Genomic DNA, 57,671 nt, shown 5'->3' on the forward strand with positions numbered 1-57,671 from the left:
GACCCGCGGCCGTTGACCGAGGCGATCCGGGCCGCGATGACCCGGCAGCCGCGGCGGGTGGCGGTGGCGACCCCGCGGGGCGAGACGACGTGCGGGGAACAGCTCGCCCTGGCCGGCCGGGTGGGCGCTTACCTGCGGCAAGACGCCGCGACCGGCCCGATCGGCCTGTACTTCCGCGCCGGCGACACCGCGGCCGCGATCGCCGCGATGGCCGGCGTTCTGGAGAGCGAACGCCAGTACGTGTTCCTCGAGCCGCGCGATCCCGTGGCGAGGCTGCGGCGGATCGTCGCGGACGCGGGCGTCCGCCTGATCTTGGCGGGGGAGGACCTCCCGTGGCGGGCAGGGCCGCGGGTCGTGCGCTTCGACGACATCGAGGCGGCGGAAGCCCACGGACACCTCGCGGCAGGCCCGGCGCGCGGCTACCTGCTCTACACGTCCGGCACCTCGGGAACGCCGAAGGGTGTGATCCAGGAGGCTGACCACGTCCGGTTCTTCGCCGAGCAGTACCGGCGGCGCCTGTCGATCACCGAGCACGACCGGCTCAGCCTCGTGTCCTCCCTCGGTTTCGACGCCGCGGTCCTGGACGTCTACACGGCGCTGGTCACCGGCGCGCAGCTGCGCGTCCTGGCCTTCCACGACAATGCCGGGCACCACGACCTCCGGCAGTGGGTGGCCGGTCAGTCGATCACCGTCCTGCACGCGACCCCTTCGCTGTACCGGAAGATCCTGTCCCGGCGCAGCGGGCCCGGCGCCGGTGACCTGCGTGCCGTCGTCCTGGGCGGCGAACCCGTGCAGCCTGCCGACGCGGTGCGGCACTTCGAGCTGTTCCCCGGCGTCGACCTCTACAGCCTCTACGGCCAGGCGGAAAGTACCTTCAACGCCCTGCAGCGCATCGACCCCGAGCATCCATCGCGCACCATCAACTTGGGCGTTCCCTGCGACGGGACCACGTTGTCGGTGGACGCCGGGCACGGCGGCCGCCCCGAGGTGTACGAAGTCGGCGAGATCGTCGTCGGATCACGGCACGTCGCGAAGGGCTACCTCGGCCTCCCGGACCTCACCGCGGAAAAGTTCCGGGACGGGGGCTACCGCACCGGTGACCTCGGCCGGTTCCGGCCGGACGGGGAGATCGAGCTGGTCGGCCGGGCGGACCGGCAGCTGAAGGTCAACGGCCACCGCGTGGAACCGGCCGAGCTCGAGACGGCGCTGGCGGAGCACCCCGCCGTCACCCGGGCGCGGGTCGTCAAGTACCTGGCGGCCGACGGCGGCGAGGCATTGGCGGCGTACGCCGAGGTGCCCGACGAGCGGCAGCGCGCTGCCGTGGCCCCCGCCGAGCTGCGCGCACTGTTGGCTCGGACGGTGCCCGCCGCTGTCGTCCCGGCCACCGTCCACGTGCTCGGTGCCTTCCCGCTCACGCCCAACAACAAGCTCGACCCGGCCCGGCTGCCCGCGCCGGGGGAGCCGGGCCCCGGCGACGGCCCGGCGCGGCCGATGACCGAGCGGGAACGCACCGTCGCCGAATGCGTGGCGGACGTCCTGGGCGTCGCGCCCGCCGGTCCGGAAGCGTCGTTCTTCGAGCTGGGCGGAAGCTCGCTCAGCGTGATCGAACTGCTGCACCGGCTGGAGAAGACGACCGGGCTCACGCTGTCCTTCAAGGACGTCTTCGAGGCGCCGACGGTGGCCGCCATGGCCGCGCGGCTGGTACCGGCCACGGATTCGACGTGGCCGGCGCTCACGCGGCGCCCGCCGCGCGCCGAGTACCCCGTGACCTCCAGCCAGACGCGGATCTGGGTGCAGGACCAGCGCACGTCCTACAACGTGCTGGCGTCGGTCCATGTCACCGGCGGGCTGGAGCTTGGGCGGCTGGAACGTGCTGTCGACGCGGTCGTGGCCCGCTACGGGATTCTGCGCACGCGCTTCGCCCGGCGCGAGGACGAGCTGGTGCAGCGCGTCGGCGACCGGCTGCCCGCTGGCGGGGTGCAGGTCGAGCGCGTGCCCCCGGACGGCGATCAGGAGGCGGCCATGGCCGCGATCGAACGGCGGGAGCTGCACCGGCGGTTCGACCTGGCCACCGGCCCGCTGTTCCGGGTGACATACGTGACCGGTGTGCACCCGGACGACGTTCTCATGCTGTCCATGCACCACATCGTGTGCGACGCGATCTCCGTGACGATTTTCGCCGAGGAGGTGCTGAAGGCCTACGCGCAGCGGAATCCCTTGCCGGAACCCGCACTCCAGTACGGCGACTACGCCTTGTGGCTGCGCGACCTGCGCGACCGTGGGCTTCTGGAGCCGAGCCGGGCCTACTGGGAAGACAAGCTGAAGGACGGTGTTCCCGCCCTGAAACTCCGGACGGACCGCCCGCGGGGGCCCGTGAAGTCGTTCGGCGGGGCGGTCTTCCACGGTGATCTCGACGAGGCGCTGACCACTCGCGCGCTCGACTTCTGCCGGGCCGAAGGTATCACCCTGTTCACCCTGCTGCACTCGGCCACGGTGGCGACCCTGCACAACCGGACCGGTCAGACCGACATCTGTCTCGGCACGCTGGCAGCCGGCCGCGAGTTCTCACCGGATCTGCGGACGCAGATCGGGTTCCTCGCCGGCACCCTGGCCCTCCGGACGGCGTTCCGGGCGGACACGACCTTCCGCGCGCTGCTGGCCGGTGCCCGGGCGGAGTTCCTGGAGTCCCACGCCCGGCAGCTGTACCCGCTGGAACAGCTGGCCGACGTGGTCCCGCGCCCGGAGCCGGGGCGCGGCTTCCTGTTCGACGTCCTGCTGGTCCTGCACGACCTGGACGGCTTCGAGGACCGCGTCCGCCGGGAGACCGGCCTCGGAATCAGGCTGCGGGACCGGCGCGAGTGCGTGGCCAAGTTCGACCTGACCTTCAACTTCACCGTCCGCGGTGGACGGATCGGGGCGATGGTCGAGTTCGATTCCGCCCTGTACGACGAAGAGTCGGTCGCGCTGCTCTGGCGGCGGTTCGCGGCGCTGCTCGCGGAAGCGGTGGACGCACCGGAGCGGCCGCTCGCCGAATACGGCGGGACGGTCGACGAAGAGCAGCTCGCCGCCGCTGACCACGACATCGACTTCGACTTCTAGGACGAGACGATGACCGAGAAGACCCTGGATCCCCGCATCGCCCTGGACTTCTGGGTGCGGAAGCTCGGCGGCTGCGAACCGTCGGACCGGCCGGTGGCGCTGACGCCGTCGGGGCACACCGGCGGCCGGGGACACTGGTCGGTCACCGCGTCCGAAGCGGATCTGACCTTCCTGCGGAAGGCGAGCCGCGGCGACGCCCAGGCGGAAATGGTCCTTTATAACGCTCTCTACCACTTCCTGCTGTCGTTCTACTTCGGACCGGACGCCGGCGTAGTCGCGGTGGGCGGCCTCGCCCCGGCCTCCGAGGCGCTCACGTTCCACACCGGCCGGTTCGACGAGGAGGGGACGCTCCGGGACGCGATCGGCGCGACCCGCGCCGAGACGCTCGAGGCCGCGCCGTACCGTGACTACCCGTGGGATGGCCTGCGCGGCTGGATAGACGCCCAGGGCGACGTGCTCGACGTCATCCGGTTCGGGCTGGTGAGCCGGGGCGACGCGGAGGTGACCCCGTGGCTGGCGTCCCGGGTGGCCTACTTGCTCGAAGTGCCGGTCACCGGGCAGGGCACGGAATTCACGCTGACCTGCGCCCCCGGCTGCGACGGGCGGACGGCGTCCCGGTTCCTGCACCACTTCGTGGGCCTCGTGCGGAGCCTGCGGGACAACCTCGACCGGCCGCTGCGGCGGATCCCCGTCCTCACCCCCGCCGAGGTCGGCCGGCTCGCCGGCGCGCTGACCGGCCCGGCGCCGGACCCGGAGTTGCCGGCCAGCCTGCTCGTGGACTTCCGCGGGCAGGTCGCCGCCACCCCGGACGCCGTGGCGGTCGTGGACGCCGCCGGCGCCCTCAGCTACCGGCAGCTCGACGAAGACGCCAACCGGCTCGCCCGCTTCTTCCGGGAGGAACACGGTCTCGGGCGCGGGGACTTCGTCGCGGTCGCGCTGCCCGCGGGCCGCGACCTGATCGTGGCCGTCCTCGCCACGCTCAAGGCGGGCGCGGCCTACGTGCCGATCGACCTGCGCTATCCGGCGGACCGCCAGGCGCTGCTGATCGAGCAGAGCGGCGCGGCCGCGGTGGTGGTGCGGGAGCCCGGTGACCTCCCGGTGCCCGTCGCGAACGTGATCGCGCTGGGCCGGCTCGCGGACCGGATCCGCGACTACCCGGAAACCGACCCCGGGACGGACGTCCGCGCGGACGACAGTGTCTACGTGATCTTCACGTCCGGGTCGACCGGCACGCCGAAGGGGGTCGCGGTCGAACACGGGGCGTTCCGCAACCTCCTGGCCTGGTACCTGCGGGAGGTGTGCGACCAAGAGCAACCGGACTTCCTGCTCATCGCCCCGGTCAGTTTCGACCTGGCCCAGAAGAACCTCTTCGCGCCGCTGCTGTGCGGGGGACGGCTGCACCTGCCGGGCACGGCCCTGGACGATTACTCCGCCACCGCCCGGTACGTCGACGCGCACGGCATCGACGTCGTCAACAGCGCGCCGAGCGCCTTCTACCCGCTGCTGGAGTTCGGCGGCGACCGGGAGTTCCACGCGCTGCGGTCGCTGCGCCACGTCGTGCTCGGCGGGGAACCGATCGACGCCGCGAAGCTCGCTGCGTGGACCAGTTCGTCCCACTTCCGGGCGAGCATCATGAACTCCTACGGCCCCACCGAGTTCACCGACGTCGTCAGCTACCACCGGCTCGACGCCACGGACCTGCGGCCGGACGGCGGCCCGATCCCCATCGGCCGCCCGATCGACGGCATCCGCCTGTTCGTCCTGAACCCCCAGCAGCGATTGTGCCCGCCGGACACGGCCGGCGAGCTGTACCTCGGCGGCGCGGGCCTGTCCAAGGGCTACCTCAACGACCCCGAGCAGCAGGCGCGCCGGTTCGTCCGGCTCGATCCGGCCGAGACCGCTTTCGACGGTGTCCTCTACCGGACCGGGGACCTCGTTCGCTGCGAGGACGGCGACCGGCTGGAGTTCCTGGGCCGCGCCGACGACCAGGTGAAGATCAACGGGTTCCGGATCGAGCCGGGCGAGGTCGAGCGGGCGATCCGCGCACTGGACGGCGTGGCCGACGTGGTCGTCTGCGCCAAGCCGGTCCGGGGTGAGGACGTGCTGGTCGCCTACTACATCGCCGGCTCTCCGCTGGACCCGCGGTCCCTGCGGGAACAGGTCGCGCGGACCCTGCCGCCCTTCGCCATCCCGACCTACTTCGTCCGGCGGCCGTCCTTCCCGCGGTCGCCGAGCGGCAAGCTCGACCGGCGGGCGCTGCCGGCGCCCCGCGGCGACGACGTGGCGACCGCGTTCGAGCCGCCCGCCACCCCGGTGGAAGAACGGCTGGCCCGGCTCTGGGCGCGCCTGCTCGACCGCGGGCGGATCGCCCGGCACGACGACTTCTTCGCGCTGGGCGGGCACAGCCTCACCGCCATCCGCCTGGTGTCCTACGTCTCGAAGGATTTCGGCGTCGAGCTGAGCGTCGGTGCCGTGTTCGAACACTCCCGCCTCGACGACCTCGCGGCGGTCGTCAGCGCCGCCGCGCCGGGCCGGTTCGCCGGCATCCCCCGGCTGGCGCCCGCCGACGACTACGAGCTGTCCAACGCGCAGCGGCGGCTCTGGCTCGCCTCGCAGTTCGAATCCGCGTCCCAGGCCTACAACCTCAGCTCGGTTTACGAGATCCGGGGCGAGGTCGCGGCCGAACGGCTGGAGCGGGCGCTGCTGAGCGTTATCGGCAAGCACGAAAGCCTGCGCACGGTGTTCCGCACGGGCCCGGACGGCGAGGTGCGGCAGGTGATCCGGACCGTGTCGGCGACGGGCTTCCACCTCGGGCACCTGTCGTCGACCGGGGAGGAGGCCTTGGCGGAGTTCGCGGGACAGCCGTTCGACCTCGCTGGGGGACCGCTGCTGCGGGCCGCCCTCGGTGAGACCGCGGACGGTAGCCACGTCTTCGCCTTCGCCGTCCACCACAGCGTCTGCGACGCCTGGTCGCTCGGCGTGTTCGTGAGCGACCTGCTGAAGTTCTACGATCCCGCGCCGGCGGGCCCGCCGGTCGCCGAGCTGGGAGTCCAGTACAAGGACTACACCGCCTGGCTGCGGGACCGCCTGGCGTCCCCGCGGCACGACGCCCACCGCGCGTTCTGGCGCGCCACCCTGGCCGGGATCGACGCCGTGCCTCCGGCCGGCCTGCCGGGCGGCAAACCGCGTCCGGTGGTCAAGACCCACGCCGGCGCGGTCGTCGAGCACGCCTTCCCGGCCTCCTTCGCCGCCCGGGTCGAGGAGCTGGGCGCCCGGCACGGGTGCACCCTGTTCATGGTGCTGGTGGCAGCCCTCAAGGCGACCCTGTTCCGGCAGAGCGGCCAGCCGGACATCACGCTCGGCACCCCGGTCGCCGGGCGGGACCACGTCGACCTGGAAGACCAGATCGGGTTCTACGTCAACACGGTCCCGCTGCGGACCACAATGGACCCCGGAGACACGTTCGGCGCGCTGCTGGCCAAGGTCAAGGCGGGCACCACGGCAGCACTGGAGCACCGGGCCCACCCGTTCGACGCCATCGTGGACGACCTCGCGCTGCGGCGCGATCCCGGCCGCAGCCCGGTCTTCGACCTGCTGGTCGTCCTCCAGAACGCGACCGACAACCAGGCGCTCGGCCACATCGAGGGTCCCGGCTTCCGGCTGCGGCGCCGGCCGGCCCCACAGCGGTTCAGCAAGTTCGACGCGACCTTCACCTTCGCCGACCGCGGCTCGGCCGCCGGGCTCGCGATGGAAGTCGAGTACAACACCGACCTCTACGACGAAGGCGCGGTCCGCCGGTTCGCCGGCGCGTTCGAGACGGTGCTCGCCGACGCGTGCGACGACGCGACGCGCCCGCTGGGGCAGCTGCGGTGCGTGCCGGCGGCCGAACGGGATCTCGTGCTGGCCTTCGGCCGCGGCCGTGCCGACCCCGGCGGCCTGCCGTTCGCGACCCGCTTCGCCGACCGGTGCGCCGCCTCGGCAAACGATCCGGCACTTTTGGTCGGCGACCAGGTCGTGACCTACGCGCAGCTGGGCATGCGGTCCGACCAGTTCGCCGGGTTCCTCACCGCGGAGCTGGGCGTGCGCCCCGGAGACCACGTCGCGATTCTGCTCGGCCGGGACGACTGGCTGGTCGTGTGCCTGCTCGGCGTGCTCAAGGCCGGCGCCGCCTTCGTCCCGCTCGACCCGGCCTACCCCGACCGCCGCATCGAGTTCATCCTCGGCGACTGCCACTGCGACGTCGTCGTGGATGCACCGCTCGTGCGCCGCTTCCGGGCCGCCCTCGGCGAGTGGCCCGCTGTCCCGGCCGCGTCACCGTCACCCGAGGCGACCGCGTACGTCATCTACACCTCCGGGTCCACCGGGAACCCGAAAGGCGTGCAGATCACCCACGACAACCTCGCCGCGTTCCTCCAGTGGTGCCTGCGCGAGTTCGCCGGCACCGACGCCGAAGTGGTCTTCGCCGCCACCTCCATCTGCTTCGACCTCTCGATCTTCGAGCTGTGCTACTCCCTGGTCGCGGGCAAGGCCGTGCGGATCATCGAATCCCCGGCACACATCGGCGAGTGGCTGGGCGCACACCGGCGCGTCCTGCTCAACACCGTGCCCTCGGTGATCATGGAGCTGGCCCGCGCCGGCCACGACCTGTCGGGCGTGACGGCGGTCAACGTGGCCGGCGAGCCCGCGCCGCCCGCGCTCCGGGAGGTGCTGGACGTCGGCCGCACCGAGGTCCGGAACCTCTACGGCCCGTCCGAGGACACGACCTACAGCACGGTCTACCGCTTGGCCGATGGCACCGGGGCCGTTCCCATCGGCCGGCCCGTCGACAACACCCGGGTCTACGTCCTCGACGCCGCCGGGCACCCGGCCGGCATCGACGTGGCCGGGGAGATCCACCTCGCCGGCCGGGGGCTCTGCCGCGGGTACGTCAACCGTCCGGAGCTCGACGCGGCGGTGTTCACCGAGCACCCGGAGTTTCCCGGCGAGCGGCTGTACCGGACCGGCGACCACGCCCGGTGGCGCCCGGACGGCAACCTCGAGTTCCTGGGCCGTCGCGACGCGCAGGTGAAGATCCGCGGGCGGCGCATCGAGCTGGGGGAGATCGAGGTCGCGCTGCAGCGGCTGCCCGGGGTCCGGCAGGTGGCCGTGCTGGTCCGGGGAGAGGGGAGCACCGCCGAGCTGGACGCCTACTACGTGGCCGACGAGCCGCGGACCGGGCCGGACGAGGTCCGGCGGTCGCTCGCCGCTGTCCTGCCGGGCTACCTGGTCCCGGCCGGGCTCGCCCGCCTCGGGGAGTTCCCGCTGACGCCGAACGGCAAGGTGGACCGGCGGGCGCTGCTCGCCCGCGGCGGACCGGAACGGCCGGGACCACGCATGGTCGCGGCGGCGCCGGAGACCGGGCTCGAGCGCCGGGTGCTCGCGATCTGGCAGTCCGTCGTGGCCGCGCCCGGGGCCGGCGTCGACGACTCGTACTTCGACCTGGGCGGCGACAGCCTCCGCGCCATGACGATCATCGCCCGGCTCAACGAAGACCTGGGCGCCGGGCTGCGGATCAGCGACCTCTACTACCACCCGACCGTGCGTGCGCTGGCGGCGAAGATCCGCGACAGTGCCGGGGAACGCGCGCCGCGGGCGTCGTCCCCGGCCGCCGGTGGTGCCCGGCCGGCGGCCACTGAGTACCCCATCACGACGGCCCAGGCCGGCGTCTACTACCTGCAGCGGCTCGATCCACGCAGCACGGCCTACAACATCCCGCTGTCGTTCGCCGTCCGCGGCCCGCTCGACGAGACCCGCTTCCGCGCGGCCGTGCGCGAACTGGTCCGGCGCCACGACGCCTTCCGCACGCGGTTCGCCATCCGCAACCGCCAGGTCGTCGGCCTGGTCGAACCCACCGCCGAGGTGCCGATCGCGCGCGCGGATCTCCGCCCTGGCGAGGAAACCGCCGTGCTGCACGGCTTCGTGCGGCCGTTCGACCTGGCCGAGGCGCCGCTGATGCGCATCAAGCTCGCGAAGAGCTCGGACGTGGAGCACTACGTCGTCATCGATGTCCACCACATCGTGTTCGACGGCGCGTCGGTCGCGCTGTTGTTCACCGAGCTGATCCGGTTGTACCGCGGCGACGACCTCGACGAGCCGGGGCTGAGCTACGCCGATTACGCGCTGCTCGCCGGAGAAGCGGCCGCGGACGAGCGGGCCCGGCAGCGGGCCTACTGGATCGGGAAGCTCGGCGGGGAGCGGGCGCCGCTGGCCCTGCCGTTCGACTTCCCGAAGGGCGCGGTGCAGCGGTTCAGCGGCGGCTACGTGGACGTGTGGATCGGGGCGGAGCGCCGCAAACAGGTGGAGTCGCTGGCCCGGGAGGCCGGCACCACGGTGTTTTCGGTGCTGTTCTCGCTGTTCGCGGGCGTGCTGGCGCACATCGGCGGCCAGGACGACGTCACCGTGGGCATCCCGGTGGAGTGCCGCCGCGATCCGCGGATCCGGGCCACCATCGGCATGTTCGTGAACACCCTCGCCGTCCGCGTGCGGGTGGATCGCGCGCGGGGGCTGCGTGAGCTGGTGGAGGCCCACGCCACCGAGCTTTTCGCGGCCCTGGACCACCAGGAGTACCCGTTCGAGACGCTGGTCCGCGACCTCGGGCTCCCGGCGGACGGCAACCACCCTCCGCTGTTCGAGGTGATGTTCGCCTACTACCCGCGGCTGCCGGTGGCGGAGCTGTTCCGCGGCGAGGACCTGGCCGTCGGGCAGTACCACGTCGACCGGCCCCGGATCAGCAAGTTCCCGGTGACCTTCCTGGTCGACGAGACCGAAGACGGCTTCCGCGTGAGCCTCAACTACGACAGTTCCCTGTTTCGGCGGGAGACGGCGGAGGCGATGGCGGACGTCGTCCGCGCGGCCTTCGGCCTGGTGGCGAACCCAGCGGAGCCGCTGTCGGAACTCCCGCTCCTGTGACCGCCTCCCGGAGTTCGACCGCGAAGGGCAGACCGATGAAAACCGAGGACGAAGTGCGGGCCACGATCAGCGAACTCTGGGCACAGGTCCTGGAAAACGACGAGCTCGCGGGGGACACCGACTTCTTCGCGGCGGGCGGCAGCTCGCTGAAGTCGCTTGTCATGCTGGCCGAGCTGAACGACGCCTTCGAGACGGAGTTCGAGCTCGCCGACCTGGCCGGCTGCCGGACCATCGACCAGCAGGTCACCGCGGTCTGGAACCGGCTCACCGGCGGGCCCTCCGCGCCCCGTGACGGGCAGGCCGTCGTCGTGCCGCTGACCAGGGACCCCGGCCGCTCCGACGTCACCTTCGTGGCCATCCACGACGTCGGCGGCGACGTCTACGGCTACCTCGCACTGGCCGGTCAATTCTCCGGCCGGGCCGACCTCTACGGCATCAAGGCGGCGCACGAGGAGTTCGAGGTGCCCCGGCCGTTGTCGATCGCCGGCCTGGCGGAGAAGTACGTGGCGGCCCTGGTGTCGCGGCTCGGCGCCGAGCGCCGGTTCGTGCTTGTGGGCTGGAGCCTCGGGGGCCTGATCGGCTTCGAGATGGCGAAGCTGCTCGACGAGCGCGGCCGGCCCGTCGAACGCCTGGTCCTCGTCGACTCGCCGTACGAGCTCGACCTCCCGAGCCCGGACGACGCCGGGATGTTCACGCCCGAACACGAGCGGGCCCTGCTCGCCGGGTTCGCCTGGGAGGGCACTCCACCGGGCGCGTCGGTGGCGGAACTGTGGTGCGCGGTCCGCGCAGGCCTGGACGCCCCTACCAAGGAACGCCTGGCAGCCGAGCTCCACCGGCGCTTCCCCCTCCTGGCCCGGGTGATCCCGCACCTCGCCGGCCTCAACGAGACCGAGTTCGTCTGCTACGTCAACAGGTTCCGCTCGGTGTACCAGGCAGGCCGCAACCACCGGCCCGAGGGCGTCACCACCGCACCGGTCGACCTGTTGACGGCGTCCCGCTCGCAGAACTTCGATGCCCGGTGGGCCAAGCACACTTCGGCGGCGTTCCGCCGGGTGTCACTGGACGGCGACCACTTCTCCGTCCTCGGTCGCGCGTCCGCACCGGCCACCGCTCGCACCATCCTCGCCCTGGACGACCGGTAGACCACCTCACGGCTGGCGGACCCGGACCGGTTCCAGGTCACCGAAGGCGTCCAGCCCCTGCCGCCCGGCGCGGCGGGCGATGAGGGCCAGCAGCGGCCCGGCCATCGCGGTGGTGATGATGGCCATGAGCACCATGGCGCCGTAGAGCTGTTGGTCGAGCAGCCCAGTCTGCAGGCCGATGCCCAGTGCGATGAGCTCGGTAAGCCCGCGCGTGTTCATCAGGGTGGCGATGACGGCAGAACGCTCGGCGGGCAGCCCGCCGGCCCGGGCGCCGGCGTACGCCCCCGCGTACTTCCCGAGGATGGCGAGGGCGACGACGAGTCCGAGGTCGACGACGCCGGCGAGCCCGAGGCGGGAAAGGTCGACGTTGAAGCCGGTGATGACGAAGTACACCGGCAGCAGCAGTTTCGTCGCGACTTCGAGGGGGCGGGTGAGGGACTCGCGGACTTCGCGGGTCGCGCTCTTCGGCATGATCAGGCCGAAGAGGAACGCGCCGAAGACCAGGTGGAGACCCATCAGCTGAGTGGCTGCGGCGGTGGCGAGGACGCCGGTGAAGATGACGGTCACTGTCGCGGCCGGCGGAGTGGCGCCGGCGAGCAGGCGGTTCAGCAGCGGCCGCACGGCACCGAACATGACGGCGACGAACGGGATCAGGAGCAGGGGCTGCCAGTGCGCGCCGAAGTCCTGCGCGGAAACGGCCTGCACGAACGCGAGCATGGTCCACGCGACGACGTCGCAGACGGCGGCGGCGGACAGCGCGATCGTGCCGACGGCGGTCCGCGTCAGCCGACGTTCGGCGATGATCCGGGCGAGGACCGGGAACGCGGTGATCGACAGGGTGACGCCGACGAAGAGCACGAATCCGGTGCGGCTGACCGGCTGGTGGTGCCCGGCGAGGTAGCAGGCCACCCCGGCGCCGAGCCCGAACGGCAGCGCGGCGGACCCGATCGCGACGGCGGCGACGGCTCGGCGGGTGCCAGCGGCGCCGGCGTGCTCGATGCCCATGCCGACCAGGAACATGAACAGGGCGAGGCCGATGTTGGCCAGCGCCGAAAGAAACGGCCGGACGTCATCGGGGAACAGCCAACGGGTGAGGACACCGCCGAACAGCGTCGGCCCGACGGCGATCCCGGCGACGATTTCCCCGACGACCGCGGGCTGACCCAGTTTGCGCGCGAGGAACCCGGCCGCGCCGGCCAGGGCGATGACGAGCGCGACGTCGACCAGAAGCATGGCCACCTGGTGATCGGTCACTGGAGAACCTTTCGCATACCGGCGTCACTTCGCGAGCCCGGCTCGGAACGGCCACAAGAGGTGATCGGTACCCGCGGAAGCAATGCGAATTCGCCCGCTCGTACGAGAGGTCCGATGGCGCGGGCTCGGAATCCCGGCCGGGCAAAGCGGTTGCGGAGCGTCGCCGGTCACTTTTCTGGGCTCTGCCCCGTTTGTCAACCGAGGTGGCAGGCCAGTCCACGCTGTCCAGGTGAACTCGCGGCACACTCGCTCCGCGCGGCGCGACGGTACACTTCGACCAGCCGAGCGCGGAGGTATTCCTCCGTCGCCGGCAGTGGTTCCGTGGTCGCGGACGGCCGTCGCGACACCGGCCCGTCGGGTTCCGATCCGTTCTCCAGGACCGCGTGCAGCGCGGCGACGTCACAGAGCGTCTCGTCCAGACCTGCACCCGACTGTGCTCGCGCTCTGACCATGATGGCCAGTGCTCCGAAGTGTCCATTGCCGGCATCGCACATTCGCTCACCGGCTTGACAACTTCGATGTGTCGGCAACGCCACCCGGCGGTGCGGTCAGCCGGGATACGCCGAGTTCTGCTTCGCCCAGTTCTTCTCGGCGTCGGAGCCTCCTGGAGGTGGCACGATTCCGTTGATCCAGAGGTCCTCGCTGGTTTCGTCGTCGTGGAACGCCCGGTGCGGCCCCCGTGGGTTTCGAGCTGGGCTTGCAGCATGCCCTTGATCCACCGGGGGCCTCCTGGTCGGGGTTGTGCCGGGCGATGTGGTCGATGACGATGCGCACCCCGGCCGCGGTCGGCTGGCCGCCGACGTAGAAGTCCTCGGGCCGGGTCTTGTGGAACAGCGTGATCACGTGGAACCGGGGCAACCGGACCTGTTCGTAGTGGTCGGCGATGCGGACGGCGAACAGGTGCGTGTAGTCCCCGGGTGACGGGGACGTCAGCCGGCGGCCGCGAAGGTCAGGTGTTCCACGGAGCCGGACAGCGCCGCCATGACGTCGTCGGCGAGGAATTCGGTGTCCCCGGCCTCAAGGCCGTCGATTATCCGCGCCGATGCAATGGACAGCTATGCCGGCGGTGCCGATGAACCGGCCCGGCCGGCTGTGGTCTTCGTGCACGGTGGCCCCGTCCCCGAGGGCAATCACCCCGAACCTCGAGACTGGCACGGATTTGTCGGATATGCGACCGTGGCGGCGCGAGCCGGCCTGGTCGGCCTCACCTTCAACCATCCGCTCGGCCTGTGGTTCTTCTCCGGCGGCGTGCTCGCAGCTTCCTGGCTGCGTCAGGCTGGTGCCGGCGCCGCCGCTGGGCTTGGCTGGGTGACCGTCCGCGTTTCGACATCGCACACGCGGGCGCACGGCTTCGAGGAACACGGGCCCGCGCCGCGGACCACCGCGCGATGCACTGGCTGACCAGCATCCTGTTACCCTTCAATGTGGACAACGCAGAAGCGGTCGGCGCACCGAGCAAGCGGGTTATCGGATGACTGGGCCAGGTGTCGCGGGTCTGTCGTTGCGCGGCGTGGTGTACGACGTCGGCGTGATGGTGTTCGCCGGACGCGAGTCGCGCCCGCTCTTCGACGCCGCAGCGGTCGAGCGAGACATGCGAGCAATAGCGGAAGACCTCCATTGTTCCGCGGTGCGCATCGTGGGCCACGATCTGGAGCGGATGCAGGTGGCCGCCCGGTGCGCGCAGCGGCACGGCCTGGCGGTGTGGCTGTCGCCGCAGCGACACAACGCGACCGAGCACGAATTCCTCAGCACCGTGGCCGAGGCGGCACGGCTGGCCGCGCAGCTCACCGCCGACGGGGACGTCGTGCTCGTGGTGGGCTGGGAGCTGACGATGTTCATGCGAGGGCTGGTCTCCGGCGCCGGAGTCACCGAGCGCGGACGGACCTTCGCCTCACCATGGCGGCTCATGCTCAGCACCGCACGACGCGGGTCGTTCAACACCCGCCTCAACGCGGTCCTGGCTCGCGCCCGCACTCTCGCCCGGGAGTACTTCAGCGGTCCGCTCACCTACGCCTCGGGCATGTGGGAGGAGGTCGACTGGTCGGAGTTCGACATTGTCTGTGTCGACGCCTACCGCGACTCCAAGACTCGGCACGGATTCCCCGGCGCCATTGCGCAGTGGAGCCGGCACGGAAAACCGGTCGTGGCCAGCGAGATCGGATGTGCCACCTATCGCGGAGCCCGTGATCGCGGTGCGCTCGCCTGGACGATCGTCGACCATGCCCAAACGCCACCCCGGCTGCGGGGAACCTACGAGCGCAGCGAAGACGAACAGGCCGGCGAAATCCGCGAAGTGCTCGACGTGCTGGTCGAAGCAGGCGCGGACGGCGCCTTCGTGTTCACCTTCGCCAGCTGGACCTATCCACACGACTCCGATCCGCAAGCAGACCTCGACCGGGCCGCCTACGGGCTGGTTGCCGTCCGACCGGACGGCACATGGGAGCCCAAGCGTGCATTCACCACTGTGTCCCGGCTTTACAGTCGCCCGTAACCGCTGCCGTGTTGATCATGGAGGTGGGGTCGTTCGACGCACTCGAACGTGACCAGCCGCGAGCCGTCGCGGTAGGCGGCTGACCACAACCGGGGTCCGCGATCTCATCGGCGCGGTCGTCGCCCCCCTGGGGAAACCTCCTGGCCGCGCTGGACCTCAAGGACGCGCGGGCGTCATCTCGGAATTTTTGCAGCCATCTTTGGTAGACTTTGGTGGTCGAGTTGCGAGGCGAAGAGGTTCGATGACCGATACGACAGCAGCGGCGCGCATGGTGCGCCTGGTCCGTGAGGCCAGGAGCTGGGCGCAGCACGACCTGGCGAACGCCGCCGGGATCTCGCAGGGCTTCGTGTCGAAGGTCGAAAAGGGACTCCTCCCCCTGACGGGCGACTACCTCGACAAGGTCGCCGCCGCCCTTGCGGTGCCGCCGGACCTGCTCCGGACTTCGGAGCCAGTCGGCGGCGTCGAGGTCACGTGCCTGCACCACCGGCGCCGTTCCAGTGTCATGTCGGTGACGACGATGCGTGCCGTCGAAGGATTGACGCACCTGACCCGGCTTTCCGTCGATCGCTTGTCGACGGACGTGGACAGGCTGCTGCCGCGGCGTGAGCTGATCCGGATGCCTGTCGAAGAGCACGGGAGCCCGGCGACGATTGCGGGCACGCTCCGGAAATTCTGGGACGTGCCTGACGGCCCCGTCCACGACGTGGTCGGTCTGTTCGAATCCGCAGGCGTGCGCGTCATGCGCCGCGACCTGGGCACGACGGCACAGGACGCGGTGAGTACCTGGCCTGCGGGCCGGCAACCGTTGATCCTGATCAACCGTGGTCTGCCGCCCGATCGCGAGCGGTTCACACTGGCACACGAAGTCGGCCACCTGATCATGCACGAGATGCCGTCGGACGAGCAGGAGAAGGAAGCCAACCAGTTCGCCGGCGAGTTCCTCGCGCCCGCGACTGACCTCGAACCGCTGCTGGCAGGCCTGACCGTACGGCAGTTCCCGAAGCTGGCCGAGCTGAAGCTGACTTGGAAGGTCTCGATGGCGATGCTGATCCAGCGCGCCGCCGACCTGGACTGCATCTCGGCCAACCAGTTCAAGTCGTTCCGCATCCGGCTGAACCAGTACGGCTGGAGCAAACGCGAACCGGGCGACCTCCCCGCGGAGTCGCCGCGGCACATCGCCGGCCTGGTCAAAACCCAACTCGACCGGCACGGACACGATGTCGACGCCGTTGCGGGAATCGCGCTCATGCTCCCGGAGCCCTTCCGGCGTCACTACCTGCCCCTTGTGGTGGACGACTCCGGCCCGGCGGCGGTGCGATCATGAACTCGGACAACCTGGGACCCGAGGGGGTCAGCGTGGTCGAACCCATCTCCATCGCGTCGGCAGCGGATGCGCCGTACAGCCGCCTGAAGACGGCCCTGGCCGACGTCCTCCTCGTCCAGGCCGACGCGAGCGATGCGCACATCGACATCGCGATCGAGCGCGCGAACCGCGCGGGCGGCGGCATCGTACTGACCGGCGAAAAGGCCCTGCAGAAGGCCGAGCATCTTGTCCGCGTGCAGCGCTACAAGCGGCCGATTCTGGTCGACCGCTCCCGGTACACGGGCAAGAACCGGCTACCGGCGTCAGCCGCATTCGACGCCGGCTGGATCCGGCGGCAGCGCCTGCTCGGGCTGCCGGCCGTGATCCCGGACGGCGGGTACGTCGACGAGCACGACGAGGACGGGATGCGCAGCGTACTGAGGCGGACAGCGGAATTGGGGCCCGACGTCGTGGCACCGCTGTTCCTCCACGTGAGGTGGCTGCACCCGGAGAACTTGCCGTGCCTGGTCGAGGCTGTGACGGAGGCGGGAGTCCCGATCGCGGTCGCGTTGGAGCACCTGGACGACCCGCTTGGCACGAAGTGGGCGGTATACGGGCTGGTGGCGCTGTTGCAAGTACACGTTCCGGTGCTGCTTCTCCGATGTGACACGTCGTCGATCGGTGCCCTGGCGTACGGCGCCGCTGCCGCCGCAGTCGGAACGCGGTCGAGCCTGCGGCATTTCTACCCGACCTCGGACGGCGGGGGAGGCCGCTCGCCAAAGCCCGCGGCCGTCGTGGAACGGCTCCTGTCCTACGTTCACCTCGACAAGATCGATCAGACCGCACAGCTGGACCCCGATCACCCGGACTGGCACTGCTCCTGCGACTGGTGCAACGGCCGGTCGCTCCAGGCACTGGCGTCGGCGCCGGATCCCGAGCTGGCTGCGTTCCTGCACTCGATCGAGATCCTCCACCGGATCCGAAGCGACATTCTCCGGGCCGGCGACCTCGCGGCACGGCGCCAAGCATGGACCGAGCAGTGCTCGTCCGCGCAGTTCAAGCACATGGACATCAACGACACCCGGCGCGCTTGGAACGTCCCGAAGTACCTCGGGCACTGGGCCGGGCGGGGCAACGATCCGGCGGATCTCAGCGCGCCGGCGAGGCCTCGACAAGGCCGTCTTCGATGAGACGAGCGTAGACCAGCTCTTCGGTCCACCGGGTCACCGTCGTCGGTCGTGCGGTGGCGACGGGACCGACCCTGCCCTGGTGTTCGACGACCGTGTCCGATGATCCGGCCCGCACCACCCAGACTCCGTAACGCTCGGCGTCCGCGAGGCAGGACGTTGGTGCTGGCGTGTCCTGCGTGAGAAGCAGGACAGTCGAGCTGAAGCCGGCGAAACCACTGACCGCCTTCATTCCTTGTTGCCAGCGCGCCCCGGTTGCCATCACAGCCGAGAGCGCGACCACCGATGGCGGTGCGGTCAGCTCGGGCCACTCCCACAAGGCGACCGACGCGCGGTCGGTGATGGGCGGTGTGTTCGTCTGCTGCCGAAAGGCGTGGGCCTCCTCATCGACCCGCGCCAGGACCGAGACTCGGCTGCCGAACAAGGTGATGTCCTTGACCAGGCTTCCCTGCCAGCCGAGGACCTGGACGGCGAGTTCCTCGGCGGACTCGCCGTCGGTGGGAATGAGCAGGCCGCCTCGCCGCTCACTGGACATCGGTCGTGCCTTCTTCCTGGATTCGTGCTGACGGCCGGTCCTGGAGCCTAGACGCGTCACTCGATCGTGGGCCAGGGTGTGGGTCGTCACCACCGCCTGCGTAGCGACTACGCACCTGCCATTCAGCCACGATGGTGAGCTCGCCACTCGTCTCGTCGCGTAGCTCGAAGTACACCGAGTCACCAGGTGCCAGGCCCAGCGCGCGTAGCAGCTTGACGGGGATCGCGACCTGGTTGACCGGTGAAATCTTCCGCGGCCCCACCAGATCCTGCATTTTGTAAGACTACAAAAATTACAAGTCTCAGTCCAGGGACGGGCAGAAGCACGGCCCACTCGGAAGTGTGAATGTCGGCTTGCTCCTGGTCGGGGGCAGGGAACTGGCTCAGGGAGGGAGCGAGCACTGGTTCCGAGGCTGGCCCGGATCTTGTCATCCGAGTGAAGGAGCCGGTGTCATGTCGTCGTCGAGCAGCCGTTCCACCGCGAACAGCCCCCTCACCATGCTGCAGAAGCAGTTCGAGCAGGACCGCGTCATCGCGACGTTCGACGAGGCGCTGAGCAGCTGGTCCAGCGCATCGCCCGCGTTCGCCGACATCACGTGCCACCAGGATCTGGTCGCGGTCTTGGCGACGCGTGACTACCCCCGTCACGACGAGGTGCTGCGCGCCCTGCTCACCCGTGCCGCGGAGCCCGGGGGCGCGGTCGCGGCCGAGATCGTGGTGAACGCGATGCTTCCGGCGGTCCCGGGGATCGTGGGCCGGGTCGTGCACGCGGTGCGGGTGGCTGCCGGGGGAGTCGGTGTCCGGCGTGGTGTGACGGGTGGTGGTGTTTCGGCGGCGGAGGACAGCCGGGACATCCAGGCGTCGGTCATCGGGCACCTCTGGGAGCAGTCTCGCTGCTATCCCCTGCGGCGCCGCAACCACGTCGCGGCGAATCTCGTGCGCGAGACCCAGCGCGCGGCGCAGCGAGACTTCGGCGTCGATCACGGCCAGGCCGCCGCGGACGTCGTGAGCATGGACGACGACGAGGTCCACCGACCGCTCGCGGCGGTCCCGCCGGAGATGGACGCGTCGGAGGAGTTGCTGGGGCTGCTGTCGTGGGCGGTGTCGGAAGAGCGGCTGGACGAACACTCCGCGACCATCCTGACCACCCGCTACTTCGGCGAGCCGGTGGGCCGGGACGGCGTGGCCACGGACCGGCAGATCGGCACGGTCCTGAGGTTGAGCCAGCCGACGATCACCCGGCACCGCCAGCGTGCGTTGGAGCAGCTCACGGCAGCTGCGGCCGAGTTCCCCGGAGGTGATCTTCCCTGGGCCGGCTGAATCACAGCGGCTCTTCGGCTGCGTGCCTCGGGTGCTGGGGAATGCGTTTGCGGCGAGGGCGGAGGTGAGCAGTGATCAGATTCCGAAGCCAAACGGGATCCGGACATGGCCCACTGGTCAAAATGCTGCCGGACGTCGATTCCGAGGCTGCGTGGCGTGGTGCGACCCGGTGTGGTGGCCGGGCGCTGGCTTGGCTGGCCGTTCTGGCCGGCCCGGTGCTCGCGGTCGCCGGTCTCGTCGTCCTCCAGTCGGCGGGTGCGCCACCGATGCGGGACGGTGGCGCACCCGCGTCCTCGGCGGCGCCGGCGGGCTGGGCCGAGATGTACGTCCGGTCCTGGCTCTCGGCGACCCGGGACGATTCCGCCGGGGTCGAGACCTTCTTTCCGGCCGGAGTGAAGCTGCAGCGGGCGCCGGGTACGCAAGTCCCGATCGACACGGCCGTGGTCTCGGAGGTCTCGCCCGATGCGGGCTCGTGGTCCGTCGTGGTGGTCGCTGACGTCCTCGTCCTCCAGTCGGACGGGAAGCGCAGGGCGAGCTTGCTCTGCGCCCAGGTCGCCATGACAGGCGCTGAGGGGGCGTACGTGGCGACGTCGCTGCCGTCCCCGGTTGCTTGCCCCGGCACGCTGGGAGCCGTCGATCCGGCGTACGACGAGGCCGTCGATCCTGCTGGGCCCATCGGGCAGTCGGTCGCCGGCTTCCTGGCCGCCTACCTGGCGGGGCAAGGGCAGCTCGACCGGTTCGTCAGCCCTGGAGCAAGCCTTGCCCCGCCGTCGCCGGCACCCTTCGCAGCTGTCCAGCTGACCGAGCTGAAGACGCACGAGAAGTTCGAGCCGGGACAGGCCGCCCGGCCCACGGACGGCACGGCCGTCCACCTCCTCGTGCGCGCCGGAGCATTCGACGCCACGGGGCAGACCACGCCCGTCGACTACGCGCTGACCCTCGTCGCGCGGGCCGGCCGGTGGGAGATCAACCGCATCGATCCGGCGCCGCTGCGCGCGGGCCGCTAGGCCGAGGAGGCCCCGATGACCGTGCTCGCCGCGGACGTGAAGTCCTGGATCGACACCAACCTGGCGTGGGGCGACCAGTCCGTCCGGCGCCTCATCCTGCTCGCCGCCATCGTCGGCGGGATCGGGCTGCTGGTCGGCACGCGCGGGAACTTCACGCGGGCGATCAAGTACGGGGTGATCGCGGCGATCTTCCTCGGCATCCTGCTCAACCTCGACGCGGTGGCCGGCATGTTCGGCGCCTGGTTCACGCATTGACCGCGCGCGGCGAAGTCCTGGTCGGCCGCTCGTACACGCGGTCGCGCCGGTTCCCGCGGATGTTCGGGCGCATGCCCGGTCGCGACGGCGGCTACCTGCCCGGCGGTCCGTACACCCTGACTCAAGGTGTCCTCTTCCTGCTTCTGCTGGTCGTGGTGTGGAAGCTGCCGTTGCTGGACTGGCTCGGTCCGGCGCGCTGGTTCTTGCCGCTGTCGGCGGTGTTCGTCCGTCGCGCCCGGATCGAGTCGCGTACGCCGCTGGGCTGGCTCATCGGCTTGGGCACGTACCTGCTCACCCCCGCGGCGGGGATGCTCGGCCACCGGCCGTACCGGCCTGCGAAACCGGTCCGGACGCGAGACCGGTTCTACCTCCACCCGCTCGCCGAGGCGGTCGGGCCCGCGGAGTCCCCGCTGCAGGCGATTCTCGCTCAGGCCCGCGGGAGGTAGTGGCGATGGATGGTCCGGTGACCGATGTGGCCGGCAACCTGCTGTTCTGCGCCGACGGGTCGACGTGGGCGGTGTGGCGGGTCCAGCCCCACGAGAGCGCCCGGTCGACGGGGCGGCAGCTCAAGGAGCTGTACGACCGCACGGTGACGTTGATGAAGTCGTTGCGCGGTGAGGTGATGATCGCGTCTTTGTGTGAGCAGGTCCAGCCGCACGCGATCGTCCGGCGCTGCCTCGACGGCATCGACCTGGACGCGAATCCGCATTGGGCCGAGACCGTCCACAACGCCTGGGACCAGCTCGATACGCTCGACGTCCTCGGCCGCAGTTACTGGATCGCCAAGCCGCTCAACAGCCACGGCTGGAAAGAAACGGCGCAGTCGTTTCGCCGTGCTACCGCTGCGGCCCTCGGCGAACAGCTCGGCCTGCCGGCCCGGCCGGCAACTCCGTCGGCGATCGAGTCCGGCCGGGAGCGTGCCCGCGTCGCCGGGCAAGAACTTGGCGGAGCGTTGCCCCTGCGTCCGGCAACCGAGGCTGAGGTGCTGTGGTGGTTGTGCCGGGCGCCGGTGCGCGGAGTCGACGAACCGCAGCTCGAACGGTCCTCCGTCCTGCACAACAGTGGGCTCACGCTTCGGCGCGGGAACGGCCGGGCGCGGCTGGCGATGGCCCGCAGCTGTGTTTTCGACGAAGGAGGCCGCACCGATCGACGTGGCTGGGCGCCGTTGGAGATGCTGAGCCGTCGGTTCCTCAAGTGCGTGACGCCGTCCGACGACGGCGCGGTCGCCAGCTACCAGGCCTACTTGCTGCTGGCCGAGATGCCGCGCGCGTTCACCTTCCCCGGTCACGAGATCCTCGCCCGGCTGGCGGAGATCGGCTTCGGTGTCGACTACGTGCTGAGGATCACCGCACACACCAACGAGGATGCACGCGCCGTGAACCGGCGCCGAACCCGCGACTTGATGGGGCAGGACGAGGAGCACGCCGGCGACGCGGCCGGTGTCCCGGCGGACGTCGTCTCGGCGCAGGAGGAGATCCAGCACAAGAACGCCCGCCTCGGCGCCAGCTCGACCGAGATCGACCTCGAGGTCGGCGTGCTCGCGTGCGTCTGGGGAGCCACCGCCCGCGAGGCGGACGCCAAGGCGAAGGCACTCCGGCAGGCGTTCCTCGGCGGCGAGTATCGCTGGGAACGGCCGCTGGGCGGCCAGCGACAGCTCTACCAGGCGATGTTGCCCGGCAGCAGCACGCCGATGGTGGTCCGGGAGTGCAGCCAGAACCTCCTGGCCAGCGACTGCGCGATGCTGCTGCCGGTCTCGGCCACGGACTTCGGCGACCCGACCGGTGCGCTGTTCGGCTTGACGCTGGACGGCGGCGCGATCGCGCCCTTCCTTCTCGACCCGACGTACGGACCGACCCACGACTCGTCCGGCGGGATCGCCGTCATCGGCGAGCTTGGCGCCGGCAAGTCGGTGATCCTCAAGAACGTCGCCGCTGTCGTCCGGCTGATGCTCGACGGCCGCGTCATCGTGATCGACCGGACGCGCAGCCGTGAGTGGGAGCCGGTCGCCGCGGCGCTGCCGGGCGAGTCCCAGATCGTCGACATCATCGACCCCACGCTGGATGGTTCCGATGCGTCGCGGTTGCGGCACTCCTGCGACCCGCTGCGCGTCTTCCGCAGCGTCAGCAAGTCGAGCACCGGGATCGCCGAGACGTTCTTCGCAGCTTGGCTGGACCTGGAGTCCAACTCGGCAGAGCGGGATGCGCTTGGCCGCGGCCTGGACGCCGTCAGCGGCAGGCCGGACGCGTCGAGCAATCGGCTTGTCGGCACCCTGAAGCGGCATGGCAAGACCGACGCGGCTGCTCGCGCGCTGGCGGACCGGCTGGAACGCCTGCGTCGTGACCCGATCACCCGGCCGATCTTCGACGACGACCTCGAGCCGGTCGACCTGCTCGGCGCCGACATGGTCGTGTTCTGCACCAACGAGATCCCGTTGCCCAGCACGCTGGAGACGGCCAACGAGCGGATGGCCGCGCGGATCCCGCCCCGGAAGCTGTTCGGCCGTGCGTTCCACCTGCTGATCGCGGCGATCGCGAAGGAGGTCTGCTTCACCACCGATCGATGGGGCGAGTTCATCTGCGACGAGGCGTACAACGTCACCGGGACGCCGGAGGGTCAGCAGATCGCGCTGGAGTTCGTCCGGGACGGACGCAAGCACGCCGCGGACGCCGCTTTCGGGTCGCACGCTCCGCGCGACCTCGGCGACGACGTGCTGCGCGGTCTGATCGCGGTCCGGTTCCTCGGCAGGCATCGCGATGAGGGCCTGGCGCGAAGTGGTCTCGCTTGGCTTGGCGTCGACCCCGGAGACGCGCGCTACCTGGATGTCGTCACCAAGGAACTCTCGCCGTTGGCGCCTGGTGGGGGAGAAGCGGAACGGCGCGCTCGCGCCGGGGAGTTCCTGGTCCGCGATCACTCCGGGCGGATCGGCAAGGTCAAGGTGACGACCCAGCCGTACCGGACGCTGCCCGAAGCCGTGCTCACGACCCCGGCCATCCTCCGCCACCCGCATTGAAGCCCTGACCGTTGCGCCGTGCCTGAAGCGGAAGTCGCGGGAGGGCACATGAGGGTGGCATTCGTTCTGGTGATCGTCACGGCGATCGCCTTTTGCGCGCCGGGTATCGCGGGTGCGCAGACAACGCCGAACCCGTGCGAGCCCTTCCCGACGTGCCTGTGGATCCCCGGCGGCCGGCCACCGACTCCGCCGCCGGAGCCGGATGCTCCGCCCTTGCCCCTGCAGGACGATCCGGGCCACCACGTCCATCTCGGCGGCATCTTCAGCATTGACGACGGCTACGGCCGAGACCTGCACAACTACGACCTCTTCGCCAACCTGCCCTCGCTGCTGGACAACCCGATGCCCGCGATCTGGCTCTGGCTCGCGAACATCGGCTTCGCGGCGGGGAAGTACGCGGTCGGCTTTTCGGTCTGGTTCACCGAATGGGCCGCCTCCACCGAGGTCATCGACTGGATCAAGGCGCCGGCGCGCAGCCTTGAAAAGATCTGGCAGACGTCCGTCATCGGCGAACTGAGGCTCCGCGAGATCGCGATGCTCGTCGCCACCTGCTACCTGGGCCTGCTTTTCGCCCGTGGCCTCACCACGCGAGCGTGGCGCGAGACGGCGTCCACCATCGCGGTCAACGTCCTCGCCGTCGCGATCCTCACGCACCCCGTCGACTTCCTCGTCGGTGACGACGGCGTGCTGTCCCTCAGCCGGGACCTCGGCGCCGACGTCTCGAGCGTCATCATGGGGCAGCAGCCGGGCGGTACCGGGAACCCGGCCGCGCCGATCGGGCAGGCGCTGATCGACAACCTGTTGATCACGCCGTGGGAGACGCTGAACTACGGCACCCCGATCAGCCGGGTCGACGGGATCGACGGCGCCTGCCAGTACTCGGTGAAGCGGATCCTCGACGAGGGCCCGTGGTCGGGACAGGACGACAGCACCAAGGCGCGCGAGCTCGACGGTTGTCCCGGTGACTACGGCAAGTACAATGAGGTCGCCGACGGCGATCGAGCGCTGGGTGCCTGGCTGTACGCGATCGCGATGCTCCTCTTCGCGATCCTGACGATCTGCCTGAACGCCGTCCAGGTCCTCGCGCCGTACCTGCTGCTGTTCGAAGGGCTGCTGCTGGCGCTCGCCTTGGTCGTCGCGTTGGTGCCGTCCATGCAGCACCAGCTCAGCTACCGGGTCAGCTCGATCGCCGCCACCCTGGCCCGGCTGCTGGCCGGCATGGGCTTCCTCGCCGTGATGACGGTGCTGCTACGCACCTTGATGGTGGCCGACCTCGGCCCGCAGCTCGTCCGGTTCGCCGTCATCGACCTGGTCGTCTTCTCCGGCTTCCTGTTCCGCAAACGCCTCGCCGCCAACCTCCAGCGCGTTCGGGCGCAGGTCAACTCGCGGCTGCAGCGACTGGCCCGGCCTCGCAGCGTCCCGAAGGCGCTGCCGGCTCCGGTGGTCCCGCCGGGGCCGGACCGGCTTGCCCGCACCGTCAAGGCCGGGAGTTCGGCGTTCACCGAGACGATCGCGCCGGTCGGACGCCTGAAGGACCGGTTGGTCACTGCCGGGCGGACTGGCGGGCGAGCGGGCGGCAAGGTCCTGAAGTACACCGTCGGAGCGCCCGTCTCGTGGCCGGACGCCGCGCGCCGCGCGCAGACGGCGCTGACCCTCAAGGCCGGAGCGGCCAAGGCCTCGCTGGCACGCCGTGCCGAGCTGGCGAAGACCTACTCCTCGAACCTCGGAGCTGCGTCTGGTGCCTTGCCTGCGTGGCGTGCCGCCACCGCCGTGCTCTCGACGCTCAATGCCCGAACGGAACGGCAGAAGCCGCTGCCGTCGACGCACCTCAAGCCGGACATCGACGCCGTGACGCCTCCTGTCACCGGCCGGACGCCGGAGTTCACCGGTAGCGATCTCGCGGCCAAGGCGGGCAATCGCGGGTTCGTTGGCAAACCGGGCAAGTCGCCTTCGCACACCTTGCTGCCGACGGCGATGATTCCGCCACCCAATCCGTGGGCGCAGCGACTGCGCGACCGGCTCGGCAGTGGGCGATGAACCCCCTGCTGGCTCTGCGCGCTGCCGAACTCGCTCGGGAACATATCCGCGAGAACCCCGGTCGCTGGGGTTGTTTGGCCGCACTGCTGCTGTTCGGACCGCCCGCCGCTTGCGTCGTCGTGGTCGTCTTCCTGTTCACCGCGTTGTCCGGGGCGAGCGGCCAGAGCGCGGCGTCTGCCCCGGGGCCGGGTGCGGTTGCCGACATCCCGGCCGACTACCTCGTTCTGTACCGGGAGGCGGCACGAACTTGCCCCGGGCTCGATTGGTCGATCCTCGCGGCCATCGGCAAGATCGAAACCGACCACGGCCGCTCGAAGCTGCCCGGAGTCCACAGCGGGATGAACAGCGCCAAAGCCGGCGGCCCGATGCAGTTCCTGCAGTCCACTTTCGACAGCGTCGTCGCCCGCCACCCGATCCCGCCCGGCGGAGCTCATCCGCCGTCGCGGTACAACCCGCACGACGCCATCTACGCCGCCGCGGCTTACCTCTGCGACTCCGGCGCCCGCGACGGCCGGGATCTCCACGGCGCGATCTTCGCCTACAACCACGCCGAGTGGTACGTGCGGAAGGTTCTCGACCAGGCGCAGAAGTACAACTGCGGTGCTGTCCAGGCCCCGAGCCGCGCGGCGCAGGCGGCGATCACGTTCGCCTGCGCGCAACTCGGCCTGCCGTACGTTTGGGGCGGCGACGGGCCAGGCAACGGTGACCGGGGATTCGACTGCTCCGGCCTCACGAAGGCCGCTTACGCGACGGCCGGGATCGACCTGCCTCGGACGGCTCAGACCCAGTACAACGCTGGGCCACGTATTGCGGTCACCGGGATCCGGCCAGGCGACTTGGTTTTCTTCGGGACGAGCACGGGGCACGTCACACACGTCGGCCTCGCCCTCGCGAGCGACACGATGGTCAACGCGCCGGACTTCGGCACTCCGGTGCGTGTCGACAGCATCAGAAGAGCACTCGGGGCCACGCGTCCTGCAGACTCCTGAACTTTGCTCATCCCAGACTCTCCGCCTCGACTACGCGCACGTGGTTTCCGGCGACTTCTTCCCATGACTCGGCATTGACGTCGCCGGCTCCTCCGCGGTACCAATGGCGGCCTCCAGAAGGATCGCGATACCACCGGTCTCCCCCTGCGGATTCGACAACCGTGCCAACTGGTGGCTCAGGATCTGCAGGTGTCAGAAATTTGCTGCTCATTGTGCTCCCCTCGCTCTCGGTGATGCGCTGTTGTACCGATCGAGAAGACTACATCTGCCTGGGCTGAGCATCAGCCCGTACTTGAGTGAACGTGTCTCTTCCCGTGGCGAGAACGAACTGGAGAGGCAGGTTGTCATGACGCTCACCGAGTTGCCCCGTCCGACCGTCGGAACCTACGTCGGCCGCGTGTTCGCCGGCATCCACGGAGGTGTACTTCCGCCTGGTCGGCGCGGAGAATCCGGCCTCATCGCGAATGCTGACATGTTCCCGGGCACGCATGGCCGCCAGGTCATGCCGGAACACAGTGCGCCGGAGGCGCTCCGGCTGGAAGATCTGCTTGCGAGCGTCGCGTTCTGGTGGGTGACCGCCGCGGCTGCCGCGATCCTGATCGCGGTCTTCGTCCTCCACCGACACTTCCGTTCCCGCCACCTCCGCACCCGGGTCCGGTTCGACCTGTTGCCGACGTCGGTCTTCGATCCGTCGCCGCAGGCGGTGCTGGGGTTCGCGCATCAGCTGGGCCGGGTGCGGCCGGTGCACGGTTGGGTTCCGAAGGCGGCGGTGGGGGTGCGGATCCGGTTCAGCACGGATCCGGAGTTCGGGAAGGTGGTGATGAGCGTGGAGGGGCGCGAGTCGGTGACCGGTGTGCTCAGCAAACTCGTATACCCCGACGTCGAGATTCGCCGGGTTGAACAACGAGAGGGTGAAGTCGACGGCGAGGGTGGTTCGTCCTCGCCGTCGACGGGACGGCAGCGGTGATCTCTCCCCAGTGATCTGTGCTGGCCACCACCGTTACTTCCGCGCGGCAGCGACCTTCTTGCGCGGCGCGCGCTTCCGCGGCGCCGGGGCCTCGGCGTCTGCCGCCTGGGCTGCTTCGTAGGCCGAAATGACCTCGGAGGAGAGCCGGCCCCGCTCGGAAACCTCGTAGCCGTTCGAGCCGGCCCACGCGCGGATCTGCTGGTTGCGCTCGCGGTCGCTCGCCGTGGTGGCAGTCGACTGACCGGTCGCCACCCGGACCTTCCGGCCACCGACCCGGCGGGCGGCGGCAATGTAGCGGGCGAACTCGTCGCGCAGGGCGGCGCCGTTTTCGTCCGACAGGTCGATCTCGTACGTCACGCCGTCGAGACCGAACTGGACAGTCTGGGTCGCGGCGCTGCCGTCGATGTCGTCGAGGATCTCGACGAGGACCTTCTGAGCCACTGAATACTCCTCAGCTGTGCCGGGTTGCACAATATACAACCTTCTTCCGCGGAGTGTATCTACTGCTCGGCCGGTGAGCAATTTATCCTGAGGATTTTGCTGCATGAAAATCATGTGACCTCCCCCATGTCTGGTGTTGCGAGTTGCGGACAAGAAGCTCGTGGGAGGAGAACCCGCCGTGCACCATGAACCGAAAACGCCTCATCTGCACGTGGCGCGCGCCGAACTGGTACTGGCGACCTCGGCGAACGTTCCCTTGCGGGCCCTGCCGATCCGGCCGGACGATCCACTGCAGACTCTGGCGAACGCCGTCGGCGACGTCCGGCCGGACCTCGGTGAATCGGCGGACGTCTGCCTCGACCTCATTCCGCTGACACCGGCCAAGATCCGCCATCACGCCCGCCGCTTCGGCAGGACGGACGGTCGAAAGGAGACAGGACCGATCGGCGCAGTCACGGAGTTCGCGGCCGAACTGCTCGGCGAGTTCCTGCCGGTCGCGCGTCCGGCGGCCGGAGGTCGTGTGCGGAAAGCGACGAACCCGGCTCAGCGGGTGGTGAACAAGTTCGTGACCGACGAGCCCGTTTTTGCTGTTCAGGTTCTGATTCGATGTGTCTCGGAAATCCCCGGCCGTGCGCAAGCTCACCTGCGGAGCGTGATCGGAGCGTTCGACGTCTACCGCGGCGGGAATTACTGGCGAGTGCGAGGACCCCGGGTGTTGGGCCGGCACTTCGGCGCGGACACCGTCCTGGTGCGCAGGTTTTTCGACCGCCGCTTCCACACGGGGATGGCGAAGCCCAGGGCGAATTCACTCGTCACGACGAGCGAGATCGCCGCGCTGCTGAAGCCGCCGTCCGGCCGGTGCCAATCGCCGGCGATCGCGCGCAGCCGCGGCTGGGTCCTGCCGGCTCCGCGGGAGGTACCGACGTACCGGCCGGGAACCGGGCTCGTCCGGCTCGGCTACGTCACCGACGTCAACGGCGACGAGCGCCTGGTCGGGGTGCCCCTGCGGGAGCTGCTGTTCTCGGCCCGGTTCGGCAAAGCCGGGTTCGGGAAAACCGAGGAAGCCCTGGGGCAAGCCATCGAGATCGCCCGGCTCGGTGGTGGTGTCTGGTTCCTCGACCCCCACGCCGACGGCTGGAAACGCGCCAAGCCCTACCTGTCCGATCCCGGCCTGCGTGACCGGCTCTGGGAGGTCAACCTCGACGTTCGGGGTATGGGTAAGCGCTTACCCGCCTGGAATCCGCTCAGCATGAGCGGCTTCTCCGAAGCTGACATCGAGGACCGTGTCGACGCGGTGGTGACGTCGTTCGCCGCCGCGCTCAGTTGGGGCGATGCGGCGCCACGGGCGAAGTCGATCCTCACCAAGGCCTGCGAAGCCCTCTGTTACCTCGCGATGAGGCTGCCGGCGGATTGCGCGCCGACGATCTTCCAGATCCCGACGCTCCTGGACGACGAGACCTGGCGGGAATCGATCTTGCCGGTGCTGAAGCCGAGCGTGCGCAGGTACTGGACCGACTCGTTCCCGAAGCTCGCGCCGGACGCCACGACTGTCGTCACCAACATCATCAACCGCCTGCGGACCAGCCCGACGCTGTCGGCCTTCCTCGGTTCGTCGGTGACGACCTACGACGTCCGGAAGGCGATGGACACCGGGCGGATCGTGTTCGTCTGCACTACCGGCACGGGCGAGACGAACAAGCTGATCACGTCGTTCATGATCTACGACCTGTTCCGGGCCGGCCGTTCGCGCGCGGACACCCCGGTCGAGAAGCGGCGCAGGTGCGACGCGTTCGTCGACGAGCTCGCCGCGGTCGACGGCGCCTCCCGCGGCTACCTCGCGGCGATCCTGGAGCAGCTGCGCAAGTACCGGGTCGCGTTGCACGCGATGAACCAGATGCCCGACCGGCTCGCCCCGGAGACGCGACGGGCCCTGCTGCAGAACCAGTCGCTGCTGATGACCTCGGCCGCTGCGATCGACGGAGCACGCACGGTTGCCCGGGAGTTCGGCGGCCAGGTCCAGCCCGCGACGGTGACCGAGCTGGAGCAGTTCCACCACGTCGTCACGGTCACCCTCGGCGGTCAGCGGACCACGCCGTTCAAGATCCGGGGCCTGCACGTCGACGACGAGTTCGCCGAGCACTTCCACCCCGAGTGGAATCGCGACGTCGACCAGGCCCTCGACGCCAACCTCGCCCGTCGTCCGATCGGTGAGGTCCTCGACGAGCTCGAGGACCTGGACGACCGGATCCTCTCGACCTTGCAGGCCCGCCGGCCGACGCCACCTTCGCGCCGTGGTCGTCCGCCGACTCGAGGGAGCGGCGCCGCCATCGACCTGACCTCGACCGTGGAGTGATCGCCGTGGACCTCGACGCCTTCCAGCGCGATGCGCTGACTGCCCTCTACTGGCACCGGCTGATCTCGACGGACCAGGTCGGGCGCCTGCTCAACCCGGCGCTGTCCCCGGTCACCGTCCGCGCGAAGCTCGCCGGCCTCCGCCGCGCGGGTCTCGCCGACCGGATCACCCGCGAGCACCGGCCTCGCACCTGGCTCGTGACTCCGGCCGGCGCGGAGGTCGTCGAGGCCGCGGGCGGTGTCGACGCTCGCGCGTACCGGCTCCCCAGCACGACCGTGGCTCATCTGCTGCAGGAGCACACGCTCGACGTTGTCGAGACCGGTCTCGCGTTCGTCGAGTGCGCCCGCCGGACCGGAGACGAGTGCGGCCCGCTGTCCTGGACCCCGGAGGTCGCCCACCCCTTCCAGAACCGGACGGGCGATCGGCGTGGAGTGGTGATCGCCGACGCGGTCCTGCACTACGTCATCGAGGACGACGGCCGGCGGTCCCAGCGCACGTTGTTCATCGAGCTGGACCGCGCGACGATGCCGGTCGCGCGGCTGGCCCGCAAGCTCACCGGGTACATCCGCTACCACGACCACGCACCGGCCGAAGCCGGCGGACGACCGTTGTGGCGGCAGCGGTACCCCCGCTTCCCGCGGTTGCTGATCGTCCTTTCCGGAACGAAGGAGCACCTCCTCGAACGCCGGCTGGCCGACCTGCGGGCGCACGCCGACGCCATGCCGGTGGTGGCTGCGGCCGCCGGCCGGGTCGAGATGATCGCGACGACGCTCCCGAGGCTGCGTACGGACGGACCGCTGGCGCCGATCGCGATGCCGCTGCTGGGCGATCCGCGGCACGTGACCGTGTTCGGCAGGCTGTCATGACCGAGGAACCCACCGAGGTTGTGGCGCAGTTCGGGTTGTCGCCGCGGCTGCGGCAACGCCGGTTCGCGCTGTTGCCGCTGCGTGGCGAGGGCACGCCGTTCACCGAGCTGCAGGGCCGCTTGCCAGGGGACGCCACGACGCCGGCCGACCTCGCCGATCTGATTTCGTCGATCGCGAGTGTCGGTGTGCTGCAGCCGGTGTTGGTCGAAGAGATCGACAACGGCGACGGGTCGCATCCGGCGATGAAGCTGGCCGCGGGGGAGCGGCGGCTGCGCGCGTGCCGCTGGGGCGCGGTCCACCGGCCGGACAACCCGCACTTCGCCGCGCTGCCCGCGGTGGTCTGCCCGGGCCCGCTGTCGGACGAGGAACGGCGGATCTGGCAGCTGGTCGAGAACCTCGCCCGCGAGAGCCTGCGCCCCGGTGAGCTCGCCGCCGCCCTGGTTCTCGACCGCTGCGCCGTCCTGCTGGGCAAGCTCCTCGCCGGCGGCCACGCCGTCCCGGCCGAGGTCTACGCGATCGACGACCCGATCGCCCGCTTCACCGCGATGGAACGCATCCGCGGGACCGACAAGCGCTGCGCCGCGCCGTGGGCCGAGGTCCTGACCCGGCTCGGCTTGCAGCTGAGCCCGCGCAAAGCCCGGGAGCTGGTACGCGCCTTCGCGGAGATGCCGCGTGAAGTCGCGGAGGAGATGGACGAGGCCAAGGTGTCCCTGCACACCCGCATCCGGTTCGTCGAGCTGCGCCGCGGCCGGGAGCAAGCCGCCCAGGACATCTGGGCCGCGGTGAAGGGCACCGGCCGGACGCGGCTGCTGCCGTCCGCGCTCGCCGCTGCGACCGCCGACCAGGAGCTGAGCGCGGAGCAAGCCCTGGACGAAGCCGAGCGCGTCCATGAACAAGCCGACGCCGCGCGGGCCGACAAGCTCCGTGCGAAGCCGGAGGCTCATGTCACCGGCGTCGACCCCCGGCTCGTCGAGCGGACTCTCGCTGCCTTGCGCCAGCTGCTTCTCGCCCTCGTGCAGGGCGCTGAGCTGGGGGAGCACGACCGCGGCTCCGTCGTGCTGCTGCTCGATCAGCTTGGTGACGCCGTCCACAAGGGAGCCGTCGCATGAACGCCTTCCTCAACGCGCCGGCTGCGCGCTGCGACTGTCGCCGTTGCCCCTGGTACGTCGACGCCGGGCCGGAGATCGCGATCGCTCCGCTGTGCTCCGGCTGCAACTCCGACTGCTCCTACTGCGGCTGCGCCAGCGCGGCCTGCCGGTCGTGCCCGATCCGCTGCGGCTCCCGCACCGACATCGGCGCCTGGATGCGCGACGTCGGCGGCACCCTCGAGTTCGACGACCTCACCGTCGGCACGCCACTGCCGGCCGCGCTGCCGGCGTTCATCCCGCAGGTCGACGGCTCCAGCGTTGCCGAGCTTGACGCGTCCGTGCGGTGGCCGGCGTACGCGGTCGGGCTGCGGCGGGTGTTTTCTCCCCGCACGCACATGCTCTACCCGCGCTGGACCGACGGCCGGACCGCCGCCGAGATCCTCGAGGTGCCATCGACGACGTTGACCGTCCTCAGTGGATACGGCGAAGACCCGCTCGTCGAGGCGTTCTGGACCGCCCGGCACCGCGACGACCTGATCACGCGCATCGCGGCCCTGCGGTTCGGGCTGGTGCTCGCGCCGAACTACTCGATCTACGGCAACTGGCCCCGCGCCGAGCACCTGATCAACATGCGGCGCTCGCTGATCGTCGCCGCCGAGTTCGCCGCGGCTGGAATTCCGACTGTCCCGAACCTGTACTGGTACCGCCTCGAAGACCTGCGCCGCCTGGCCGGCTGGGCCGTCGAGACCGAGCCGGCCGCGGTCGCGGTGAACGTCCAGACCGTCCGGGAGAACAACAACTGGCAGAGCTGGGCGCTGCCCGGCCTGTCGTGGCTGGCCGAGAACCTCCCATCGAACCTCGTCGTGATCCTCAACGGCCTGTCCCGGCGGGACCGCATCGAGACCGCGCTGGACCTGTTCGGCAACCGGCTGGTGGTGATCAGCCAGAACCCGGCCCAGTACGCGCTGCACGGAGCGGTGATGACCGCTGAAGGCCGCCAAGACGTCCATGCCCGCATCCCCGACGCCTTCGCCCGCTCGGTTCGGTACATGGCCTCGCTGTTGCCGCACGGAGATGCCTGATGGCGCGGCAGATCTGGGTGTTGCTGGGCTGGTCATCGGCCCACGGGATGGCGAGCACGCCGGTCGGTGTCCTCGGCATCGACGCGGACGTGCCCGAAGCCTTCGTCGAGTGGGTTCCCCGTGAGCACGCGACGGGCCGGATCTGGCGGGAACGTCTGGCCGGCGCAGGTGCCGGCGAGTTGGCCGAGCGGATACCCGGCTGGGTCGAGACGGCGGTCGCGCCGGCAGTTCACGTGGCGCCGCTCGTGGTGGACGGTGCGCTCGCCGATGCGGTGCGCGCGCAGGTCGACGACCTTCTCGGATCGGCCCGCTGACCGGCGGCGGCCATGGGGACCAACGCCAAAGCCGGCCACGCCGCGTACGCCATCGCACCGACCGGGGCCTCCGGCGACGTCGGCGTGTCGTCGGACGACGCGCTCGTGCAGCACCTGGCCGCCGTCTGCGCCCACGCCGTGGAGCCGGCGAACGCCGCGGAGGAGGACCTCAAGTTCGTCGCGGGCATCGTGGCCGGCGGCGTCGATCCCGACGACCCGCACGGCCCGCCGGCGATCGACCTGCCGGATGACCCGGTCGGCGGCTACGGGGTCTTCTCGGCCGCCGTCGCGACCGCGCTCGCTGCCGAGAACCAGCTCTCCGACACCGAGGCGGAGCTGTACCAGCAGCAACTGCAGGCGCTCAGCGCCGAGTACCTGGCTGGCCTCACGTCCGGCGAGCTGCAGGCGATCGCCGCGGCGTCCGGGTTCGAGAACTCCGCGTTGGTCGGGTTCACCGGCCAGCCACCGCACCCGCTGGCCGTGTGGCTCGATCCAGCCATCCCCGCGGACGCCGAGGCGAAGAAGAAAATCCAGGCGCTCGCCCAGGCACGCCACGACGCACTGTGCGCCGGCCAAGCCGTCAACGGCAAGGCGCTGGGGCAGTGGGATCTCGCGACGACCGCCACTGCCCTGCCGGACGGGTTCGACAGCTGGCCGGCGACCGAAGCCGACCTCGCTGAGGTCCAAGCTCAGTTCGACGACGTCGCCACACTCGTCGCGCAGCACGGCGCGAAACCCGAGCAGGTCGCCCAGCTGCTCCACTGGGAAAACCGGATCGCCACGGCCCAGAACACCGAGCCGGGCGCCGACTACGGCACCGCCACCGCGGCGGCCCGGCACCACGTCGACGAACTCCTCGGCAGCGTCACCGCGGCCCAGCTGAGCAGCGCCGTAACCGCGGCGAAGCAGCAAGGACAGATCACCGACGCGCAGCTGCAGACGCTCGACGCCCACCAGGTCCTGCAGCTCGTCCGCGCCTCGACGCCGGCCGCCGAACGCCGGGACATCGCCGACACCGTCGCGGAACGGACCGCTCTGCTGGCCAACTCGGCCACGTGCGCCGCCAACGTCAGCGCCGCGCTCGCCGGCCCGATCAGCACCTCGAACGCCGGTGCGCTGGTTCAGGACCTGCGGGCGATCGCCGAAGTTCACACCGCCGCCGAGGCCTGGGATACGTTCATCGCCGCTCCGCTGAACCAGGCCGTGATGCACTCGGGACAAGCGAAAGTCCTTGCCTGGGCTGACAACCAAAAGGTCGGCGACCTGCGCAAGTTCATCAGCGACACGGGGATCGCGACCACCGCGGAGGCCGCCAAGGCGACCAAGTCCAAGCTGGGCAAGCTTTTGCAAGGCCACCTCAACGCGTCCGCGGCGACGGTCAGCACTGCCAAGAACGAGCCTGCGCCGGCGCCGGCCGTGTCCGGAGGCTCGCAGCAGAACGCCAAGCCGGCCAGCCGGTTCGGGCGGCAGCACGCTCAACTCGTCGCCGCCCTGCAGCAAGCGCAGGCCGCCCACGCTGCCATTCCCAAGCCGATGGACGCCGCAACCGTCGCCGCGTGGGATTTCGGACCGGGCAAGCCGGCGGACCTCGGTGGCATCCATCCGAAGACCCTCCACACCGGACCCGACGGCTCCACCTGGATGGCCAAACGCGAGGGGAAACCCCACGGGGGAGCCATCACCCACACCGAGGCCGCGGCGTCTCGGCTGGCTGCCCGCGCCGGGCTTCCGGTCGTGCCCGTCTACGCCACCAAGGTCGACGGTCAGCCGGTCAGCGTGCAGCCCTTGGTCACGGGAGCGAAACCGATTTCCGGGTCGGCGTCGAGCTGGTCGCAGGCCGACGTGGACGAAATCGTGCGGCTCCACGTCACCAGCTGGGCACTCGGAAACCACGACGCCTACTCCGACAACGTCCTGCGCACGAAAACCGGTGGCCTCGTACCCATCGACCAAGGTCAGGCGTTCAAGTTCTTCGGCAGCGACAAGCTCGGACTCGGCTACCGGCCCGGTCCCACCGCGGTCTACCAACAGGTCTACGACGCGCACCTCGCCGGCCAGCTAGGCAAAGGCGTGCAGGTGAACCCGGCCGCGGCGCACTCGGTCATCCGCCGGCTCGAGGCCGTCCCCGACGCCGAATGGCGTGCCACCCTGCACACCGTCGCCCACGCTGGCGCCGCGCAGAACCTCACCTGGGTCGCGCCGATGCGGGCGCGCGCGGCGAAGACCCACGGCGTCGCCGAGTCCGCCGTGACCACCAGCCAGATCGCCGAGGCTTTCCTCGACCACGCCGTCGAACGCAAGAAGAACCTGCGGCGTGACTTCGTCGGCTTCTTCACCGAGGACCTGAAGATCGCTTCTGCCGCGGCCTTGCAGCACCTCGGCAAGGGCTGATGGGTACCAACGCCAAGACCACGCACACCCCGTACGCCCTCACCCCTGCGGGCGGCGGTGAGCAGGGGGAGGCCGAAGAGCCAGTCGTCGAACCGTGGTTGCCGGTCGCCGATGAGCCGGTGCCGGCCGAGCCGGGCCAGCTTCCGGTCACACCGATCCCGCTGACGCCGGACGTCGGGCACGCGTACGGCGAGCCGGTCCTCGTGGGTGGCTCCGACCTGCTCGCCTCGACCGCCACGCTGGTCAGCTACGTGAGCGATCAGGGGCCACGAACCGTGTTGCACGCCCGCGTCGACGAAGACGCCGAGGCGAAGCTGCTGGAGGCGTTCGACATCAGTTCCGAGATGGTCCCGGCGCAGGTCGAACAGCAGGTCACCGGCCGTCTGCCGATCGACGAGCAGCACAACGTCGCGGAGACGATCATCAGCGCGGCCAAGAGCGTCAACCACCACATCGCCACCGGCACCCTCACCGCCGGTGGCGAGATGCCGGCGACGACTGCGAAGAAGATAGCTGCCGCGGAGGCGGTCATAGACGAACTCGCGGAAGAACTCGGCGACCCGTCGCCGACGGAGGAGGCGATGTTGGAGCACTATGCGGCCCAGTTCCAAGCCATCCAGCAAGCCGTCGCCGGCTGCACGCCGGTCGAGCATGCCAAGCCGTTCGTGCACGATGACACGGAGGTGGCGGTGGTCCCGGCGTCGCCGTCGGGAGCTTTCGGCGCCGTGGTCGCAGTGCTGCGCGACGCGACGCGTATCAAGCCGACGCTGGACGACACGACCGGGCAGGCCAGTTGGGCCGGCGCCCGCACGACGGATGTGCTCGGCAAGGAGTACGCGATCGATCTGGGCGAGGGCTATCGGGCTGTATACCGCCCTTACGACATCAACGATCCGGCGGAGACCGAGTACAGCCTGCGCGGCCGGCTCGAGGTCATCGCTCCCGCCGGAGAAGGCCACGGGCCCGAAGTCGTCCGAAGGCTCGGGCAGCTGAACCTGGCCAACCGGCCGATGACCCGCGACGAAGGCGAGTACAGCTACCTCGCAGCCAACGTCACCGCACAGAACCTGGGTGCGCACGCAGAGGTCGCGGCCGCTCGGGTGACCGGGGATCATCTGGAGGAGATGGTCCGGCAGGAGATCTTCCACGAACGCGCCCACGAAGCGGTCGGTATGAGCGACCTGCAGCTGGCCGGGTTCGCCAAGGACATCCAGCTCGAAGCGCACACCCGCGCGCTGCCGGCGAAGGTGCGGGTCTTGCGTGACGCGGTCGCGAAGGCCACGGGCTTCACCGACGGCTCCGCGCTCGCGGCGAGTCCGGGCTACGATCCGGCACCTCGCCGCTCTGCCGGCTGGCTCGCCTGGACCCGCTTCGATGTCGGCAACGCAACTGGCAAGCTCAAAGCGGCGATCGCGGGGCGTTCGTTGATGCACTCGACGTCGTTCACCGGGTTGAAGGCGATGCTCGCCACCGGCGTTCTGGCGTCGACCGAACGCCGCACGACGATGGGGACGGGACCGGACATCGGGAAGAGCGAGTACTCGGACAAGCTCACTGGCGGTGCGAGCTCGGTCTTCCTGCGGGTGAGGGACAGCTCGTCACTCGGGGGTTCGCCCACCCTGGTCTGGGACCAGCCGGAGCGGTTGCTCGCCCGGGCCGACTACTACGGTGCCAACGCCGACACCTTCGGCGTGATCAACCCGGCCAAGGCCGACGAGTACAGCACGGTGCCGTCGACCCGCGATCCGTTCGAGATCGCGAAGTTTTCCAGCGCCAGCAACGAGGTCATGTTCGGTGACGGCATCGACTTGCTCGGGTCGGAAGGTCCCAGCCGCATCCTCTGCGAGAACGCTGCTCAGCGCAACGAGATCAAGACTTTTCTCAACGCCAAGGGCGTCACCACCATCGCCGGAAAACCGATCGAGGAGGTCGTGACGCTGTGAACCACGAGTGCTGGACCATGTTCGTCGATCTGCTCGTAGGTTGCGGGCAAGACGTCGGCGACGACCTGCCCGGAGCTGAGCTGGTGGTGTTCGACGACGGTCGCGAGGTCTTCCGCAGCGCGTTGGCACGGCATGCCCGTCGCGACCGGGACGATCCCGCGGTGATCTGGATCCGTCCGCTCGTCGCGCGCGCGGCTTTCCGAGCCGGGCTTCCCGCCTTCGACGTCGAGGTCGTCCGCCGCCGCGCCCTGCACGTCACCGGCGCGCGGATCGACGACGGTGTTCTGTCGGTCGACCTGGCGAGCGGTCAGCGTGCGCGAATCGAACCGGCGCGGGGAGATCGGCTGGCCGTGCTGCAGGACTTCGATACTTGGATGATCACCCTCACGAGCGCGCAGCGTGCCGACATCGAGGCACTCGATCACGACTGACGATTCGTATCGGGGGACTTCCTCCGGCGCGTGTCTCCGGTGAATCGAGCACGAGCCGGGTGGTGGTGGCGATGCAACCGGAAGCTGACGTTCAGCGGATCGCGGATGTCGAGTGGGTGACCGGTCACCTGGAAGCCCACGGCCACCTTCTGGTGCACGGCGCTTCGGTCGCCGAAGTCGCGGCCCGAACCAGCGCCGCGATCGGTGTCCGATCCATCGCCGGGGTGCGGTTGCGCATCCTGCACGTCGGCTGGTGGCGGGCCGAGCCGTGCCGGTGCCGGCGCTCGCTGGCGTGCTCGAACCACCCGGCTTGGCACTTCCGCCCGGCGGCGGCCGGCGACCGCTCGGCGTTCAGAGGCGCCGAGGTTCGGCTCACGTTGGACGGGCCGGGCAGGTGAATCATCCCAGCGCCGCGGTGACGTGACTCCTGCGTCCGGAATCCGGCGGTGTCAGGGAGCTGAAGATGAACGAGTACTCCGACCACGAACTCGACCAGGCCGCGGCTACCGCGGCGCGGCGGTTCGACCTCGACGACCCGGAAGCCCGGGAGCTGGTCGACCTCGTCGCGACCGCTTTCTCGGATGGGGGCGACGCGATCAGCGATGCGGCCTGGGATGTCCAGGATCGGGATCCCGGCATCGACGGCGACGACTTCGTAGACGACGTCGCGGACAGCCTGGGCTACGACCTCCCATGACGACGGGCACCGGTTCGGACGACGACGTCGATCGCTACGTCGTACTTCAGCGCAAGAGCGTCCTGTTCCCCGCGGTGGTGGCAGCGGCTTACCGGCTCCACGACCTGCCGGTCTGGGACGGTCGCGATGCCGTCGATCCGTCCGCGCTTTCGGCAGCCGTCGAGGATGCCGTTCTCCAAGCCGCGTTCTTCTGCGGCGAAGAGCTGACCGCAACGCTCGATCGGCTGCTCGTGGCCGCTCGAGCGCGGGTCGAGATCACGCGGGACATCCACGCGAGCAGCCGGCCCGGCTTCGGCGGGCGAGTCCACGAGGACTTCCGCGCCGACGACGAGTCCGGGCGCCGGGAACTGGGGCTCGCGATGACCGCCTTCGCTGACGCTGCGCGAGCCGACCTGCGCCTCAGCGGCACGTGGGGTTTCCCGCGGCACGGGACGAGCTGACCGGGTGGTCACCTGGAATCAGGTGTCGGCGCGGTGTCGACAACGTTGACCTTTTGAGTGATGCGTACGGGCGCGTCCAGAGGGCCACGCCAATGACCTGCAATCGGGATCAGCTTCCGAAGCTGGCTGCCCGGGCCGTAGGGCTGCCGCCGGAAGAACGGCGCGACCGGGAACTGGACGCTGACCGTCCGGCCGGATGGGTCGCCCTGCCGGACGGACCTCGATGAAGGTTTCCGGCTGATCGAAACTACTCTCACCGGTGAAGCGCGGTGCCCGGCCCGTTCGGCGCGGATGCGCTGGGTGCGCGGGAGGTGTTCCTCGGTGGTCTCGGTCAGGTTGTTCGGGTTGCTGAAGATCCAGCCCGCGTGCACGGTCTGCAGCCAGCTGAGCGTCGTCTCCGCGGCCGCGATGGACGTCGGGTCGATCACCCGGCCGCCCTCGCCGGGCGCGACGGTGACGAAAGTGGACCCCCAAGGCAGGTAGAGCTCGTTGTCCCAGGTCAATTCCGCGTTCTGCTGGTGGGCTGCCAACTCCGCTTCGACGGCGCTCGCCCCGGCGGCGCGGGCCAGGCGCTTGATGGCGGCGAAGTCGGTGACGGTCCAGAACGTCACCCACAGCCCGCCGGTCTCGGAAGTGACCAGCTCGGTCCCGCCCCAGGACACCGCGACGACGTCGATGCGCTTTCCGTCTTCGCGGACGTACTCGGCCATCGGCTCGGCGAAGAGCATGAAGCCCGTCGGGGCCGGGAGGTCTTGGGGCTGGATGTCCCACTTGTCGCGGAGGCTCGGAGCAGCTTGTCGCACGAGCCGCGTGATGTCGGCGGTCACGTAGAACAGCTGCGCCCCGCTCAACCGCCGGTGTTCGTCCTCCAGCAGGAGCCCGGCCCCGACCGCCGGGCTGGCCATCGGCCGGAGCGTCCCGCGTCCGTGACGTAGCGCTTCCGCGACGAAGAGGTGCGCCGGCCAGGTCGTCACGTATTCGGCCAGGTGTTCGCGCAGGGCAGGTAGTTCGCGCGGCGACGGCGGGGACCAGTCAGCCGGCCGCTGCGTCATGGGATTCTCCTTGAAACCTTGTCAACTCCGTGCTCGAAGTTTACGATAGGCAAACATCGAGTACTGCGTCAACAAAGATTGGTGGGGAGGGGTTGGCATGGCGCGAGGGAAACGCTCCGGCGAGCCCGCGAAGCGCGGGCCGATCAACGCCGAGGCGCATGCGTTGAAGGTTGCCGTCCAGGTCGCCAGGGCCTGGCACAAGGGCAGCGGGCCTGACCAAGCCCACGTGCCGTTGGGGATCGTCGCGACGATCGCCGTGGCGGGACTCGCCAAGGGCATCGACAAAGTGGCTGAAGAGGTCCGCTCGGCCTCACCGGTCGAGTTCGTCCACAACGCTCGCCGGATCTGGGCCGCCACCCTGGCGCGTCGCCCAGACTTGGCGCTGTCGATTCGCCCGCTGCTCGGCTGGCTGTTCGCCGATCTGAGCGAACTGGCGCTCCAGCGGATCAAGCGCACTGCCGACGCTGCCGTGGAGGCCGGTCAGCTGGACCTGACCGCCACCGAACGCCGGTTCGACTGCGATCTGTTCGGCCCCGTGCTGGGCGCTCTCCGGTCGCGGAACGAGATGAAGGTCAACGCGCAGATGTATACGCCTGGCGACATCGCACGTGCCTTGATCGCGGTCGCGCTCGGCGACCTCAAGGCCGGGCAGTCGTTCTGCGACGACACCGTCGGCACCGGTGGGATCCTCCGCGCCGCCGCGGCGGTGGTCTGCAACCGCGGATTCGATCCGGCCGAGATGCTCTGGTTCGGCGCGGACACCGACGAACTCGCCGTCGCCTGCGCCGCGGTCAACGGCCTGCTCTGGGAGCTCGGCCCCCGCGTGGTTCTGTATGTCGGTGACGTCCTGGCTCACCCGAATTGGCCTGACGAAGCGTTGCGTCGGCGAGCGAAGTTCCTGGAGCGGCTCGACAGCCTGTCCCCAGGGCTCCGAGCGCTTGCCTTCATCAGGCGGCTCTGACCAGGCGCCCGACGCGCCAAGCCCGTCGCGTGTCCGGCTGTACTTGGTTGTTCCTGCTAGTTTCGCGGGGTGGAGTTCTCGGACGGTCCGGTCGCGCCGCCGGGCACGGTTTTCCGTTATGCCGATATGGTGGAGATTGCGTCGTGGTTCGGTGTCGGGCATCGTGCGGTGGCGAACTGGCGTTCTCGGTATGCTGGGTCGCATCCGTTTCCGGAGCCGGATGTCGTTGTCGGGCGGACGCCGGGTTGGGCTCTCGGTCGGAGGGTGGAAATCGAGCGGTGGGCCGCGGCGCGACCAGGTCAGGGTGCCGGTGGCGGGCGGCCACGCAAGCAGTAGCTCAACTGGAAGAGCATTCGGGTGTTAACCGGAGGGGTTCTTCGTTCGAGTCCAAGTCGGAGAGTAGAGGCCAGGTCAGCGACGAGGGCCTTCTTCGCGTTACCCAGGGGCTCGTCCGGTCCCGACCGGTTCGTCGATGCCGATGAGCCGGTACCCGCTTCCGATCCAGCGTTGGTAGAGGTCCGCGCCGCGTCCGACGGCTCAGGGCCGCCTGACGGCGCGCGTGTCGCTCCCACGCATGGGCGGAGAGGGTAGCGACCAGGGACCTGTTCGGTGAAGGTCCGCTTCGGGCATCCCCGCTGCCGCGGAAGAATCGCCGTACCTGCAGGTGCTCTGCGAGGACGAGCTCGCCCGCCGCGGAACGCTGGCCCTGTCCCGACGGTTGCGGCGGGCGAGGTTCGAGCAGCAGGTCACCTTGGAGGAGTTCGACTTCGCGGCCAGCCCGAAACTGCCGGCGGCGCGGATCCGCGACCCGGCGGCGCTGCACGGCGGCGAGTCCGTGGTCCTCTACGGCCCGGTCGGGGTCGGCAAGCGGGCACGCCGACCGGACCTGGGAGAAACGGCCGCGCGAGCTGACCTGCCCGGACATCCTCGTCCTCGGCGACTTCGGCATGCAAGAGGTCACCGCTACGCAGGCCGACGATCTCTACGAGCTGATCACCGAACGCGCCGGCCGGTCGCCACCCGGTCTTCATGAATGGCCCCAGCTTCCGGCCGAACAAGCGGCCCAAAGGCCGCAACACCACCCCGAAGGAGGACGCCGCCTGGACTGATCGTCCACATCTGACGCGCATCCGCGAAGCCCACGACTTCTCGTACGACGGTTCGCCGAAGCTGCCTCGGTTGGTGTCGACACGGTGGCGCGCATCGAGCAGGGCACGCGGACGAGCAGCCGCCCGGCCACCCTCCGAAAGCTCGCGGCCGCGCTCGGGGGTATCGGTCGACGCCTTGCTCGGCACGCTGCCGGCACCGCACTCGCGCGATGTCGACGTGGCTCCACTCCGCCGGGCGACTACTGCGGACGCGTCCATCCCGGTTTTGTGGACCCGGCCGACACCCATGAGTTGCTGCCGCTCCCAGAACTCACGGCCAGCGCACACGCTGCCTGGCGGGCGTACGTCGACGGGTGCCACACCGAGCTGCTGCACGCACTACCCGTTGTCTCGGCTGACGCCCGCCAAGGCGTTCACGATACGCGCGCCGACGCGCTCGACCGCCACCCGGTGCGAGCCGGCGTGTTTTGGCAACCTGCTGTTCAACGCCACAATCGCTGCACTGCGAACAGGCGGCGCCGGCAGCGCCGAGGACCTTCTCGCCGCGGCCCACGCGGCCGCGATCCGGTCGCGAGGCGACGCGGCCACGGAGACCGCGCTCGTCGGCCCGCGCGTCGCGGCGCTCCAGAACGTCGAGCTTGCCGCACGGGCCGGCGACCCCGAACAGGCGCTCCGCCTGACGGCCACCGTGCCGGACACCGCGGGCGACGTCCCGGCCTTCCGGGAGGCCGGTCACCGGCTGGTCCTCGCAGCGGCAGCCGCCGACCTCCGTCACGATCGAGACGCGCTGGCCTGGCTCGCCGAGCATGCGACCTTGCGCCGAATTGGGCGCGGTATCAGCCATTGGGCAAGACCACGATGTGGCGTTTGGTCGACCGAGCGACACGGCGTCGAGGGCTGGAATTTGGCGCGCTCGCTACCGACTATGGCGTGGTCGAACAGAAGTCCCGTCAGTCCTGACCCGCTCGAATTCGGTAATGCCTGAAAGGGCACGCTTTGATTCCTGTCCGACCATGCCCGGCGGGTAGTTCTGCTGTGTTCGCCGGGCATGGCGATGTCCGCGACTTGGCAGGCTACGGGCAGCTCTGATGAGGTGGTGGCCCTGGTCATGGGGCTGTGACTGCTCGTTCGGTCGGCTGTGGTCTCGGTGTCGGTGACCCTGGGGTGGCGGGTAGTGGTCGTGCTCTGGCGCTCGGTTCTCATGTTGCCGGGATCGGCGGGCCTGCTTATCGTTCGCGCGACATCTGTGCCCGCACCACGCGCTGGGGGGTTCCACTTCCCAGCTCGGGGCAGGAACGGGCAGCCCATGAGAGGGACATTACCCAATGATCACCAGACGTGCCGTGTTCGAGCGGCCGGTTCTGAGCCAGCGACACGGCAGTGCACGGGGTGGGGTGAGGCCGCGGCGCGTGCTGGCGATCACCGGTCTCGTGCTTGCGGCGCCGGCGGTCACGGCCGGCCCCGCCCAAGCCGCGCCGACGCCCACCTGCACCGCCACGACGTGCACCGTCACCTATGCGACGGTCGGGGATGACACTTGGGTGGTGCCCGCTGGGGTCACCTCGGCGACGTTCACCGTCTCCGGCGCCGCGGGCGCTGCCGGTGGCACAACAAAGCAAGGAGCCGCTGCGGGCGGCGCTGGTGGGCTCGGCGCCACGGTTGTCGGGACGCTGGCTGTGTCGGTCGGGCAGACCTACCGCGTCAGCGTCGGCGGTGCCGGGACCGTGCAGGCGGGTGGGGTCAGCAGCGGCGGCTCCGGCGGACCGGGAGGCTCAGACCAAGACGCTGAGCTTGCGCCCAGCGGCGGCGGAGGCGGCCACAGCGCCGTCACCCGCGACTCAACCGTCATGATCATCGCGGGGGCTGGCGGAGGCGGCGGCGGGGGAAACCACACTTGCCTCTCCACTCCCCTCATCCGCTGCTTCGATGGCGCCGGCGGCGCAGGGGGCAACGGCGGTGAGATCGGCCAGGACGGAGCCACGAGGGCAGGAGGAGCCCCAGCCGAGGATTTTGGTGGCCACGGGGGCACGGCGACCAGTGGAGGTGCCGGCGGCCCGAAATTCTGTGGCGGCACCTCCGGGGGGGCGTGGACGGCGCGGCGCTGGCCGGTGGTGGGAGCCTGACCGACGGTGGTGGCGGTGGCGGGAGTGGGTGGTTCGGCGGAGGCCAGGGCAGCGGTGAGAGCGGTGCCTGCGGCTTCGCTGGGTACGCGGCCGGTGGCGGCGGGGGCGGCTCCAGCCACGTCAACGGGGCCGTGACGGCAGCCTACGTCACCCCCGGCGCGCGTGCCGGTAATGGCCTCGTGGTGATCAGCTACGCCAAGCCAGCGCCCGCCGCCCACACCGTGACATTCCAACCGGGGAACGGCACCGACACGTTCACCCAGACGGTCAAGGACGGCGCCGCCGCGACCGAACCGACGGCCCCGTCCCGTCAGGGATACACCTTCACCGGCTGGTACACCGCCAAGAGCGGCGGTACCGGGTGGGACTTCTCCACACCGGTGACCGGTGACCTGACCCTGTACGGGCAGTGGACCGCCACCAGCGCTGAACCCGCGCCGACCCCGCCGGTCACGGCCGGGCCGGTCGCCGACCAGCAGCCAGGGCTGGCTTCAACCGGCGTCGAGGTCAGTACCCTGCTGTACTGGGCACTGCCCATGCTGCTCGTCGGCGGCCTGGCCATCGCGGTAACACGACGCCGTCGCACCCGCAACGCACGCTGACACGAGCAGCCACCTGGCCTTCCGGTGCCGCTGTCGGGCTCCAAAGCAGGGAAGCTCGAAGTGGCACCGGCAGTTTGTTCCTCAGTCCATCCTGAGTGACGATCCCGGTGTTCGAGGGTGGACCTCTGCGGACGCTCCTTGACCGCGGTCGGCCAGGCCGGAGCATCCCCGACGACATCGAGAAAGCGGCGGATTTGCCCTGATAGCGAAGCGGTCCCAGGTCCAAGTCCTGGCAGGTCCACGCAGGTCAGAGCCCGGTTCGTGAGTAGCGGACCGGGCTCCTTGCGTGACCTGGGTGCCGAAGTTGGTGACTTGTCCCTCCGGGGGAAGCCTCAGTCTTGTCGGCCATTGCTTGTTCCTCATGCACGTCCACGATGAGGTCTGCACGGGCTGTCGAGCCTGGCGACGAGCTGGTGAGGATGACGTCGGTGAATAGGGTCTTCTCAACGAGTCGCCGATCGATCGTCGGGAGAGCACCGCTGAAGGTCGCGTTGCTGAACGAGGCGACACGGGCGAAGGTCGCACGTTGAACGAAGCGCAGCAGGTGAAGGTTGCGCTGCCGAACGTGGTGGCGGCGTTGAAGGTCAGGCCACTGAGCAGGGCGGCGCTGGTGAAGGTCGCATCGATAAACGGGGCGCCGCGGACGAAAGCCAGGCCGCGGAACGAGGCCTTGTCGTCGAGGACTGCGCTGCGAAACGAAGGCGCCGTCAGTGAAGGTTGCGGCGCTGAACCAGGCGTTGTCGGGGCCGCTCGCCGCCAGATCCGGCCGACTCACCGGGCCCGGCTGCCCCTGCTTCTGCCGTCCCGCTGCGACGGGACGACGGCGCGGGTCTCACACCCGCACCAGGGTCACAGCGCCTCACGGCACAAACGGACTTCGAGCCAGCGCCGACGATTTCCCCACGGACGACCCGCTACCGCGGCCAGCTGCGGTCCCCGCTTGCGGCCCTGTGCACTGCCTGTCACCAGCCGGTGCCCGGTCCGTGTCACAGCTCGGCGTGGTGCCGTTCGGCAAGCAACTTCAGGTTGAGCAACTGCCGTCGAGCCATGACCAGATCGCCGACGGACACCCCGAGCGCCACCCAGCGACTGGTCTGCATGACGATTTTGAACAGCAGCCGCGTCGCGTCGTGGCCCTGCGCCACGAGGACGTAGGACAGGAACGCGCCCATGATGGAGCCCGTCAGCTGCCGCCCCGGGTCGACCGCGACGATCCGGCCCAGCCGGTGCCCGCCGACAGCCGTGAACCTTTCGCCGACGCACGGCTCGGGAAGCTGCACCAGCTCGCGAGGTGAGCGGCGCCCCAGGTTGTCGATCCAGTCGTAGGAATAGGGCGCGAGCCGCACCTGCGCGACCCAGGGCCACACCGCCTCGGCAGGCGCCTGCACGCTCACCCCCCGCCACGCCTCCAGCGCGGGCGAGGTGACGAAGCCATCGCACGGGTAGGAACGCCTGATCTCGCTGTCGCTGACACCCCACCGATCTCCGATCATGCCTCGATCCTCACCCACACCGCCCCCGATGTTCAAGCGGGCTCAGAACGCCTGCGGGCGGGACGTCGGGCCCGCCAACTGGCCGGCGGCGGGGAGCTGGAACTGGCCACTGACACGCTCGGGACGCTGTTGGCGCCATCTCTGCCGTCGGGCCGGCGTTGGACTCCGCCAGGTCGAAGCTTGCTCGCCGGGTACGACGTCCGGGCAACAGCGCGAACCTCGAGTGCGATTTCCGCGAGGGTGCCCGGCGGATGCTGGCCGAGGCGCTGCAGACCGAGGTGGATGCCCAGACGCCGACGAGCGGCAGCGGTTCTCTTCGGCAATCCTGCCGCCGTGGGCGCGCAAGACCCAGAAGGTCACCGAGGTGCTGCCGCTGCTGTACCCGCTGGGCGAGAGCGCTCGCCGCCATCGGGTCTTGCTCATCGCCATCGCCCAGCGGCCGCGGACATTCCGGCGTTGCGCCGGGATCCGGCACTACCCACGCCGTTGGTCCGTTCGGGCGGCAATCGCCGTTGTGGGTTTGAAACCGCGCGTGGACGCGATCCAGTGAGCAGGCAGCAGCCGATCGCACATCGGTGCACGTTCAGAGGAGGCGCGTTGACCGAGGTAGCGGACCGGCCATCTGGCGGGAAGAGATCCGACAGCCGCAGTGACGGGGCCCTCGCCGACGCGGTCCGCGGAGGTGACCTCGCCGCGTACGGCGAGCTCTACACCCGCCACGTCGGCGCCGCGCGCCGTGTCGCCGGGGCGATCGCAGCCACCGAGACCGAGCGCGACGACCTGATCGCGGAAGCCTTCACCCGGATCCTGCGGACCCTCCGCGCGGGCGGCGGCCCGGAGCAGGCCTTCCAGCCCTACCTCCTGACCACGATCCGCAACACGATGATCCAGTGGCACCGGCGGGACTCGGTGCTTTCCCTGGTCCCCGAGGTGCCGGACACGGCCGCGGACGGCGACGACGTGACGGACGTCCGGCTGCACGGCGCGGTTGCCGCCGAGGCGTTCGCCAGCTTGCCCGAGCGGTGGCGGACGGTGCTGTGGCGCACCGAGATCGAAGGTGAGTCACCGGCTCAGGTCGCGCGGTCGATGGAGTTGACGCCGAACGGTGCCGCGGCGCTGGCCTACCGGGCCCGGGAGGGCCTGCGCCAGGCCTACCTGGACCAGCACATCGTCGCCGCCCGGCAGCGAACCTGCCGGGCCGTCGGTGGCCAGCTGGCCAAGTGGGTGCGCGGTGGGCTCACCGAATACCAGGCGCGCCGGGTCACCGCGCACCTGGACTGGTGCGCGGATTGCCGCGAGCTGGCCGGCAGGCTGCGGCGGCTCAACGAGGAACTGTCCGCCACTGTCGTGCCGCTCGTCCTCGGGCTGCCTGCTCTGGTCGCGCCGTGGGTGTCCACCTCGGGTCCGGCTGCCTCGTCCGGCGGAATCATGGCGAGCGCGTCCGCCGCCGGTACGTCGGCACTGTCGTGGGTCGCGGTGGTCAAAGCGGCCGTCGTCGGCGCGGCCGTCGTCGCGGTCGCGGCGTTCAGCGTCCCTGCCTCGGCGCCTCCACCCGTGGCCGGTGGCGCGCCGTCCCAGCCTGTCCAGGCGCGTCCCGCCAGAATTGTCCCGATGCCGGCCGAGCCGCCCGGAGAATCCTCGCCCTCCGCACAGCCCTCTGGTTCGGCATCGGGCGGAGGGGTGGCGGGCCACGCTGCGAAACCGAAGAAAAACGCATTGAATGCGCCGGCGCCGAACAGGGTGAAGGGCAATTCCCAAGCGAAACGAGGCTCCGGAAAGAAGGAAATCCGAGGGAGAAGCCGACGCGGTGCGGAAATCGGGAAAGCTGTGCCACGACCACAGAGGCGCTGCGGCGGAAGCCGCTTCGCGATGGCAACAACCGATTTGCTGGTGAATCTGCGATGGGCGGTCACCTCGCATTCGCCCAGAGGCGGCACCTCGGCACAGGCGATGTGCACGAGTGCGCCGTCCTCGACCGGCGTTCGAGCAGTTGAGGCTCGGTGACGGGCGGGCCGGAGGTCGAGTTGCCGCATCGCCGATCTCTACCCCGGCCGCGCCAAGACCGACGCCGGGACGCATTCATCATCGCCGACGCGGCCCGGTCGCTGCCCCACACGCTGCGCCCGGTCGATGTAGGCGATCAGGCGTTGGCCGATGCCCGGCATCGGCGTCAGGACCGCCGCTCACATCCTGCTCGAGGTCGGCGACGCCTCCCACTTTGCCAGTTCGGGGCATCTGGCGGCATCGCCCCCGTCACCCGCAGCTCCGGAACGTCGACCAAGGGCGAGCATCCGGCTCGGACGGGCAACCGCCAGCTCACACGCGCGTTCTTCCTGGCTGCTGTCCGACCCGACCAGCAGGGCCTACGATCGCAAACGCGCCGAAGGCAAGAAGCGCAACGCCGCACTCGTCTGCCTGGCCCGCCGCCGCTGCGACGTCCTCTACGCCTTGCTCCGCAACGGCGGCCTCAACCAGCCCCCCGCGGCATGGCAACCTGTGAGACTGCGCGGGCGGCCTGGTGGTCATAGGCCCCCCGAGCTCAGGAGCGCAGACTGGGTGCAGGAGTCAAGCGGGGATGACGGTGAAACGGGTGCACGCCGGGTGCTGTATGAGACCGCCTGGGTGATGTTCTGGGCGGTGACGCACATCTGGCACCGGGCTGGCCTGCGGGCCGGCGCCATTCGAGCCCTTGGGGTCAGGCACACGAATTGCCGCGAGCCGAGACCTGCTGGTCAACAAAGCCGGAAACGCCGACCACGGGATAGCCCCGACGGTCCCCCGAATGCGGAGATGGCCCGGCGGGGGGCGGACGTGCAGGAGAACGTTCCCGCTGGTTTGCCTTCCGGGACACCAGGCGGGTGTGGGTGAAACATAGACTAAGGGGTACGCTGAGGAGGGACGATGGATGAGGTCGACACGTTACTCAGGTCGGGTAGCTACGATTATTCGCACAACACGAATCCAGTCTCGACGGCAGTGAGCCGGCCATCCAGATAGGTCAGGAAACGGCCGCCGAGTTCGCCAAAGCGCTTGCTGCCGACGGAATCGGTGTCGCGTTGACCGACCCGGCTGTCTCCGATGAGATCATCCGGAGTGCCGCTGCGGCATCATTGTGGTAGCAATGATGACCGCGGCCCTACTGTCGTGATTTTGGAGGATTAATGCCGAGCGTGCACCAACAATCCCATCTCGTCCAGGCTTTTGGTAAGTTGCCGCCGGAGCAGCTTCAGCAGATCCAGTGCAATCCAGGGATTGTCGGCGAAGTGGTCGCAGCGGCACAGGCACCTGCGCCGGAATCCGGATACGGAGTTTCGATCACGACAGCGGCACCGCAGCAGGCGCCGCAGCGGCAGCAGCTGGTGCAGCAGCACGTGCCCCAGCAGGCGTCGCCGCCCCAGCCCCAGCCCCAGCCCCAGCCCCAGCAGCCGCCGCAGCGGCACCAGCCGCCGCAGCAGCAGGCTCCGCAGCGGCAGGTGCAGCAGTTCTTCGAGGCGCGTCAGACCCGAGTAAAGAAGACGCCAACTTTCGCGCTGCGCCTCACGCGCAAGTCAGATAAGCCTGAGTATGAAACGAAGAGTCTTACGCTGGCGCAAGCGCTCGTCGAATGGCAGTACAACGTTACCTGGAAGCCGGAGCACAGCTTGAATCCACTTGGCGGCTTGGCGATGATTGGAGGTGTTGATGTAGTCCAGAAGACCAGTGGAATACGCAAGGGTGGCAAAGGAGAGTCCGGGAAGGAAAAAGAGGAAGCGTTGGATTCTGCCGTTACAAAGTGGCGGAAAAACTACCAAGTGCGCTTGGCAAACCTTGCGAATCTCACTCGTCAAGATCAGGTGAAGGTGCTTCGCCAAGCACTTGCTGCGGCGAAAGAGATCGCTAATACGTTCCAGGTTGACAGTTGGGAGATTGATCCTTGGATCAATCTTGTCTGACCTCGTCGTATAAGGACGAACTCGGGGTGATGTACATCGCCGATCACAAGGCCGTCGGCGGTTGAGACCTGGTGTGATGTCCAGGGACGTTGTCCCGAGTTGAGGTGATCAGTGGCGGCCTGTCGTGCTGACAGGTGAAGGCCTCCGGATGTGAAGTGGAGCTGTCGAGGAACCACATCACCTGTCCGGAGGCCTTCGTGTCTCACCCTAACGCCACCCTTGCCCCATGCACCCGGCTGCGACTGGCCCGGCTGATCGTGGAGCAGGGCTGGACCTGCACGGCAGCGGCGAAGATTGTTCATGGTCGCCGCCAACCGGCAAGATTCTGGGTGAACTTTCATCTGGATGACCGGATGATCACGGGTCCGGCCGGTGACTCGGTGCGGCGCGCAACCAGTAGGCGCTTCAGCGATGCATGGGCAGTTGATTGTGTCCGTGACGTGTCCCTTTCGGACACGTCCGACCCACCGCTATGGGCGGAAGCTGGACCAGGTTGGCTTGGGCCGGGACTGCGAAGCGTCCAGGAGGGCAGCACGGATGACTATCATCGTGAAGGGGCATGGCTGGGCTCCTGACGAGGATCTCACTTTTGTTCCCATCGGCCAGACGGTCAGGACATACACCGCAGACACCGTGGCGCTGAGCTCGAACATCGCGTTGTTCGCGCTGCTCGATGGGGCCGGGCAGCCGGGCAGGAAGATCACCGGACCGATCAGGAATTACCAGCTGGGACGGCAGGATGACGAATTTGTCGCCAAGTGGACTGCGCTGGCTGGCGACAGCGGCGTGGAGATTCTGTGGGTGGGTACCAACCTCCCGGACGGTATCCGGATGTGCGGGCACGATAACCCCCATGGGGCGACGAGACTCTGCGACGAGGCGGGTAAGCACATCTGCCTGGACGGGACAACCCAGGAGCATGCCTTTCCTCGGAAGGTGATGGAGCCCAGCTGCGAGGGGATGCGACGGCACATCTGCTCGGGTGTCCTCGGCCGCCTGTCACCGGACTGGGTGGAGGACATCGCTCTGGTCGCCTGCCTCGGCGAGGCTCCCACTATTCCGGTGAGAGGCTTGCTCGGTAGCCGGCGTGGGAATTCACACAATGACTCTGGGAAACCCGATCTGCACGTCGATACGGAATACGACTTCACCAGGGCGCAGTTTGAAGGAATACCGCCCCGGCGGAATCTCGCCACTTCCTCTGCTGCGGCGGACTTGGCGGGAGTAGTCCCCGTCAATCCAGACGATAGTCCCACAGCGTACGTGGTGCGCCGGATCTCGAAACAGCCCGCCGACCTGGTGGCAATCGCCGAGGCGGAAGCCTACGTCGACCGTCTTCCGCAAGCGACGATGAGCCTGCTGATCAACGATAACCGGATCTCAAGCTGGCTGCGTGCGCGGTGGATCAAAATCTACGCTGAGCAAGGCGAACTGGATCAAATGGTCGGACAATTGGCCTCGAACATCCCCCGGCTGGATGCGATCATGGAATGGCTGACCAAGGTGCCCTGGTACGGCGACGCCCTCGATCGAGCCTGTGTTGGTGACGAGGATCGCCTGGTTCACGAGGTAGACAAGTTTGATGAAGACATCGCATTCAGATTAAAGGATGCGATAGGGCGTCGTTTTAAGACGAGGTTTGGCACGGTGCAGGCTGGTCAAGAATTCGCGGCTCGCACTCGGCTGGGTAGTGCCAAGTGGCTGACGCCTGACTCGCGGGTGGCTGAAGACGTCTACCAGTCTGTGCGGAGCGGTGATCTGTACTCGGTGTTCGTACTGCTAGGGGTCAGGGGTAAGGAGGCGGGGGAGGTGGAGGGTGTGCTGGATCACCTGGTGACGAAACCGGGATACGGCGAGGCCCTGGACGCCGCCGCGCAACAGAATCCCGCGCAGTTCTGGGAACTGTTCGGCTACTCCGAGGTGGCGGTGCAGGTGGGATTGCTGGGGCGCGTGGTGTTGCGTGAACTGATCGACCAGCATCTCTGGACCCTGCTGACATCCGGCGACACCCTGCAGACCGAAGCCGATGTCGACGCCCTGCCCGACCAGACGCGCCAGACCCTCTACGCCAATAGCGGCTGGCTCGGCCCTTGGCAGCGTGTACGCGTGATCGCCTACCACGCCGGCCAAGACGAGATTGAGCAGTTGTTTCAGCTGCTTCGTGACAACATCGGCGATTTCGACATGATCTTGGAGCTCATCAACACCATCCCCGTCTATCGCCAGGCACTCGACGACACCGCCGGCCGTAACGCTGACGCTTTCGCCGCCCAACTCGAACTCGTCGACGAAACCATCGGCGGCAAGCTTCGGGAGAATTTCAGCTGGATCATCTGATTCACAGACTTCCCGCACCGTCCGGGCCGCGGCGGCGTCACCGCCGCCGATCCAGACTTCGCGCATCCCGCGAGGTGTCCGCGGCTTCCTGGCCACATCGAGCCCGTCGCACCGGTGAACTGCTGTGCACGCGGACATGACAAGGGGCTGTCTGCTCCTTGATGAAAGTCTGCAGGTCCGGGTCGTTGCCGGAGTTGAGCGGGAGGCGCTAGGCGAGGCGCCACGGCCAGCAGGGTCTTCGCTTCCGTCCCTCACGACCCGAGGTGCCATTCAGGTTATACGCTGATCGGCATGGACGCCAAGGTTCGTCATGTTCGTATCGAGGGGGTATTGAATAGCGGCCTCGGCCATGTCGTCATGCAGTCGTACATCAGCTACATTGTATTTGAGGCGGGCGGCCTCCTTGACCACGTCCCCACGGGTCAGACTACGGGAAATGTCGGTTCGTTCAGTATCAGACGGGTGGCGCTTGGCTTTTTCCCCGCCCAATTTTGCAACGGCTTTTATCGCCTCGGTCAGGTCGGTAAGTTCCTCCGGATCCGTGAAGGCGTTCAGGGATGTCGCAGTGTTGTACAAATTCAGTGCCGCATTTCTGAAAGCCTCGTGTGCGATCCCCGGGAAAATTTGTCCCGAGAGATTCGCGGCAGCGGACGCGTTCTGGTCGGGATCGGAACGCGACTGATTTTGCGTAGCCAGGTTGCGATTGCGCTCCTTGAGCAATTTGATGGAAGTCTCCAGAGAGTTTGCCGCATTGGTGAGATTGTCTTTTATATCACAGGGTCCATATGACGCAGCTTCGCGCCGCGCTAGTGTGAGTATTTTGTTCGCATTGTCGATGACTTTCTCTGAATAGGGATTAGTTGCGAGTTCCGCTCTGCAGAGGTCGACCTGAGGCAACATTTCTGATTTGAACGAGCACGAGTTTCCCATGACAATATCCTCTTGGATGAATATAGCGTGCGTTCGCCAGCTAGTGTGTCACTTGGTGGCGATGGCGCGGATGGTCGCTGCGAGATCATTGAGTTTGGCTATCACTTCGTCGACGCTGGCGTCCTCCTCGGCAAGGCTCTGATAGAAGTCGTCGACGACTGCCCGTTGTATCTCGTCGGCGGCGTCGGGCGTCCACGAGGCCGCTCGGTGGGAGACTTTGGTCCAGATGGCCTCCCATGCTTGGTTGGCCTCTTCTGGACTCGGATTGCTCAGTTCGACCAGGACGCGGACGTAGATGGCGTTGGATTCGTCCATGACTGATACTTCGGCCGCGGCTTCGTCATCCGCGACTGACGGCGCGGCCATCGTGTCGAACGGCTGCCAGTCGGTGGTCGGGGTGTCGCGCGTGGGTGCCCAAAGCCACTCGTCAGAGCCCGCGGCAACGGGTCGGGCGAATACTTCTCCGTAGGGGACGGCTGTGAGTGCGGCCCGGAGATCTTCGAGGTAAGTTCCCTCGTCTTCCCCGGCCGATACCGTCGCGACAAGCGCGTCGAACTGGTCCAGGCTGTTGCTGTTGTTCAACGCCACAACTGTCCGCATATCGGCGACGGTGGAGCATGTGCACAGATCGGCCTGGACCTCCTCGAGTCGCGCGAAGAGATCGGCAAACGCTTCGATGTCGGCAATCACCGGGAGAACACCTCTTACGAATACCCGCAAGGATTTAGTCCCCATGTTGGAGGCTCGCCCGTCCGGGCGGGCCTTACAAGTATAACATTCAAGGGTATCACTCTGCTCTTCCATATTGTTCTGGGAACCTGCAGCGAATGTGGTTTGACGCAACGGATCTGCGACGCCACGGCCATCTCGGCCGATGAGGGATAGCGAGCAGTGCCGCAGCTCGGCAGGGCCTGCTGACGTCAAACATGACGACCGGTACGGCCCGGCGAGTGCACCGAAGTTGCCCACCGGCACTCAGACGGGAAGCAATCAGTGCCCTTTCGGGCAGCGGCGGCGGGTCTGTGATGCCTCTTTGGGCGAGCGTGGCCAATGTCTTGGCGGAAAGTGGGCTGCTGCCCGACACGTCCGCGGTCGCCGCTGCATTGTGGACGCGTGTAACTTGAGCGTCGGTCGCCCGCCCGTGCTGAACGGCCCGAAGTGGCATCGAGACGTCGACCACTGCGGGGAGACAGGCTCGCCGCCCGGCCGGCGGTGGAGATCCGCCTACGGGTGCGTACCGAAGGGCTGACGTTGACCGATGCCGAGGCCACGATCAAGACTCACATCCGGTGCCGATTCCGTCCACGTGGCGACGAGTCAAATGGGCAGCTGCGAGTGCCTTCGGATGCTGTGGCGGGGGCGGGCAGGCAGGCTTCCGGACATGAGGAACTGCGCGCCAGTGTGGGGTTGTAGCTGATTCTGGTCCGGTCGATTCCGTGCTATTATCCGGGATAATTCGTCGCACGGTGAGCGGCGTGACTTTGTTTGCTCACGGTGCACTTATCGGGTAGGGGAGCTATGGACAACGCTCGGTCGAACTCGACATCGGGGAATGCCTTGCGGCGCTTCTTCGCGGGGAGGTCGCAGCAAGAAGTTGAACAGATCGCGCGAAATCCGAATCTCTTCCGGGAACTGATCGTGAAATCCATCCTGGTTCCTTCCCCTGCTACCAGGGATGTCCACGCTGCGGCACTGGTCGCGCCCCGGCTTGTTCGCCTCTTTCCTGACCGGTGGGCCGACGCTTATGTCAAGCACCGGAGTGACGAGCTGTTCAAGGCGGGGCAGCTCCGGGGGTACATTCCGCCCTTGGCCAACACCGACGTAGCCATGATCGCGGGCGACGTTCGTGACCGGGTGGCCCCGGCGAAGAGTGGCCATGCTCATCAGTGTCTGAGCGAAATCGAGGCGGTGGTCGGCGAGGCGCATCGTCGAGGGTATGACATTTCTCTTGGGGAAGTTCAGGAGGCCATAGGTGAGCTTGCCTGCGCGATCGCTCGTGCGGAGAGGGACCCGATCAACGATGGGCATTCATTGTCGGACTGGGCACCGTGAAGACGAATCAGTTGCTGGATAAAGATCAAAGCCATGGCGCACCGTGTAGGCGTTGAAGCGCAGTGTTGCCGGTGTGGCGGAAATCGCCGTAGACGACCTTGCCGGACGAGGGGTGCGGCGGCTGTAGCCATGGTCAGCGCGCCGCTCGTGGCGACGGGCCGATGCTCGAACGAAGGCGCACGAAGACCTCTAAGGGGTCAGGACGAGGCGGAACTGGGGTCCAAGGACGGTGTGGAACGGAGGTCCACGCTCGTCACCTTGGGAGTGGCCAGTGGTGCCGCCGCCGGCATCACCGGGACGACGAAACTCAGGACGAGTGACGGGCGCACGGCGAGGCCGAGCTCGGTCCAGATGTGCAGTGGCGGCGCCTCCGCGTTCGACGCCATGTTCAGCGGAATCGCTTCGTCGAACTCGGTCAGGAAGCCGTGCAGGCATTCCTTGGGCAGGACCGGCGCTTGGGCGTGCCGGCGCAGAGCGGAGCCGAGCAGACGGTGTTCGGTCCGGCAGTCCTCGGACCAGGCGGTGATGAGGTAGGAAAGCCGGTACCGTTGGATCGGCAGCCGCGTGCTCGTCACCTTGCCGTCGCGGTCCCGCATCCGCACCACTGCGGCCTGCAGGGTGGGTGCCTCGGAATCGATCCGATACAGAAACAGGTTGACGACAGAGCCTTCGCGCGGGGCAGGCGGGTCGAACGAGATCACGGAGTCAGACGGCAGGCCGCCTTTCAGCCACGCTGCCACGGACGCATCGGCCTCGTCAATCATACCGCCTAGTCTGGGCGGCGCCGGAGCACTCCAGGAGATACGCGCGGGCACAGCCGCGGACGGAAAGCGATGTCCGCAGGGGCAGCCCGATCTGTCCTTGTAAATGTTCGCGTGATCGTCTCGCGAGGCCGCGACGGCTGCAATGCTCGACCGGGTCCGGAGCGCCAACTCATGTCATCTGGGAGTGACGATGCCCAACTACTTGTCACCAGGTGTGTACGTGGAGGAAGTCTCCTCCGGGTCACGGCCTATCGAGGGGGTCGGAACCGCGGTCGCTGGTTTCGTGGGATTCACCGAGAAGGGCCCGGTGAACGAGCCGACACTCGTCACGAACTGGACCCAGTTCACCAGGGCGTTCGGCGGCTTCCTCGAGCACGGTTATCTGCCGCATTCGGTCTACGGTTATTTCCTGAACGGTGGCGGATCGGCCTACATCGTCCGGTTGCCGGGCGGCGACGGCACGGCCACCGAGGCGCACGCGGCCGCGGAGATCCCGTCCGCCGAGCATGAGGGCAAAGCGTCGTTCGCCGTCCGGGCGGTGACCAGTGGTTCCTCCGGGGACCGGCTCACGGTCAAGGTGGGCGAAGCCACCGAGAAGGCGGCCGACGCGTTCAAGATCGAGGTTCAGCGCGACGGGAAGACCGAAGAGACGTTCGACAACCTCACCACGCGTCGTGGGGCGGCCAACGTCGCCACCGTGCTGGCGAAGCAGTCGAAGCTCATCGAA

General features: G+C 68.9%; 46 protein-coding genes and 2 pseudogenes (1 of these 48 running past the window's edge). 36 read left to right on the forward strand and 12 right to left on the reverse strand.

Translation table 11 applies throughout. The features are described 5' to 3' along the window. The 3 genes from G3I65_RS22460 to G3I65_RS22470 form a co-directional block, all read left to right on the forward strand. A partial coding sequence (locus tag G3I65_RS22460; protein ID WP_203612466.1) for a condensation domain-containing protein occupies window positions 1–3,099 on the forward strand: 3,099 nt, incomplete at its 5' end. A gap of 9 nt (window positions 3,100–3,108) precedes the next feature. Continuing rightward, complete coding sequence (locus G3I65_RS22465) at window positions 3,109–10,047, forward strand: amino acid adenylation domain-containing protein (protein ID WP_160697854.1); 6,939 nt, start codon at window positions 3,109–3,111, stop codon at window positions 10,045–10,047. A gap of 35 nt (window positions 10,048–10,082) precedes the next feature. Next, entirely contained in the window at window positions 10,083–11,189 is a 1,107-nt protein-coding gene (locus tag G3I65_RS22470) for a thioesterase domain-containing protein (RefSeq protein WP_160697855.1), read from the forward strand. Between the two features lie 6 nt (window positions 11,190–11,195). Here G3I65_RS22470 and G3I65_RS22475 read toward each other — a convergent pair whose 3' ends face one another. From G3I65_RS22475 to G3I65_RS58295, 3 genes and pseudogenes are all read right to left on the reverse strand, one after another. After that, window positions 11,196–12,443: a cation:proton antiporter gene (locus tag G3I65_RS22475; RefSeq protein WP_160697856.1), complete on the reverse strand. Its 1,248-nt coding sequence runs from the start codon at window positions 12,441–12,443 to the stop codon at window positions 11,196–11,198. Between the two features lie 548 nt (window positions 12,444–12,991). After that, window positions 12,992–13,162 carry a tautomerase family protein gene (locus tag G3I65_RS58810; protein ID WP_309235636.1) on the reverse strand — a complete coding sequence of 57 codons (171 nt, stop codon included), beginning with the start codon at window positions 13,160–13,162 and terminating at the stop codon, window positions 12,992–12,994. 64 nt (window positions 13,163–13,226) lie between these two features. Next, window positions 13,227–13,286: pseudogene (locus G3I65_RS58295) on the reverse strand (hypothetical protein); the annotation flags it as partial. Between the two features lie 138 nt (window positions 13,287–13,424). On the opposite strand from G3I65_RS58295, the gene G3I65_RS22485 reads away from it, so the two are divergent. From G3I65_RS22485 to G3I65_RS22500, 4 genes are all read left to right on the forward strand, one after another. Then, window positions 13,425–13,844: a hypothetical protein gene (locus G3I65_RS22485; RefSeq protein ID WP_160697857.1), complete on the forward strand. Its 420-nt coding sequence runs from the start codon at window positions 13,425–13,427 to the stop codon at window positions 13,842–13,844. A gap of 109 nt (window positions 13,845–13,953) precedes the next feature. Continuing rightward, complete coding sequence (locus G3I65_RS22490; protein WP_160697858.1) at window positions 13,954–14,934, forward strand: abortive infection protein; 981 nt, start codon at window positions 13,954–13,956, stop codon at window positions 14,932–14,934. Window positions 14,935–15,175: 241 nt separating this feature from the next. Further along, window positions 15,176–16,258 carry an ImmA/IrrE family metallo-endopeptidase gene (locus tag G3I65_RS22495; protein WP_160697859.1) on the forward strand — a complete coding sequence of 361 codons (1,083 nt, stop codon included), beginning with the start codon at window positions 15,176–15,178 and terminating at the stop codon, window positions 16,256–16,258. Continuing rightward, window positions 16,255–17,427, forward strand: coding sequence for a hypothetical protein (locus tag G3I65_RS22500; protein WP_160697860.1), 1,173 nt, complete (start codon window positions 16,255–16,257; stop codon window positions 17,425–17,427). The genes G3I65_RS22495 and G3I65_RS22500 overlap by 4 nt, the downstream gene beginning before the upstream one ends. On the opposite strand, the gene G3I65_RS22505 is transcribed toward G3I65_RS22500, so the two are convergent. Beyond that, complete coding sequence (locus tag G3I65_RS22505) at window positions 17,387–17,959, reverse strand: hypothetical protein (RefSeq protein WP_160697861.1); 573 nt, start codon at window positions 17,957–17,959, stop codon at window positions 17,387–17,389. The two genes, G3I65_RS22500 and G3I65_RS22505, sit on opposite strands and share 41 nt — an antisense overlap. Beyond that, window positions 17,949–18,233, reverse strand: coding sequence for an AbrB/MazE/SpoVT family DNA-binding domain-containing protein (locus tag G3I65_RS22510; protein WP_160697862.1), 285 nt, complete (start codon window positions 18,231–18,233; stop codon window positions 17,949–17,951). The genes G3I65_RS22505 and G3I65_RS22510 overlap by 11 nt, the downstream gene beginning before the upstream one ends. Window positions 18,234–18,411: 178 nt before the next feature. Here G3I65_RS22510 and G3I65_RS22515 point away from each other — a divergent pair, with 178 nt between their 5' ends. The 8 genes from G3I65_RS22515 to G3I65_RS22550 all read left to right on the forward strand — a co-directional run bounded on the left by G3I65_RS22515 (window position 18,412) and on the right by G3I65_RS22550 (window position 27,543). After that, the gene (locus G3I65_RS22515; protein WP_160697863.1) at window positions 18,412–19,278 is read left to right on the forward strand and encodes a hypothetical protein; all 867 of its coding nucleotides are present in this window, start codon (window positions 18,412–18,414) and stop codon (window positions 19,276–19,278) included. 122 nt (window positions 19,279–19,400) lie between these two features. Beyond that, the gene (locus G3I65_RS22520; RefSeq protein ID WP_160697864.1) at window positions 19,401–20,285 is read left to right on the forward strand and encodes a conjugal transfer protein; all 885 of its coding nucleotides are present in this window, start codon (window positions 19,401–19,403) and stop codon (window positions 20,283–20,285) included. Window positions 20,286–20,300: 15 nt separating this feature from the next. Next, window positions 20,301–20,540 carry a hypothetical protein gene (locus tag G3I65_RS22525; RefSeq protein WP_160697865.1) on the forward strand — a complete coding sequence of 80 codons (240 nt, stop codon included), beginning with the start codon at window positions 20,301–20,303 and terminating at the stop codon, window positions 20,538–20,540. After that, window positions 20,537–20,986 carry a hypothetical protein gene (locus tag G3I65_RS22530; RefSeq protein WP_239071376.1) on the forward strand — a complete coding sequence of 150 codons (450 nt, stop codon included), beginning with the start codon at window positions 20,537–20,539 and terminating at the stop codon, window positions 20,984–20,986. The genes G3I65_RS22525 and G3I65_RS22530 overlap by 4 nt, the downstream gene beginning before the upstream one ends. Before the next feature lie 17 nt (window positions 20,987–21,003). Then, window positions 21,004–23,550, forward strand: coding sequence for an ATP-binding protein (locus G3I65_RS22535; protein WP_309235630.1), 2,547 nt, complete (start codon window positions 21,004–21,006; stop codon window positions 23,548–23,550). A gap of 213 nt (window positions 23,551–23,763) precedes the next feature. After that, complete coding sequence (locus G3I65_RS22540) at window positions 23,764–25,587, forward strand: hypothetical protein (protein ID WP_239071377.1); 1,824 nt, start codon at window positions 23,764–23,766, stop codon at window positions 25,585–25,587. After that, window positions 25,584–26,576 (forward strand): bifunctional lytic transglycosylase/C40 family peptidase, encoded by a 993-nt coding sequence (locus G3I65_RS22545; RefSeq protein ID WP_160697867.1) that lies wholly within the window; start codon window positions 25,584–25,586, stop codon window positions 26,574–26,576. The genes G3I65_RS22540 and G3I65_RS22545 overlap by 4 nt, the downstream gene beginning before the upstream one ends. A 346-nt stretch (window positions 26,577–26,922) precedes the next feature. Further along, entirely contained in the window at window positions 26,923–27,543 is a 621-nt protein-coding gene (locus G3I65_RS22550; protein WP_239071378.1) for a hypothetical protein, read from the forward strand. Window positions 27,544–27,576: 33 nt separating this feature from the next. Here the strand turns inward: G3I65_RS22550 and G3I65_RS22555 are convergent, their stop codons facing one another. Further along, the gene (locus tag G3I65_RS22555; RefSeq protein WP_160697868.1) at window positions 27,577–27,984 is read right to left on the reverse strand and encodes an Lsr2 family protein; all 408 of its coding nucleotides are present in this window, start codon (window positions 27,982–27,984) and stop codon (window positions 27,577–27,579) included. Between the two features lie 82 nt (window positions 27,985–28,066). Continuing rightward, window positions 28,067–28,627 (reverse strand): hypothetical protein, encoded by a 561-nt coding sequence (locus tag G3I65_RS22560; protein WP_163046737.1) that lies wholly within the window; start codon window positions 28,625–28,627, stop codon window positions 28,067–28,069. Window positions 28,628–28,696: 69 nt separating this feature from the next. On the opposite strand from G3I65_RS22560, the gene G3I65_RS22565 reads away from it, so the two are divergent. From G3I65_RS22565 to G3I65_RS22615, 11 genes are all read left to right on the forward strand, one after another. Continuing rightward, window positions 28,697–30,337, forward strand: a complete 1,641-nt coding sequence (locus G3I65_RS22565; RefSeq protein WP_309235632.1) for an ATP-binding protein — start codon at window positions 28,697–28,699, stop codon at window positions 30,335–30,337. A 5-nt stretch (window positions 30,338–30,342) separates the two neighbouring features. After that, window positions 30,343–31,203 carry a replication-relaxation family protein gene (locus G3I65_RS22570; protein ID WP_160697869.1) on the forward strand — a complete coding sequence of 287 codons (861 nt, stop codon included), beginning with the start codon at window positions 30,343–30,345 and terminating at the stop codon, window positions 31,201–31,203. After that, window positions 31,200–32,312 carry a ParB/RepB/Spo0J family partition protein gene (locus G3I65_RS22575; RefSeq protein WP_160697870.1) on the forward strand — a complete coding sequence of 371 codons (1,113 nt, stop codon included), beginning with the start codon at window positions 31,200–31,202 and terminating at the stop codon, window positions 32,310–32,312. The genes G3I65_RS22570 and G3I65_RS22575 overlap by 4 nt, the downstream gene beginning before the upstream one ends. Next, a complete protein-coding gene (locus G3I65_RS22580; RefSeq protein WP_160697871.1) occupies window positions 32,309–33,373 on the forward strand; it encodes a DUF4417 domain-containing protein in 1,065 nt (354 codons plus the stop codon). The genes G3I65_RS22575 and G3I65_RS22580 overlap by 4 nt, the downstream gene beginning before the upstream one ends. Next, window positions 33,373–33,687, forward strand: a complete 315-nt coding sequence (locus G3I65_RS22585; protein WP_239071379.1) for a hypothetical protein — start codon at window positions 33,373–33,375, stop codon at window positions 33,685–33,687. The genes G3I65_RS22580 and G3I65_RS22585 overlap by 1 nt, the downstream gene beginning before the upstream one ends. A gap of 12 nt (window positions 33,688–33,699) precedes the next feature. Continuing rightward, window positions 33,700–36,078 carry a hypothetical protein gene (locus tag G3I65_RS22590; RefSeq protein ID WP_163046738.1) on the forward strand — a complete coding sequence of 793 codons (2,379 nt, stop codon included), beginning with the start codon at window positions 33,700–33,702 and terminating at the stop codon, window positions 36,076–36,078. After that, the gene (locus G3I65_RS22595; RefSeq protein ID WP_160697872.1) at window positions 36,078–38,021 is read left to right on the forward strand and encodes a hypothetical protein; all 1,944 of its coding nucleotides are present in this window, start codon (window positions 36,078–36,080) and stop codon (window positions 38,019–38,021) included. The genes G3I65_RS22590 and G3I65_RS22595 overlap by 1 nt, the downstream gene beginning before the upstream one ends. A gap of 17 nt (window positions 38,022–38,038) precedes the next feature. Continuing rightward, on the forward strand, window positions 38,039–38,452 hold the full coding sequence (locus G3I65_RS22600) for a hypothetical protein (RefSeq protein WP_160697873.1): 414 nt from the start codon (window positions 38,039–38,041) through the stop codon (window positions 38,450–38,452). 71 nt (window positions 38,453–38,523) lie between these two features. Then, a complete protein-coding gene (locus tag G3I65_RS22605) occupies window positions 38,524–38,850 on the forward strand; it encodes a hypothetical protein (protein WP_160697874.1) in 327 nt (108 codons plus the stop codon). A gap of 65 nt (window positions 38,851–38,915) precedes the next feature. After that, the gene (locus G3I65_RS22610; protein WP_160697875.1) at window positions 38,916–39,149 is read left to right on the forward strand and encodes a hypothetical protein; all 234 of its coding nucleotides are present in this window, start codon (window positions 38,916–38,918) and stop codon (window positions 39,147–39,149) included. Further along, window positions 39,146–39,589 carry a hypothetical protein gene (locus G3I65_RS22615; protein ID WP_160697876.1) on the forward strand — a complete coding sequence of 148 codons (444 nt, stop codon included), beginning with the start codon at window positions 39,146–39,148 and terminating at the stop codon, window positions 39,587–39,589. The genes G3I65_RS22610 and G3I65_RS22615 overlap by 4 nt, the downstream gene beginning before the upstream one ends. Before the next feature lie 8 nt (window positions 39,590–39,597). On the opposite strand, the gene G3I65_RS22620 is transcribed toward G3I65_RS22615, so the two are convergent. Next, window positions 39,598–40,641 carry a hypothetical protein gene (locus G3I65_RS22620; protein WP_160697877.1) on the reverse strand — a complete coding sequence of 348 codons (1,044 nt, stop codon included), beginning with the start codon at window positions 40,639–40,641 and terminating at the stop codon, window positions 39,598–39,600. A 97-nt stretch (window positions 40,642–40,738) separates the two neighbouring features. Between G3I65_RS22620 and G3I65_RS22625 the strand changes: the two genes are divergently transcribed. The 4 genes from G3I65_RS22625 to G3I65_RS57455 all read left to right on the forward strand — a co-directional run bounded on the left by G3I65_RS22625 (window position 40,739) and on the right by G3I65_RS57455 (window position 45,436). Next, the gene (locus G3I65_RS22625) at window positions 40,739–41,602 is read left to right on the forward strand and encodes an N-6 DNA methylase (protein WP_160697878.1); all 864 of its coding nucleotides are present in this window, start codon (window positions 40,739–40,741) and stop codon (window positions 41,600–41,602) included. A gap of 664 nt (window positions 41,603–42,266) precedes the next feature. Further along, window positions 42,267–42,635: an ATP-binding protein gene (locus G3I65_RS22635; RefSeq protein WP_309235634.1), complete on the forward strand. Its 369-nt coding sequence runs from the start codon at window positions 42,267–42,269 to the stop codon at window positions 42,633–42,635. Between the two features lie 461 nt (window positions 42,636–43,096). Further along, on the forward strand, window positions 43,097–43,696 hold the full coding sequence (locus G3I65_RS57450; RefSeq protein ID WP_239071390.1) for a hypothetical protein: 600 nt from the start codon (window positions 43,097–43,099) through the stop codon (window positions 43,694–43,696). 1,101 nt (window positions 43,697–44,797) lie between these two features. Further along, a complete protein-coding gene (locus G3I65_RS57455) occupies window positions 44,798–45,436 on the forward strand; it encodes an InlB B-repeat-containing protein (RefSeq protein WP_309235635.1) in 639 nt (212 codons plus the stop codon). 986 nt (window positions 45,437–46,422) lie between these two features. Here the strand turns inward: G3I65_RS57455 and G3I65_RS22655 are convergent. Then, window positions 46,423–46,929: a polyketide cyclase gene (locus G3I65_RS22655; protein ID WP_160697880.1), complete on the reverse strand. Its 507-nt coding sequence runs from the start codon at window positions 46,927–46,929 to the stop codon at window positions 46,423–46,425. A gap of 456 nt (window positions 46,930–47,385) precedes the next feature. Here G3I65_RS22655 and G3I65_RS22660 point away from each other — a divergent pair, with 456 nt between their 5' ends. From G3I65_RS22660 to G3I65_RS22675, 4 genes and pseudogenes are all read left to right on the forward strand, one after another. Next, the gene (locus G3I65_RS22660) at window positions 47,386–48,933 is read left to right on the forward strand and encodes a sigma-70 family RNA polymerase sigma factor (RefSeq protein ID WP_239071380.1); all 1,548 of its coding nucleotides are present in this window, start codon (window positions 47,386–47,388) and stop codon (window positions 48,931–48,933) included. 150 nt (window positions 48,934–49,083) lie between these two features. Then, a pseudogene (locus tag G3I65_RS22665) lies at window positions 49,084–49,457 on the forward strand (transposase). 633 nt (window positions 49,458–50,090) lie between these two features. Continuing rightward, on the forward strand, window positions 50,091–50,861 hold the full coding sequence (locus G3I65_RS22670) for a hypothetical protein (protein WP_160697882.1): 771 nt from the start codon (window positions 50,091–50,093) through the stop codon (window positions 50,859–50,861). Window positions 50,862–51,398: 537 nt separating this feature from the next. Then, window positions 51,399–53,198 carry a hypothetical protein gene (locus tag G3I65_RS22675; protein WP_160697883.1) on the forward strand — a complete coding sequence of 600 codons (1,800 nt, stop codon included), beginning with the start codon at window positions 51,399–51,401 and terminating at the stop codon, window positions 53,196–53,198. Between the two features lie 270 nt (window positions 53,199–53,468). Here the strand turns inward: G3I65_RS22675 and G3I65_RS22680 are convergent, their stop codons facing one another. Both G3I65_RS22680 and G3I65_RS22685 read right to left on the reverse strand, forming a co-directional pair. Beyond that, the gene (locus tag G3I65_RS22680) at window positions 53,469–54,128 is read right to left on the reverse strand and encodes a hypothetical protein (protein WP_160697884.1); all 660 of its coding nucleotides are present in this window, start codon (window positions 54,126–54,128) and stop codon (window positions 53,469–53,471) included. Window positions 54,129–54,176: 48 nt separating this feature from the next. Next, window positions 54,177–54,818: a hypothetical protein gene (locus G3I65_RS22685; protein WP_160697885.1), complete on the reverse strand. Its 642-nt coding sequence runs from the start codon at window positions 54,816–54,818 to the stop codon at window positions 54,177–54,179. 828 nt (window positions 54,819–55,646) lie between these two features. Here G3I65_RS22685 and G3I65_RS22690 point away from each other — a divergent pair. Beyond that, entirely contained in the window at window positions 55,647–56,180 is a 534-nt protein-coding gene (locus G3I65_RS22690) for a hypothetical protein (RefSeq protein WP_160697886.1), read from the forward strand. A gap of 197 nt (window positions 56,181–56,377) precedes the next feature. On the opposite strand, the gene G3I65_RS22695 is transcribed toward G3I65_RS22690, so the two are convergent. Further along, window positions 56,378–56,944, reverse strand: coding sequence for a Pvc16 family protein (locus G3I65_RS22695; RefSeq protein WP_160697887.1), 567 nt, complete (start codon window positions 56,942–56,944; stop codon window positions 56,378–56,380). Between the two features lie 190 nt (window positions 56,945–57,134). On the opposite strand from G3I65_RS22695, the gene G3I65_RS22700 reads away from it, so the two are divergent. Beyond that, a protein-coding gene (locus tag G3I65_RS22700; protein WP_160697888.1) for a phage tail sheath subtilisin-like domain-containing protein crosses the window boundary here: on the forward strand, window positions 57,135–57,671 show its beginning. 996 nt of this gene lie beyond the right edge of the window; only the first 537 of its 1,533 coding nucleotides appear in the window; its start codon is at window positions 57,135–57,137; its stop codon lies beyond the right edge, outside the window.

This window comes from Amycolatopsis sp. SID8362 (genome assembly GCF_010550475.1).
Taxonomy (GTDB): Bacteria; Actinomycetota; Actinomycetes; order Mycobacteriales; family Pseudonocardiaceae; genus Amycolatopsis; species Amycolatopsis eburnea.

What these genes read in the sequence shown, in the direction of transcription:
- G3I65_RS22465 (WP_160697854.1), top strand. Translation starts at nt 3,109, where the DNA reads ATGACCGAGAAGACCCTGGATCCCCGCATCGCCCTGGACTTCTGGGTG.
- G3I65_RS22470 (WP_160697855.1), top strand. Translation starts at nt 10,083, where the DNA reads ATGAAAACCGAGGACGAAGTGCGGGCCACGATCAGCGAACTCTGGGCA.
- G3I65_RS22485 (WP_160697857.1), top strand. Translation starts at nt 13,425, where the DNA reads ATGACGTCGTCGGCGAGGAATTCGGTGTCCCCGGCCTCAAGGCCGTCG.
- G3I65_RS22495 (WP_160697859.1), top strand. Translation starts at nt 15,176, where the DNA reads ATGACCGATACGACAGCAGCGGCGCGCATGGTGCGCCTGGTCCGTGAG.
- G3I65_RS22500 (WP_160697860.1), top strand. Translation starts at nt 16,255, where the DNA reads ATGAACTCGGACAACCTGGGACCCGAGGGGGTCAGCGTGGTCGAACCC.
- G3I65_RS22505 (WP_160697861.1), bottom strand. Translation starts at nt 17,959, where the DNA reads ATGTCCAGTGAGCGGCGAGGCGGCCTGCTCATTCCCACCGACGGCGAG.
- G3I65_RS22510 (WP_160697862.1), bottom strand. Translation starts at nt 18,233, where the DNA reads ATGCAGGATCTGGTGGGGCCGCGGAAGATTTCACCGGTCAACCAGGTC.
- G3I65_RS22515 (WP_160697863.1), top strand. Translation starts at nt 18,412, where the DNA reads ATGTCGTCGTCGAGCAGCCGTTCCACCGCGAACAGCCCCCTCACCATG.
- G3I65_RS22520 (WP_160697864.1), top strand. Translation starts at nt 19,401, where the DNA reads ATGCTGCCGGACGTCGATTCCGAGGCTGCGTGGCGTGGTGCGACCCGG.
- G3I65_RS22525 (WP_160697865.1), top strand. Translation starts at nt 20,301, where the DNA reads ATGACCGTGCTCGCCGCGGACGTGAAGTCCTGGATCGACACCAACCTG.
- G3I65_RS22545 (WP_160697867.1), top strand. Translation starts at nt 25,584, where the DNA reads ATGAACCCCCTGCTGGCTCTGCGCGCTGCCGAACTCGCTCGGGAACAT.
- G3I65_RS22550 (WP_239071378.1), top strand. Translation starts at nt 26,923, where the DNA reads ATGACGCTCACCGAGTTGCCCCGTCCGACCGTCGGAACCTACGTCGGC.
- G3I65_RS22575 (WP_160697870.1), top strand. Translation starts at nt 31,200, where the DNA reads ATGACCGAGGAACCCACCGAGGTTGTGGCGCAGTTCGGGTTGTCGCCG.
- G3I65_RS22580 (WP_160697871.1), top strand. Translation starts at nt 32,309, where the DNA reads ATGAACGCCTTCCTCAACGCGCCGGCTGCGCGCTGCGACTGTCGCCGT.
- G3I65_RS22585 (WP_239071379.1), top strand. Translation starts at nt 33,373, where the DNA reads ATGGCGCGGCAGATCTGGGTGTTGCTGGGCTGGTCATCGGCCCACGGG.
- G3I65_RS22590 (WP_163046738.1), top strand. Translation starts at nt 33,700, where the DNA reads ATGGGGACCAACGCCAAAGCCGGCCACGCCGCGTACGCCATCGCACCG.
- G3I65_RS22595 (WP_160697872.1), top strand. Translation starts at nt 36,078, where the DNA reads ATGGGTACCAACGCCAAGACCACGCACACCCCGTACGCCCTCACCCCT.
- G3I65_RS22600 (WP_160697873.1), top strand. Translation starts at nt 38,039, where the DNA reads ATGTTCGTCGATCTGCTCGTAGGTTGCGGGCAAGACGTCGGCGACGAC.
- G3I65_RS22605 (WP_160697874.1), top strand. Translation starts at nt 38,524, where the DNA reads ATGCAACCGGAAGCTGACGTTCAGCGGATCGCGGATGTCGAGTGGGTG.
- G3I65_RS22610 (WP_160697875.1), top strand. Translation starts at nt 38,916, where the DNA reads ATGAACGAGTACTCCGACCACGAACTCGACCAGGCCGCGGCTACCGCG.
- G3I65_RS22615 (WP_160697876.1), top strand. Translation starts at nt 39,146, where the DNA reads ATGACGACGGGCACCGGTTCGGACGACGACGTCGATCGCTACGTCGTA.
- G3I65_RS22620 (WP_160697877.1), bottom strand. Translation starts at nt 40,641, where the DNA reads ATGACGCAGCGGCCGGCTGACTGGTCCCCGCCGTCGCCGCGCGAACTA.
- G3I65_RS22625 (WP_160697878.1), top strand. Translation starts at nt 40,739, where the DNA reads ATGGCGCGAGGGAAACGCTCCGGCGAGCCCGCGAAGCGCGGGCCGATC.
- G3I65_RS22655 (WP_160697880.1), bottom strand. Translation starts at nt 46,929, where the DNA reads ATGATCGGAGATCGGTGGGGTGTCAGCGACAGCGAGATCAGGCGTTCC.
- G3I65_RS22670 (WP_160697882.1), top strand. Translation starts at nt 50,091, where the DNA reads ATGCCGAGCGTGCACCAACAATCCCATCTCGTCCAGGCTTTTGGTAAG.
- G3I65_RS22675 (WP_160697883.1), top strand. Translation starts at nt 51,399, where the DNA reads ATGACTATCATCGTGAAGGGGCATGGCTGGGCTCCTGACGAGGATCTC.
- G3I65_RS22680 (WP_160697884.1), bottom strand. Translation starts at nt 54,128, where the DNA reads ATGGGAAACTCGTGCTCGTTCAAATCAGAAATGTTGCCTCAGGTCGAC.
- G3I65_RS22690 (WP_160697886.1), top strand. Translation starts at nt 55,647, where the DNA reads ATGGACAACGCTCGGTCGAACTCGACATCGGGGAATGCCTTGCGGCGC.
- G3I65_RS22695 (WP_160697887.1), bottom strand. Translation starts at nt 56,944, where the DNA reads ATGATTGACGAGGCCGATGCGTCCGTGGCAGCGTGGCTGAAAGGCGGC.